Here is a 55,462-nt window from a genome sequence, read left to right as displayed (position 1 = left end):
GCCAGCAGGCGGCCAAGGGTTGGCGTCTTCCGTGGCGGGCGATGCTGCATCTTAAAACTCCAGCTCCGCGCTGAAGTAGAGCACCCGGCGCTCGTCGTAGTTGTTGTCGACGAAGGTGGTGGGCTGATTGTCGAGGCGTTGCTGGAGGACCCCGGCCAGCTCCAGATTGGCCTTGCCCAGGCCGATGCGTTTGGCGATGCGAGTGTCGACCCGCTCGAAGCGATAACCGTTGAGGGCATCGGCGCCATAGTAGAAGAGCGCGCTGTTCCAGCCCTGGCCCCAGTTGCGCAGCCAACCGGCGGAGCCGCTGTTGCGCGCCGTTTGTCGTGCATCCAGCGGGTTGCTCGCCTCGGCATCGACATAGGCGTAGGTCAGGCGCAGACGGTCGGCGCTGCTGACGCGCCAGTCCAGTTGGGTTTCCGTCCCTGAGAATCGTGAGCTGTTCGAGTTGCTGGCAATGTACTGATTATTGCGCAGCGGTTCGCTGATCATGCCGTTGATTTCGTCGTAGAACAGCTTTACGTCGACCGTCAGCCCCCACTCTGTGAAGTAGCCGTTGTAGCCCAGTTCGCGAGAACGCATGCGTTCCTGTTCGAGATCGCCCGGGCCACGGGTCCTGACGAAATAGCGGGCGCTGGTCTGGCCATAGGCACTGGGCTGCAGGTTGGTCACCTGATAGCTCCAGTTGACGCTGTTCTCGAACATGTCCGGCGAGCGGACGGCTTCCGAGTACACCGCGCGCAAGCCATGGCGCGGGTTGATCAGGTAGTTGATCGCCACTCGCGGGGTCAGTGAGCTGCCGGTCAGTTGGGTGTCTTCGAACATCGCCCCGCCCTGCAGCAACCAGTGCTCGGTGGCGCGCCACTCGAGTTGGCCGAACGCCCGCCAGGTGGTGTCGTCGAGCGTGCCATTGAAGTAGGTCTCGGAATCGGCCCGGTCGTAACGATAGTTCAGGCCACTGACCAGCCGCAGGCTGTCGGACAGGCTGAGGGTGTCTTGCAGTTCGAGGTCGTAGCGTGATTCCCGGGCGCTCTGGTCGATGTCGCCGCACAGCGTTTGGCTGGCGCCGTTTCGCCATTGCGCCAGAACCTGATTGGCCAGGGCTTGCTCCGCCGCCGTGCCGGGGGGCGCGCCGAGGCCGGTGAAGCGTGCGATGTTGCGCGCCAGACGTTCGGTGTAATTGGGGTTGAGCTGCCAGAGTTGGGTCAGCTCCGGGCTGAACGAGATCTCGGCATCGCAGGCCCGCCAGGTCTGCTGACGATCCCAGTGTTGCGCCGAGCCTTGAATATAAAGGCTGTGATCAGGGTTGATGTCCAGGTTCCAGCGCAGCGAGCCCGCATAGTCCTTGGCGATGACGTCGGAATTGTTCCCGGCGGCGGTAATCCCAGAGAACACCGGGCGGTAGGTATAGGGGCGCTGGTTGGTCCCGTCCTTGGCGTTCAGTTGCCAATCGATGCTCTGGTTTTCATTGAGCGTCTGGCTGACGGCCAGGCTGAAGCGGTTCAAGCGACGGCTGTCGCGGTAATCGGCGCCGGTGCGGTCCGAGTCGAAGCCATCGTCTTGTTGCCCGGACAGCGACAGGCGCAAGTCGCCGCTGTCCCAACCCATGCCCTGGCTGGCGTAGAAATCGTTGATCCCGCGTTGGCCACGGCTGACTTTCAGCCGCGTGCCGTGGCTGTCGGCCGGTTTGCGGGTGATGATATTGACCACCGCCATCAGCGCGTTGGCGCCGTAGCTGACAGTGTTCGGGCCACGGAAAACCTCGATGCGCTCGATGTCTTCCATGGCCACCGGAATATCACTCCAGTCCACCGTGGCCAGGCCTGCGCGGTACACCGAGCGGCCATCGATCAGCACTTGCATGCGCCGCGCTTCGCTGGCGTTGGTGCCGTGGTAGTTCACCGCCGCCTGATTGCCGCTGATGTTGCCGACCATCATCCCCGGCACCAGCCGCAGCAACTCGCTGATATCCCGCGCGCCGCTGGCGTTGATCAGTTCGCTGTCGATCACCGTCATGCTGCCTGGCACGGCGGCCGGCGATTGTTTCAAGCGCGTCGCGGTCAGCACTTGCGGCAACGGGTCGTTGTCGAGGAACAGGTCGTCGGCCAGCAATGGCGAGCTGAAAATCAGCGCCAGCACCAGTGGCGAGCGAGGATAGGGAGAGCCAACAGACACGGCGCGGCCTTGATAGCGGTTGATTGGCGCGCATGTTAACCGAGCGCAGCGACTTTTCCAGTCACGTTGCAGGCATTTTCCTCGGTTTTCTTGGTCTTCTTCCTACAAGTGCCGGTAATTGATGCTGGGGCTGGCCGCCAGTGGGCCGCTCCGTATAATGCCGGCATCGCCACTGGTATGGATTAACGGATTGCATATGACTGAACAGCGCCCTATTGCGGTCCTGGGAGGCGGAAGTTTTGGTACCGCCGTGGCTAATCTGCTGGCCGAGAACGGGCATCAGGTGCGGCTGTGGATGCGTGACCCCGAGCAGGCCGAGGCCATTCGGGTCAATCGCGAGAACCCGCGTTACCTCAAAGGCATCAAGATTCTTCCTGCGGTGGAGGCGGTCACAGACCTGCAAGCCACCCTGCAGGCCTGCGACCTGTGCTTCGTCGCGCTGCCGTCCAGCGCGCTGCGCTCGGTGCTGGCGCCCTATGCCCAACTGTTGACCGGCAAGCTGCTGGTGAGCCTGACCAAAGGCATCGAAGCCCATACGTTCAAGCTGATGAGCCAGATTCTTGAAGACATCGCCCCGCAAGCGCGCATCGGCGTGCTGTCGGGGCCGAACCTGGCCCGTGAAATCGCCGAACACGCGCTGACCGCCACGGTAGTCGCCAGCGAAGACGAAGACCTTTGCCGGCAAGTCCAGGCCGCGCTGCATGGCCGGACCTTTCGCGTGTACGCCAGCGCCGACCGCTTTGGCGTGGAGCTGGGCGGGGCGCTGAAAAACGTCTACGCCATCATCGCCGGCATGGCGGTGGCGCTGGGCATGGGGGAAAACACCAAGAGCATGCTGATCACCCGGGCACTGGCGGAAATGACTCGCTTCGCGGTGAGTCAGGGGGCCAACCCCATGACTTTCCTGGGGCTGGCGGGCGTAGGCGATCTGATCGTCACCTGTTCATCACCGAAAAGCCGCAACTACCAGGTCGGGTTTGCCCTCGGTCAGGGCTTGAGCCTGGAGGACGCGGTGACGCGTCTGGGCGAAGTCGCCGAAGGCGTGAACACCCTCAAGGTGCTCAAGGCCAAGGCTCAGGAAGTGGGCGTTTACATGCCGCTGGTCGCCGGATTACATGCGATTCTGTTCGAAGGGCGCACGCTGAATCAGGTGATTGAGTTACTGATGCGTGGCGAACCGAAAACCGATGTGGACTTTATTTCCCCCAGCGGTTTCTAAGTACTTAACCGATGCAAGCAGGGAACGAGGCAGACATGAACGATCCGAAAGTAGAAGACAAGTACGAATCCATCCTGCTGCGGGTGCTGTGGATGATTGTCTATGTGCTGGTCTGGCAAGTGGCGCAATTGATCCTCGGCGCAGTGGTGCTGGTGCAGCTGATCTATCGTTTGATATATGGCGCACCGAGCGCCAGCCTGATGAATTTCGGCGACAGCCTGAGCCAGTTTCTGGCGCAGATCGGTCGTTTCGGCAGCTTTCACAGCGACCAGAAACCCTGGCCGTTCGCTGACTGGCCGGCGCCGCGTACCCCGGAAGGTGAAGCCCCGCACGTTGTGGCGCCGGCACCGCATCCGGCCCGAGATGAGGAACCGAAGCTATGAAACTCTGGGTATTGCGTCATGGTGAAGCCGAACCTCATGGGACCCGCCCGGACTCCGAGCGGACACTGACCGTCAAGGGGCGTGAAGAGGTGTTGCGCACTGCCGCACAATTGATCGGCCAGCCGCTCACCGCCATTTATGCCAGTCCTTATCATCGAGCGCAGGAGACGGCGGAAATTGTGCGTACGGCGCTGGGTTTCGCGCCGGAGATTCGCACGGTCGACTGGCTCAAGCCCGACACTTTTCCGCAAGCAGTGGCGGAGCAGTTGGTGTCCGTGGATCATGCGCTGCTGGTCAGCCACAATCCGCTGGTCGGTAACCTGTTGGGTTATTTGCAGCATGGTCACGTGCAAGAACCGGAGAGAGTCGGCACCGCCGGGCTCGCCGAACTTGAGGGTGACGAACTGCTGGTCGGGGCGATGAAGCTCAACGGCATCAAACACCCATAATCCCTGAAGAAACCGGGCTAGTGTGGGAGCGGGCTTGCTCGCGAAGGCGGTGTGTCAGGTAACAATGGTGTCGACTGATACACCCTGTTCGCGAGCAAGCCCGCTCCCACAGGTTCTGTGTTGCGACTGGTTTTTGTATGAAATAGTCAACCAAGCACTTGCTTGGTTGACTACGCTTGCTCCAGATCAAAAATGAAGGAGCAAGTCGCATGTCTGCTGCTGTTCGTTTGCCACTGGACGTCTTCTACGAGCGCGAAAGCCGTCATCCGCGCCAGCGCTTTCTGGTCCAGCCGACCGGAGGCGGCCAGGTCGAGACGCTGACCTGGGCCGACGTCGGTCATCAGGCACGCTGTGCCGCCCACTGGCTACGGGCTCGCGAATTGCCGCAAGGCAGCCACATCGCACTGATCTCGAAAAACTGCGCCCACTGGATCATCGCCGACCTGGCGATCTGGATGGCCGGGCATGTCTCGGTGCCGCTGTACCCCAACCTGACCGCCGATTCCGTGGCCCAGGTACTCGATCATTCCGAAGCCGCGCTGGCCTTCATCGGCAAGCTGGATGACTGGCCGGGGATGTCCGTCGGGGTCAGGCCTGACCTGCCGACCATCAGCCTGCCACAATGTCCGGTGGGCACATTCGATTTCAGTTGGGCCGACCTGCAACGCAGCTCGCCGATTCAGGACGACCCCAAACCCGCCGTCGATCAACTGGCGACCATCATCTACACCTCCGGTACAACCGGCCAGCCCAAAGGCGTGATGCACAGTTTCGGCGCGTTGGGATTTGCCACCACCCGTGGCACCCGGTTGTTCGGCCTGAATGAGTCGGATCGTCTGCTGTCCTACCTGCCGCTGTGCCACGTCGCCGAGCGGATGTTCGTCGAGCTGGCAGCGATCTACACCGGGCAAACGGTATTCTTTGCCGAGAGTCTCGACACCTTCCTCACCGATTTGCAGCGTGCCCGGCCGACCGCACTGTTCGGCGTGCCGCGCATCTGGAGCAAATTCCAGATGGGCGTGTACAGCAAGATCCCGGAAAAACGCCTCGGCTTTCTGCTCGGCCTGCCTTTTATCGGCAAACGGGTAGGGCACAAAGTCCTCGCCGGGCTGGGGCTGGACGCCTTGCGCGTTGCCTTGTCCGGCGCGGCGCCAGTGCCGCAGGCCTTGTTGGATTGGTATCGAAAACTGGGGCTGGACGTGCTGGAGGTTTACGGCATGACAGAAAGCTGCGGTTATTCCCACATCGGCCTGCCCGGCCAGAACAAACCCGGCTGGATCGGCAAACCCTGCCCGGAGGTCGAAGTACGCATCGAGCCATCCGGCGAAGTGCTGGTGCGCAGCGGCGCGACCATGCTCGGTTACTTCAAGGAACCCGTGAAAACCGCCGAAACCCTCACCGAGGACGGCTTCCTGCGCACCGGTGACAAGGGCGAGGAGGATGCCGACGGCAACCTGCGACTGACCGGGCGCCTGAAAGAAATCTTCAAGACCAGTAAAGGCAAATACGTGGCCCCGGCGCCGATCGAGAATCGCCTGGCGGTGCATTCGCGGATTGAACAAGTATGTGTGGTCGGCGACGGCTTGAGCGCACCGCTGGGGTTGTGCGTGTTGTCGGCGGTTGGCCTGCAAGACGCCAGCGGAACGACGAGGGCGGGCCTGCATTCAAGTCTGGAAAAGCTGCTGGAAGAGGTCAACGGTGCGCTTGATAAACATGAACGCTTGCACCGGCTGGTGGTGGTCAAGGACAGTTGGGCGGTGGAAAACGGTTTCCTGACACCGACCCTGAAGATCAAGCGCAACATGATCGAAGCGGCTTACGGTGCGCGTTTCGAAGAATGGAGCGAGCGCAGCGAGGCGGTGCTGTGGCAGGATTGAGCCACCGACAACACCCATAAAGGAACGCAACGATGAGTCTGTGGCGCACCACTCCCAACGTCGAGCAGTTGAACGCGATCCAGAAAAACACCATCGGCGAAGTGCTGGACATTCGCTTCGAAGCTTTCGATGACGAGTCCCTGACCGCGAGCATGGTCATCGACCATCGCACACACCAGCCTTATGGTTTGCTGCATGGCGGCGCCTCGGTGGTGCTGGCCGAAACCGTCGGCTCGATGGCCAGTTTCCTGTGCATCGACGCCAGCAAGTTTTATTGCGTGGGCCTGGAAATCAACGCCAACCATTTGCGTGGCCTGCGCAGTGGACGGGTGACGGCGGTGGCCAGGGCGATTCACATCGGACGTACGACGCATGTCTGGGATATTCGCTTGACCAGTGATGAGGGCAAGGCCAGTTGTGTGTCGCGGCTGACCATGGCGGTGGTGCCGTTGGGGGAGAATCCACCAGCACGATGAGTTTCGGCCTGCCAGGGGCATCCTTGCTCCCTCGTCATAGCCCTGACCCGACTGTCATCATTCCTGTCAGTTACGGTCATTGCTGTAGGACGTCGTCTTACGGACAATCAACGTCTGTTTTTTGCACATGGATCTGCCGGTATGTCGCAACAGATATTTTTCGCCCACGCCAATGGCTTTCCTTCGGGGACCTACGGCAAGTTGTTCGCGGCGCTGGCGCCCGAGTATCAGGTGACGCATCTGGAGCAGCACGCCCATGACCCGCGTTTTCCGGCGGACGACAACTGGAACAATCTGGTGGATGAGCTGATTCATCACCTCAAGCAGCAGCCGGAACCGGTCTGGGGTGTCGGTCACTCCTTCGGCGGCGTGCTGCACCTGCACGCCGCGTTGCGTTGCCCTGAGCTGTATCGCGGTGTGGTGATGCTTGATTCGCCGGTGCTGACCCGCACCGATCAATGGGTGATCCGTGCCGCCAAACGCTTCGGTTTCATCGATCGCCTGACCCCGGCCGGCCGTACGTTGGGACGCCGGGAAGAGTTCGCCGATCTGGAGGCGGCCCGCCTGTACTTCGCTGGTAAGACCCTGTTTCGTGGTTTCGACCCGGAATGCTTCGACGCCTATCTTCAATACGGTTTGCAAAAGGTCGGCGACAAACTGCGCCTGCGTTTCGACCCGGCCACGGAAATCAGCATCTACCGCGGCGTACCCCACACCAGCCCCGGTCGCGCGCGCCAGTTGAAAGTGCCGCTGGCGGTGGTGCGCGGACACAAAAGCCGGGTGGTGATGCGTCATCACACCCGTTCCGTCGGGCGCATGCCCTTGGGCGAGTCCTTGACCATGCCCGGCGGTCACATGTTTCCCCTCGAACGTCCACAGGACACGGCCACGCTGCTGAAAAATCTGTTCAGTCGCTGGGAAGGTCGCCGCCAACAGGATTGCGCATGAGCAGTGTCGTTGAAGAAGTTCGCCTGAGCCTGCCGCATATCGAGTTGGCGGCGCACCTGTTCGGCCCTGAGGACGGCTTGCCGGTCATCGCCTTGCACGGCTGGCTGGACAACGCCAACAGCTTTGCCCGGCTGGCGCCAAAGCTCAAAGGCTTGCGCATCATCGCGCTGGACATGGCCGGGCACGGTCACTCGGGGCATCGGCCCAACGGTGCCGGTTACGCCCTGTGGGACTATGCCCATGACGTATTGCAAGTGGCCGAGCAGTTGGGATGGAAACGTTTTGCGCTGCTGGGGCATTCCCTGGGGGCGATCGTCTCGCTGGTGCTGGCCGGGGCGTTGCCGGAGCGGGTGAGTCATCTGGCTTTGATCGACGGCGTCATTCCTCCTACAGACAAGGGCGAAAACGCCGCCGAGCGTATGGGCATGGCCCTGCAAGCGCAGCTGGATCTGCGGGAAAAACGCAAACCGGTCTACAGCACGCTCGACCGGGCTATCGAAGCGCGCATGAAAGGTTTGGTGGCGGTCAGTCGCGAAGCCGCCGAACTGTTGGCCCAGCGCGGCTTGATGCCGGTGCCGGGCGGTTATACCTGGCGCACCGACAACCGCCTGACGCTGCCGTCGCCACTACGTCTGACCACTGAACAGGCGATGGCTTTCGTCCAGCGTGTCGGTTGTCCTGCCCACCTGGTGGTCGCGGCTGACGGCATGCTCGCCAAACATCCCGAGTTGCTGGAACGTCTACCCTTTAGCCGTGAACAGTTGCCTGGCGGCCATCATTTGCACCTGAACGACGAACCCGGCGCCGACCTTGTCGCAGACTGTTTCAATCGGTTCTTCGCCGTTCCTTGACTTGCGCCGGGCAACTGTCGAGGCTGGGCGGGTTGAAATGGGAGACAACCATGATAGATCTGTACACCGCTGCGACCCCGAATGGCCACAAGGTCTCTATCGTGCTCGAGGAACTCGGCCTGCCCTATACGGTGCACGCCTTGAGTTTCGACAAAAAGGAACAGAAGTCCAAGGACTTCCTCAAGATCAATCCCAATGGCCGCATTCCCGCGATTGTCGACCGGGCCAATGGCGATTTCGCCGTGTTCGAGTCTGGCGCGATCCTGATTTACCTCGCCGAGATGACCGGCAAACTGCTGCCCCAGGACCTGAAAGGGCGTTCGGTGGTGTTGCAGTGGCTGATGTTCCAGATGGGCGGCATCGGGCCGATGCAGGGCCAGGCCAATGTGTTTTTCCGTTATTTTCCGGAAAAGCTCCAGGGCGCCATCGACCGTTATCAACATGAAACCCGGCGCTTGTATGAAGTGCTCGACACGCGTCTGCAAGCCGTGGAATTTCTGGCGGGCGAGTACAGCATTGCCGACATCGCGACCTTTCCGTGGGTCCGTGGCCACGACTGGTCCGGCGTCTCGGTGGACGGCTTGCCGGCCTTGCAGCGCTGGATGGCAGCCATGGAGGCGCGCCCGGCGGTACAACGCGGCTTGCTGGTGCCTGAGCGCATCGATGACGCCAGTGTCATCAAGGGTGCACAGGCCATGTTGATCCGATGAGTCTGTCCATGCGTTCACTCACTCTGCTGGCGCTGTGCAGTTTCAGTCCCTGGTTGCTGGCCGCTGACATTCCAGGCAGTCAGGATCTGAAGATCGTGCCGCGCGTGGCCGATGCGCAGATCGTCGACTATCGCCCGACGGTGGAACTCGAACGGATTTATCCGCTGGGGTCTATCCGCAAGATCAGCGGTCAGTTGCGCTACGACGGCCAGGTCGCCGCCCGGGGGCAAACGACCTCGGTCACCTACGAATTGCCACCGGAGCATTCCTCCACCGATGCCTTCACCGCCGCCCGGGAAGCCTTGCAGAAGCAGGGGGCCGAGCTGTTGTTCTGGTGCCAGGCACGGGATTGCGGGGAAAGCAGCCTGTGGGCCAATGAAGTCTTCGGCAACTCCAAACTGTATGGCGCCGATAATCAGCAGGCTTATTTGCTGTTGCGTCTGGCGGCCCCTCAAGACAACTCACTGGTGGCGCTTTACAGCATCACTCGCGGCAATCGCAGGGCGTATCTGCACGTCGAACAATTCGATGCCTCGGCACCACTGGGTGATTTGCTGCCGACGTCCGCGACGTTGCTGCGCCAGCTCAAAAGCACCGGGAAGCTCGATTTCCCCAAACTTGACGGCGACCCTGACGACACCTGGCTACGTTTGATTTCCCGAGGCCTGAACCTGGACACCACCTTGCGGGTCAGCGTTTCGGGGCCCAATGCCGAAGCCTGGCGCCAGGCACTGATCGGCCAGGGCGTGCGCACGGCACGGATGGAAACCGGTAGCGTCGAAGGCTCTGGCCTGCGCTTCGAACTGTTGCGATAAGCTTCATAAGGCGAACGCGTTCGGCGCGTTCGCCTACTCTTTGCTGACTGACGTGTCCGGCTGACTTTTTTCGGGATATTACATGCTCAATAACGATCGGCTGTTGGTGCAGATACTGCTCCTGGTGCTGTTTGGCGCGAGTTTATGGGTGATGGCGCCATTCTGGTCGGCGCTGTTCTGGGGCGCGGTGCTGGCGTTTGCCAGTTGGCCGTTGATGCGTCTGTTGACCCGCTGGCTCAATGGCCGTGAATCCCTGGCGGCGCTGTTGCTGACACTCGGCTGGATGCTGCTGGTGGCGGCACCGCTGGTGTGGCTGGGGTTCAACTTGGCGGACCACGTGCGCGATGCCACGGCGTTCATCAAGGATGTGCAAGTCGATGGTCTGCCCGAAGCACCGGTCTGGGTGGGCAGTATTCCCCTGGTCGGCGAGCGATTGGTAGGGATCTGGAACAGCATCGATCAGCAGGGCGCGGCGATGATGCTGGCGATCAAGCCGTATCTGGGGCAGGTCGGCAACTGGTTGCTGGCGCGCAGCGCGCAGATTGGCGGCGGGATTCTCGAGCTGACGCTGAGTATTGTCTTCGTGTTCTTTTTCTACCGGGACGGGCCAAGGTTGGCGGTATTTGTCCATGGGTTGCTGGAGCGGTTGATCGGTGACCGCGCCGGGTATTACATCGAATTGGTGGCGGGCACCGTGCAGCGAGTGGTTAACGGGGTGATCGGTACAGCGGCGGCCCAGGCGGTGCTGGCGTTGATCGGCTTCCTGATTGCCGGCGTGCCTGGGGCGTTGGTGCTGGGGATTGTGACGTTTTTGCTGAGTCTGATTCCGATGGGGCCACCGCTGGTGTGGATTCCGGCCACGGCGTGGCTGGCCTGGAAGGGCGAATACGGGATGGCGGTGTTCCTCGGGATTTGGGGGATGTTCATCATCAGCGGGGTCGACAATGTGCTTAAGCCGTACCTGATCAGCCGGGGCGGGAATTTGCCGTTGGTGATTGTGCTGCTGGGGGTGTTTGGCGGGTTGATAGCGTTCGGGTTTATCGGTCTGTTCATCGGCCCGACGTTGTTGGCCGTGGCTTACAGCCTGCTGACCGATTGGAGCAAGAGTCAGGCTCGGGTTGAGGATCGCCAGCCCTGAGTTTTTTGTTGGGGCTTAGGCATCGCGAGCAGGCTCGCCCCCACGCTTATTTTGTGGCCGACACAAACCCATATGGGAGCGAGCCTGCTCGCGATGCTTTTTGACTTAAGTGACCACGTTCAGGTGTTTGCCCACGGTCGCCACATTGTCGAGCGAGTATTGCTTGCTCAGGTTGGCAATCATTTTGTTCAGGGCTTCGGTCACGTTGAGCTGATGGGTCGAGCTGTCGGAATTCTGCTCGCGGCCGGCTTGCAGGGCGGCTTTCAGTTCATCGCTGTTGACACCACCGCTGCTGTCGCTATCGAGCACTTTGAGCAACGCGGCGCTGGTGTCGGTGGAGGTCGATGAAGTGCTGTCGCTGGCCTGCAACGCGCTGCTCAGTTCCGTGGCGGTGACACTGCCATCGCTGTCGGCGTCGAGCTGGCTGAACAGTTCTTCGCTGGACATCTGCTGAGGTGGCGGTGGCGGCGGGGTCAGGCTGGCGGCGAGCTCGTCCTGGCTGACAGTGCCGTCTTCGTTCTTGTCCAGGGCCGAGAAGATTTCCGTGCTGTCGGCCGTGCTGCCGGCGCTGGTCAGGCCATTGCTCAGCTCATCGCTGTTGATGGCGCCGTCGCCGTCTGTGTCCAGAGCGCTGATCAGTGCATCGGCCAGTTCGGTGTTCGGGGCCTGATCGCTCGGTGGCGGCGGAGGGGCCATCGCGGCCATTTCTTCACTGCTCAGGCTGCCGCTTTCGTCACTGTCCAGATCGCTGAAGTTCTTGCTCAGGCTGACCAGCAGACCGTCGTCGGATTTCTGCGACAGGGCGTTCTTGAGTTCGTCCTGATCCACCGCTCCGTCGCTGTTGTTGTCGAGTTTGGCGAGCAGTTCTTTCTGGAACTGCTGGCTGCGGGCGCTGTTGGTGGAGGTGCTGCTGGTGCTGGTATAGCTCGTGTAGTTGCTGACACTACCGATCATTGTGCTCACTCCTTGGAATGGGAAACCGGTGGGTGCACCGGCTTTTGCAGCCTCAAGGGGCAAGTTATCGTGGGTATGTGGGGTTTGTACCGTCCGGTACACACAAGCACCAGGCCAGGCGCAGATCCTGTGGGAGCGGGCTTGCCCGCGAAAGCGGTGTATCAGGCAACATTGAAGTTCACTGACACAGCCTCTTCGCGAGCAAGCCCGCTCCCACGGGGGAGTCGTTGTGGCTTAGACGCGAGGCAAACGGATGACAGCGGTCAAACCACCGCCGGGGGTTTCTTCCAGGCTCAGTTGCCCGCCCAGACGCTCCGCTGCTTCCCGGGCGATGGTCATGCCCAGGCCGACACCGCCGGAGTTGCGATTACGCGAACCTTCCAGGCGAAAGAATGGTTCAAACACCGCTTCACGTTTATCCGCCGCGATCCCCGGGCCATGGTCGATGACCCGGATCACCAGTTCCTCGCGGCTGTCCTCAAGCGTGATCAGCGCGTCTCCGGCATAACGCAAGGCGTTGTCCAGCAGGTTGTTGATGCACGAGCGCAAGGCCATCGGCTGTACTTCCAATGGCGTGCAATGGCCGCTGCTCTCAACGTCGGCGCCCTGGTCCTGGGCGTTTTCGCTCAGGGACTCCACCAGCGCCTGCACGTCCATCCATTGTGGCGCCTCGCTGGTGCGCTGTTCGTGCAGGTAGGTGAGGGTGGAGTCGAGCATGCCGATCATGTCGTCCAGATCCTGACGCATCTGGCCTTGCAGCTTGTCGTCGTCGATCTGTTCCAGCCGCAGCTTGAGTCGCGACAGCGGTGTGCGCAGGTCATGGGACACGGCGCCGAGCATTCGCGAACGCTGCTGCATTTGCTCAAGAATGCGTTTTTGCATCAGGTTGAAGGTGTGTGCCGCTTGCCGCGCCTCCCGTGGGCCGGACTCATCCAGCGGCGGGCTGTCGAGATTTTCACTCAGGCGCTCGGCCGCGTCGCTCAGGCGCTGAATCGGCCGGGTCAAGAGCCTGGCGCCGTACCAGGCGGCAATGATCAGCGAGACAAACTGAAACGTCAGCGGCACCAGTGGCCCGCCGAACCACGGCCGAGGCGGTCGATTGCCCAAGCGCGGGTCCATCGGCGGGGGGGGGCCGTCGAAGCGCCCGGAAAACTCTGCTGGCGGAGGGGGAGGCGGGGGCGGCCCGTAATACTTGAACCAGAAGAACGCTAACAAATGCGCCAGTACGATCGCCACCAGCAGCATGCCAAACAGGCGGCCGAACAGCGTATCGAAGCGCGCACGCATCAGCCGATGTCTCGTGCGTCGAACAGATAACCCTCACCACGAACGGTCTTGATCAGTTGCGGGGCTTTCGGGTCGTCGCCCAGTTTCTGGCGCAGGCGCGACACCAGCAGATCGATGCTGCGATCAAACGCTTCGATCGAGCGACCGCGTGCGGCGTCCAGCAGTTGTTCGCGGCTGAGCACCCGGCGCGGACGTTCGATGAACACCCAGAGCAAGCGGAACTCGGCGTTGGACAACGGCACCACCAGGCCATCGGCGGCGATCAACTGGCGCAGCACGCTGTTCAATCGCCAGTTGTCGAAGCGAATATTCGCACGCTGTTCGGTGCGGTCATCGCGCACCCGACGCAGAATGGTCTGAATTCGTGCGACCAGTTCTCGCGGCTCGAACGGCTTGGCCATGTAGTCGTCGGCACCCAGTTCCAGGCCGATGATCCGGTCGGTGGGTTCGCAGCGAGCGGTGAGCATCAGGATCGGGATGTCCGATTCGGCGCGCAGCCAGCGACACAGCGACAAGCCATCTTCGCCCGGCAGCATCAGATCGAGTACCACCACGTCGAAATGTTCGGCTTGCAGCGCCTGACGCATGGCGGCGCCATCGGAGACGCCGCTGGCGTGGATATTGAATCGGGCCAGGTAGTCGATCATCAGTTCGCGGATCGGGACGTCATCGTCGACGATCAGGGCGCGAATGCTCCAGCGTTTGTCATCGGCCGGCGCTTTTTGATCGTCGTTCAGAGGTGCTGGGGTGTTGTGCATGCGTGCGTTCATCTGCCAGGTAGGCTGCCAACCACAAAGATAGGCTGCGAGGTTGTGGCTTCAGCATAGGCGTCCGGCCGTGAGGCGGGAAGTGCTGTAGGATTTGTTGCGGCTGGCGAGGGTAGCGTTGAAGGGTGTTGTGGGCGTGTCGTGTGTGTATCGGGCTCGACACAATTGCCGCAGCAGCTAGTCTTGCCTGAGCCGCGACGACGAATTACCGATCATCGGGTCCCGCAGCGCCGCTGGTTCCGCTACAATGCGCGCCGATTTCGACTTGCCTGAGAGCCCACTCATGTCCGCCTGCCAGACGCCTATCATCGTCGCCCTGGATTTCCCCACCCGTGACGCCGCATTGAAGCTGGCCGATCAACTGGACCCGAAACTGTGCCGGGTCAAAGTCGGTAAAGAACTGTTTACCAGTTGCGCTTCGGAAATCGTCGGCACCTTGCGCGACAAGGGTTTCGAAGTGTTCCTGGACCTCAAGTTCCATGACATCCCGAACACCACCGCCATGGCCGTCAAGGCGGCTGCGGAAATGGGCGTATGGATGGTCAATGTGCACTGTTCCGGCGGTCTGCGCATGATGGCCGCCTGCCGTGACGTGCTTGATCAGCGCAGCGGTCCGAAACCGCTGTTGATCGGCGTGACCGTGCTGACCAGCATGGAGCGTGAGGATCTGGCGGGTATCGGCCTGGACATCGAGCCGCAGGAGCAGGTGCTGCGCCTGGCCGCGCTGGCGGAAAAAGCCGGGATGGACGGTCTGGTCTGCTCGGCCCTGGAAGCCCGGGCCCTGAAAACCGCTCACCCGTCGCTGCAACTGGTGACCCCGGGGATTCGTCCGGCGGGCAGCGCCCAGGACGATCAGCGCCGCATCCTGACCCCGCGTCAGGCGCTGGAGGCCGGTTCCGACTATCTGGTGATCGGCCGTCCGATCAGCCAGGCAGCGGATCCGGCGAAGGCGTTGGCGGCGGTCGTCGCAGAACTCGCTTAACCAAACGCCGCAGATCCAAATGTGGGAGATTCTATGTTGCAGGACAACCCTGCAACGGTCGATTCGGTTGGTATTCGCTCTGGTTTTTCATCAGAGCGAACGCCACCCGGGCGAGTTTTCGGGCAAGGATTACCAGGGCCTGAGTCCTCTTGAAACCTCTGGCCAGGTACCCTTCATAAAATGGTTTCCAGGTCGCTGAACGACAGGCGGCCATGGCCGAGTTGTGGGCCAGACGTCGTATTTCCGGATCCCCTTTCTTGGTCAGACTGCGACTCCCCGTCTTTTTTCCCGAGTCATCGACCCTCAAGTCCATGCCCAAAAAAGCGATGAAGGCATTGCTGTCCTTAAACTCGCCACGCAAAAAAGCCGTCGCAAATCCAGTTGCCGTCAGTACACCAACGCCTTCAATGGCCTTGCAACGCTCAATATTTTCGGCGGCTCCGGCCTCTTTGCTCAGGTCACGCAGCTGTTTTTGAATGGCCAAATCCGAGCGCTTAAACGTCTCCATCAGACATTTCAGCTCTTCTTCCAGGCGCGGCTCATTGGCCCAGCTCTGAGCCAGGCTGACACGCGCCTTGATCAGTGCTGCCCGTCGATGAAGCAGGCTTTGCAGGGCCTTGTAAGCCTTGGGCGGCGGGCTCCAAGCGCGTAACCCACCCTGTTCATGCGCCAGATACCGAGCCAGAAGACGAGCATCACACGGATCATTTTTAGCTCGTTGGCCGACACTGCGGCGGTAATGACTCAAGCGATAACCGTCCACGACGTAGACCTGATGACCCAACTCATAGGCCAACTCAACCGTGTCCAAGTGGTAAATGTTGGTGGCCTCAACGGCAATGCCACTTTTGGCGGGCAGCGTCTTGAGCCAACGTTTGAGTGCTGCTCGATTATTGGAGATGGCTTGTGTGGTTTGCAGATCGGCGCGATAGACGAGCACCTCAGCCTTGGCCACATCAACACCCACGACCGCTTGCGAAGTAAGGATTGTCATGACGAATCCTCGGAGCTAGGGTTTAAGAGCTTGTTGGGGTCTACCGTTGCGCTGGCTTGTCTCTATCGTCGGCCTAGCCGATGAATTCCTTATTGGCGCTTTTAGGTAGAAGGGGTGGGACGAAGTCTCCCACGGTCTGTACTGGCTAGAGTCAGAATCGGGCTTTTAGTCCCACCCACCCCTTCAAGTCTAAACATACAAGCGGGCTTGCTCGCGAAGGCGGCATATCAGTCGACATTATCGTTGACTGACATGCCGCCTTCGCGAGCAAGCCCGCTCCCACATTGGTTTGTGGATGCTTCAGATACCGGGTTAAACCTTCAACACCAACTTTCCGAAGTTCTCACCGCTGAACAACTTCATCAGTGTCTCCGGAAACGTCTCCAGTCCTTCGACGATGTCTTCCTTGCTCTTGAGCTGCCCCTTGGCCATCCAGCCGGCCATTTCCTGCCCGGCAGCGGCGAACTGCGCGGCGTAATCCATCACCACGAAGCCTTCCATCCGCGCGCGGTTGACCAGCAGCGACAGATAGTTGGCCGGGCCCTTGACCGCTTCCTTGTTGTTGTATTGGCTGATGGCACCGCAAATCACCACCCGCGCCTTCATGTTCAGACGGCTGAGCACGGCGTCGAGAATATCGCCGCCGACGTTATCGAAATACACGTCGACACCTTTCGGGCATTCACGCTTGAGGCCGGCGATCACGTCTTCGTTCTTGTAGTCGATGGCACCGTCAAAACCCAGCTCATCAATCAGGAATTTGCACTTGTCCGCGCCGCCGGCAATGCCGACCACCCGGCAACCTTTGATCTTGGCGATCTGCCCGGCAATGCTGCCCACCGCACCGGCCGCGCCCGACAACACCACGGTGTCGCCGGCTTTCGGCGCGCCGACATCGAGCAAGGCAAAGTAGGCAGTCATCCCGGTCATGCCCAGCGCGGATAAGTAACGCGGCAGTGGCGCCAGTTTCGGATCGACCTTGTAGAAACCTCGCGGCTCGCCAAGGAAGTAATCCTGCACACCCAAGGCACCGTTGACGTAGTCCCCCACGGCAAAGCCCGGATTGTTCGAGGCGATGACTTTGCCTACGCCCAATGCACGCATCACTTCACCAATGCCGACCGGCGGGATGTAGGACTTGCCCTCGTTCATCCAGCCACGCATGGCCGGGTCCAGGGACAGGTATTCATTCTTGACCAGGATCTGCCCCGTCGCCGGTTCGCCGACCGGTACTTCTTGATAGGTGAACGTCTCGCGGGTAGCTGGCCCCACGGGACGTTTGGCGAGGAGGAACTGGCGATTGGTCTGGGTAGTCATGGCAGGCACTCAAGGTGAATGAAGTCTTGTTGATAGACCTTCATGGACGATGCTGCAAGGTTGGCTGACGCGGCGAATGCACATCGATCCAGTGCGGTGATAGTAACGGCGCCCGTTGTATCACTGCCACTCATGGGCGGCCAACCGGCCTTCTGATAGTGCTGCCGTGTCACAGGGCGCTGTGGCTAACTGAAAACACGTGACTCCCCACATTCTTCTCTTCGAGGACATAACAATGAGCATGACGTTTTCCGGCCAGGTTGCCGTTGTAACGGGCGCGGCCAATGGCATTGGCCGCGCAACCGCTTTGGCGTTCGCCGCCGAAGGGTTGAAAGTGGTGGTGGCCGATCTGGACACGGCCGGTGGTGAAGGCACGGTGGCGCTGATTCGTACCGCCGGCGGCGAAGCGACCTTCGTGCGCTGCAACGTCACCGTGGAAAGCGAAGTAAAAAATCTGATGGACGAGGTTGTGAATGCCTACGGCCGTCTCGACTATGCCTTCAACAATGCCGGCATCGAAATCGAAAAAGGCAAGCTGGCCGAGGGTACGGTCGATGAGTTCGACGCGATCATGGGCGTTAACGTCAAAGGCGTCTGGCTGTGCATGAAGTATCAGTTGCCGTTGCTGCTGGCCCAGGGCGGCGGCGCGATCGTCAACACCGCTTCGGTCGCCGGCCTGGGCGCTGCGCCGAAGATGAGTATTTACGCAGCCTCGAAACACGCGGTGATCGGCCTGACCAAATCGGCGGCCATCGAATACGCCAAGAAAAAGATCCGTGTGAACGCGGTGTGTCCGGCGGTGATCGACACCGACATGTTCCGCCGTGCCTATGAAGCAGACCCGAAAAAGGGCGAGTTCGCCAACGCCATGCACCCGGTCGGGCGCATCGGCAAGGTCGAGGAGATTGCCAGCGCGGTGCTGTACCTGTGCAGCGACGGCGCGGCGTTCACCACCGGTCATTCGCTGGCGGTGGATGGTGGGGTCACGGCGTTTTAATCAGGCGTTTCGATACACCTGCTTTTATGGCGAGGGAGCTTGCTCCCGCTTGAGTGCGCAGCACTCACAAAAATTGGCAATGGTTGCCAGATTATTGGGGCCGCTGCGCAGCCCAGCGCGAGCAAGCTCGCTCGCCACAGGTTTCTCAGCATTACGCACACTGCCGTCGGTTCCGTGAAAGCCATTGTGTTTCAAATGGTTAGAACCGAGGGTTTTGGCGGTGTTGTCGCACATCCTGTCGAGCGTTCCTGTGATTAACTGTTTCCCGCAAAACAGACAGGAGTTTGCTTGCTCATGGAGTTGAGAATCGATCGACAGGCATTGGTGCCGGTCGTGCAGCAAATCGTCGATGCGTTGGCCGACCGGCTCCGTCGTGGCGAGATGCCGCCGGGCACGCGGTTGCCTTCCGTGCGGCAAATTGCGCGGATCAATCTGCTCAGCCAATCCAGTGTGGTCGAGGCCTGTGAACGGCTGGTGGTTCAAGGGGTGCTGGCGACGCGTAATGGGGCGGGTTTCTTTGTCGCGGCAACGGCGCTGGCCGCTCAAGGGCAACGGGATTGTTCCTGGATCGAGGGGGCTGAGAACGAACAGAATGGCCTCGTGGGCGAACTGATGCTGGGTTGCGGCGGATTACCCGAAAGCTGGCGCGAGACCGACGACCTGAGCTATGCCATACGCCAGGTCAGCCGCACCGACATGGCCGGATTGTTCAACTACAGCACGCCGTTGGGCCTGCTTGCCCTGCGCGAACAGATCCTCAAACGGTTGAAACTGCTGGATATCGCGGTGGATGCCAGTCGAATCCTGACCACGGCGGGTGCCAGTCATGGGCTCGACCTGATCGTGCGCACGCTGTTCAAGCCGGGCGATTGCGTGGTGGTGGAGAGCCCCGGTTATTCGATGCTGTTCGATTTGCTCAGGCTGCACGGGATCAGCATGATCGAGGTGCCACGAACCCCGCGTGGTCCAGACATCGAAGCACTCCAGACACTGTTGCTCAAGCACAACCCCCGTGGTTTGTTCATCAACAGCTTTTATCACAACCCCACCGGCAGCAGTTTGACCCCGGGCGTGGCTCAGCAGGTTCTGCAACTGGCCAGAAACCATGGTGTGCTGGTGGTCGAAGACGACGTCTACGCGGACTTGCACAGCGGTCCCGGTACGCGTCTTGCGGCATTGGGTATCGATGACAACGTGATTTACGTCGGCAGTTACTCCAAGACCCTCAGCAGTTCGTTGCGGGTCGGCTTTGTCGTGGCCAGGGCCGATATCATTTCGCGGCTGGCCGAGGTCAAGATGATCAGCAGCATGGGTGCTTCACGGTTTTGCGAGTCGGTGCTGGCTTGTCTATTGGCCAGTGGCGCCTATCGCAAATTGGTGCAGCGTCAGCGTCAGCGTTTGAGCACTGACAGGGAGGCTGCCTTGCAAGTGCTCGAAGACGCGGAATGGGAAGTTTTCGGCAAACCCGTGGGCGGACTGTTCATCTGGGCGCGATCGCGCAAGTCCGACTCCGCTCAGGTGCGGATTCAAGCGCGACGCTTCGGCGTCCTGCTGTCTTGTGCAACGGCATTCAGCCCCACCGGCCAAGCACATGACTGGCAGCGCATCAACGTTGCTTATGCTTGTGATCCTCGCGCCAGGGCATTTTTTCAAGCCACGGCTCGGGATCGACCTCAAGCGTTCTGAAAGCGACGTGGGCGTAGCTTTTTGCCATTATTCCGACGCCCGAGACTTGTGTTGGCACAAGCCCGTTGCGAATCTGCATCAACAGACAATGGCAGGGGACTAAGCGCAATGATTTCGGCCGTGCAAGGACGTTTTGCCAACCTCGGTATGGCGAAAAAACTGGGTGTCGGGTTTGTATTGGTGCTGCTGTTGACAGCCTTGGTGGCGGCCATTGGCGTGTGGTCCCTGCAAACCATCAGTCATCGCTTTGACGGGCTCAAGCAGATGTCGTCGCTCAACAGCAGTTTGCTCAAGGTGCGATTGCTCGAGCAGGACTACGCCTTGCGCGGTGACCCGAAAACCGTGGACGCCTTGCACGCGGGCGTGGACGCACTGATCGCTCTGGCAGCCGAGCTCAAGGCACAGTCCGCGGCCAACGTGCCGGTCATGAATGATGTCGAACAGTCTCTGGTGGCTTATCGAAAGGCTTTTGACGAGTTCGTCTCGTTGAGTCAGGCCAAGGACCTGGCACTGGAAATGGCCAGTTGGTCGGTGTCCAGCGTGGCCAATAACCTGGATGTGCTGCAGGCCGGGCTTGCCGACGATGGCGCCTATGCCTTGAAGGAATCCGAGGGCAAGGACGGCGCGCAATTCATCGAACAGGCCAATCAGGTCAGCCAGGTATCGCGGCTGATGTTGCAGGCCATGAACGAAGCGCGTGTACGCCTGGACCAGAGCCGCAAGGGCGACGACAGCGCCGGGCAGGGCAAGATCGAGCAGGCCGACCAGGCCCTGACCCAGGCCGGGCAGTTGAAAACCACGGTCAAGGATGAGGGCTACCAGACTGTCCTCAATGAAGTGTCGGGTCATATTGCCAGTTTCAGTGAAAAACTTACCGAGTACACCGGCCTGTTGGAGCAGGAAAAGACTGTCTCGGAGCAACTCCAACAGCGCGCCGCTCAAGTGGTGGAGCGGGTGGACCAGGCCTATGTGGCCGAAGACCGGTCGATGCAGGCAGAGCTGAAAAAGAACTCGCTGTTGATCATCGGCTCCTCGGCACTGGCCCTGCTGGTCGGGCTGATTGCCGCGTGGGTGATTACCCGGTTGATCGTCGCACCGCTGCGCAGTGTGATCCGTGTCGCCCAACAGATCGCCGCGGGCGATTTGAGCGCGACGATTGACGTGACCCGCCGCGACGAGATCGGCCAGCTGATGCAGGCCATGCAGCAAATGGGCGCGGGTCTCAGTAGCATCGTCAGCGGCTTGCAGGCCGGTATCGAACAGCTGGCAAACTCTGCTCAATCGCTGTCGTCGGTGACCGAGCAGACCAACCTTGAAGTCAGCAGCCAGAAGGAAGAAACCGAGCAAGTCGCCACCGCGATGAACCAGATGACCGCCACGGTGCACGACGTTGCACGGAACGCGGAGGAGGCCGCCCAGGCGGCGCAGACTGCCGATGGCAAGGTTGAAAGCGGTCAGCAGGTGGTGCGCCAGAGCATGGCGCGGATCGAGCAACTGGCAGACTCGGCCACCTCGGCCAGCTCCAGCATCGAAAGCCTCAGCGCGGAAATCCAGAACATCGGCACGGTGCTCAGCGTGATCAAAAGCGTTGCCGAGCAGACCAACCTGTTGGCGCTCAATGCGGCCATCGAAGCGGCGCGGGCCGGTGAGCAGGGCAGGGGCTTTGCGGTGGTGGCCGATGAGGTTCGGGCGTTGGCCAAGCGAACCCAGCAATCGACCGAGGAAATCGAGCGTCTGGTCAGCGCCTTGCGCTCGGCGGCGCAGTCGTCGGTGCAGCAGATTCAGAGCAGTGGCGAGTTGGTGAAGCTGGCAGTGAGCGATGCATTGCAGACCGAGAGTGCGTTGGGGAGCATTGCGGCGGCGGTGTCATTGATTCAGCAGATGAACCATCAGATTGCGGCGGCAGCAGAGGAGCAGAGCTCGGTAGCCGAGGAGATCAATCGCAGTGTGACGAGTATTCGCGCCAGTGCGGATCAGTCTTCGTTGGCGATGCAGGGCAATGCGGCGTCGAGTATCGAGCTGGCGCAGCTGGGGGTTGAGTTGAAGGGGATGGTGGGGCATTTCAGGCTGTAGCAGCGCAATCCATGTGGGAGCGGGCTTGTTCGCGAAAGCGGTGTGTCATTCAACATTGATGTTGGCTGACCTGACGTCTTCGCGAGCAAGCCCGCTCCCACAGGTTTCGTTCCTTAATTGACAGACATAAACCTGACCCGGTGGCTTTTCAGCATTTGCATGATCAGTCGTAGATCGCTTTTTTCTTCCAGTCAGCATCGGCCTCGACGTCTTTGAGGCCTTCGGTCAATTGGTTGACCTCGCCTTCAACCGGGGCGATTTTGTCCATGACCTGGTCATTGGCGCGGGCCAGGAGTTTTTCCAGGTACTCGAGTTGCTCGCTGTAGATCTGGGGCTCCGGTTGTTTGCGCAGGTACTGCACGCCACGTTCGAAGGCCAGGCGGGCCTGACCTGGCTGGTTCTGTTGCAGGGAATGCTGGCCGAGGTTGTTGAAGAATTCGATGTGCAGCAGCACCAGGATGTGGCGGACCTCGCGGATCCAGTGCTTGGCTTCGTTGGTCGGCAGATAACCGTCCTGTGCGGCACGGGTGATCTGGCCATGCAGGGCTTCGAGCAGGAAACGCACATCTTTGGCCTTGGCTTCGGTCTGGATCGGTGCCGGCGGGTTGTTGACCGGGATCGATTCGCCCTGGGCGACCAAGGCACTGAGTTCGGTAATCCGTGCCTTGAGCGGGGCGCTGGTTTTTTCCAGGTTGAGCAGGCGCTGGCAGACGTTCAATTCCAGGCGGGTCAATAGCAACTTGAGCGCGGGTGTCATGAACTGACCGGGAAAGGTCTCGGTGATTTCGCCGCAGCGACGCAGGCGGTCGTTGAGTTCAACCTTGGTGCGGGCTTTTTCCAGCTTATTGTTTTCCACCACATGGTTCATGTAGCCAATGGCGATCAATAGTGCGATCCCGGCTACGACTAGCAGGGTGATCATGAGTGGTGTCACCGGTAAGACCTCTTTATGGGGTTCGCGTGCGAGTCGAGTGTAGTGGCTTGGCATATGGGCGCATAGGGCCGCTCGACGAGTGAATCGGCTATAGCTCTGCTTATATCGGCAGCAATGCCGCTTCTATAAGTAAATAGCGTGCGAGGTGCACATTGCCATCATCTCGGTATGGACTATAGCGTCTCGGTGGATGCCAGAATATAGGCGCCAAAGGTCAGGCGACACAAAAGCCTGAATTGCTGCCGAAAGCAGGGCGAAGTCATTGATTTAAATAAATTTATATCTGGGGGTTGACGACCCCTCAATCCATCCATAGAATGCGCGCCACTTACAGCGTAAAGCACACAGCGAAACGCGGTAGGGAGTGAATGTTGTACGTGTGTCCCCTTCGTCTAGTGGCCTAGGACACCGCCCTTTCACGGCGGTAACAGGGGTTCGAGTCCCCTAGGGGACGCCAATGCGGGAATAGCTCAGTTGGTAGAGCACGACCTTGCCAAGGTCGGGGTCGCGAGTTCGAGTCTCGTTTCCCGCTCCAATTTTAAACAGCGTTGCTTTCGGGCAAAGCTGAGTGAAACCAGAACCAAGTCTTCGGATGCGGGTCTGGGCACCGAAACACACACCATGTGTTCCGGGCAGCGTGTCCCCTTCGTCTAGTGGCCTAGGACACCGCCCTTTCACGGCGGTAACAGGGGTTCGAGTCCCCTAGGGGACGCCATTTGCGGGAATAGCTCAGTTGGTAGAGCACGACCTTGCCAAGGTCGGGGTCGCGAGTTCGAGTCTCGTTTCCCGCTCCAAATTCAAAAAACGCCGCTCAGTTGAGCGGCGTTTTTTTATGCGCGTAAAAAAACCTGCCTCAACTTCCAAGGCTCTGTACCAGGTTTTCAAGCGCTTCAATGGTTGTATCTTCCAGCGGCGGTTGCGCTGCTACCGCTCGCAGTTGGCTGGCCAAACGGTATTCACTGGGCGTGCAGTTGACGAACTGCTTGAACGCACGGGCGAAGTAGGAAGGGTCCTTGAAGCCAGCTTCATAGCCGATGCTGGTAATTGGCATCTGGCTGTTGTCCAGCAGTTGTTTGGCGAAGCTCATGCGCTTGTCCAGGATGTAATCGGTGAAGCCGACGCCATTGGCTTCCTTGAACAGGCGACTGAAGCGGAATGTCGTCATCCCGCAGCGCTTGGCCAACTCCCTCTGATCGATGCTGTCCCGAAAATGCTGGTCGATATACAGCATGACATGGCTCAGCGCCTGGTGTTTTTGGTGCCCGGAGGTCAGGCGGATGCTGTCCGGCAGAGTGGGCGAGTGGTCGATTAACGATGTCTTGTCCTGGCCGGCATTGCGGCGCAATTCGCAGAGCTGCGTCAGTGCCGTCAGGTAGCGCTTCCTCTCGGCGCTGGTGAGCGGGAGGACCATGTATTCCCAGACACTGGAGCGCATGGCCCAGACGGCCAGTTCCTCCGAGTGCTGCACGGTGAACATGGTGATCGGGATGGTGGGGGTGGTGCGTTTGATCTCCAGCAACAACCTCAAGCCGGGGGTGTCGGGGCGATCGAAATGGATGCAGATCATGTCTGCCTGTTCCCCATGGGGGAGCACGGAGTTTTTCGCCAGTTTGCAGTCGCAGGTGCCCTCGAACTGCGCGATGAGTTCCTTTGTGGAACGATCGTGAGTCAGATCGAACCAAAGTAGCGATGGCCTTCTGGTCGAATTGGACGTCATGTCTCTGCTCTGGGGTTCTTCGTGCCTCTGTTCGCTGAGTAGTATTGCTAACGTGCCATCACTTTGCAGAATAAATGCTTATAAAGGACTGATACTTTAGTTCTATGCGCTCTATATTTCGGTTGAAAATCACCGCCGCCCAATTGTTTGTTAGCGTGGGCTCGCTGTTCCCAGCCTCAACCGCTCGTCGCTTGTGAATTAACGGCAATCGCATTCGCAAGCCATTTTCTTTCTTACCCTGCCGCTCCTTTCAAAAGCCAACCACCGGTCATTGGCGTCCCCCGCAAAAAAGTCCTAGTGATGTGCAAAATCTTCCTAACGCCCATGCCTTGCCCCTGACTAGGGTTGCATCAGGCAGTGCAGAACGTACTGCCTTCCGGAAAAAACAACATTCGAGTGAGGTGGGCAAAATGATCATTCAAGCAATCAAGGCTTCGGTAGTGAAGTTCGCCAAAGATGAAGATGGCCTGACCATTGTGGAATACGCGGTAGCCGGCGGACTGATTACGGTAGCTGTGGCCGCAATGTTCACTCTTTTGGGCGGTGCCGTGAACACCAGGATCACAGCGCTGTGCGCCGCAGTTAAAGGTGCTGCCTGCTGATAGGGCCACTCACGGTGGGGGGACGTGGCGATGTCCATGGAACAACCGGTTGTTACTGTTTCGATGATAGAGCAATCGGGCAACTCAATGGACTTCGCGCTGTCCCCCGCCAATGTACTTTCTGAGTCGTATGACCGCTGAAGTGAGGTACACAAAATGAATCTGCAAACAATCGGAACTTCGATAAGTAAGTTCGCCAAAGATGAAGATGGCCTGACCATTGTGGAGTATGCGGTGGCCGGTGGGTTAATTACGGTAGCTGTTGCTGCAATGTTCGTTCTTTTGGGCGGAGAGGTGAACACCAGAATCACGGCGCTGTGCGCTGCGGTCAAAGGTGCTGCCTGCTAACGATAGTTCTGGTAGGGGAGACGCGCCATGTCCATGGAATTGCTGGTGTCGACTGTTTTACTGCTAGGACTATTGGGCGTGGCGGTGGTGAGCGATCTGTTTCGCCACCGTATCCCCAACGCGCTGGTCTTGTTGGGCCTTGCCCTGGGATTAGCCGGTCAGACTTATTCAGGTGGTATCAGTGGATTGGGTGACAGTCTGCTGGGCATCCTGATCTGTTTTGGGCTGTTTTTGCCCATGTATGCATCGGGTGGCATGGCCGCCGGCGACGTCAAGTTAATGACCATGGTCGGCAGTTTTCTACCGTTTCATTTTGCATTGTGGGCTGCCTTATTCAGCCTGATAGCCGGTGGCGTGTGCGGTTTTCTGATAGTCCTGGTGCGCGGTCAATTGCGTCAGACCTTCGGGCGCTATTGGCTGATGCTGAGGGCGCAGGCCTATCTGGCGCCGACTTCTGATGAAGTAGCCGGCAAGCCTTTTCCTTATTCAATTGCAATCTTAATAGGCACTTTGAACAGCGTTTACTGGCAACTGGTTGCCGGTGGATTGGGAGGTTAGTCATGCACGTCATTGTCGATAGTGATGCCTACTCCAGCGATCGGGAAGCGGTGCAACGACTGGCTCCTCAGCCGTGCACAATCCGCGAGACGGGTCTGACAGACAGTTTTCTCGGTGAGTTGGTATGCAAGCATTTGTACGACGCCGGCGTGCTGGACATGCCGCGGCTGGTGGAGCGCCTGGCGCTGACCGGTGCTGTACTTGAAGAGGTCCTGGCGTTCCTGCGCAAGGATGGCCGTATCGAAGTGCTTGGCCAGATGGGCCAAACGGCTGGGCAGATGCTGCGTTATAGCCTGACCGAACGCGGTCGCAGTGCCGCCCGTGATGCCCTGTCGCGTAGCGGCTATATCGGTGCGGCACCATTCCCGGTGAGCACCTACCGTTCCCTGATCAAAATCCAGACCATTCACCATGGTCGCATCGGCTCGAGCGATATGCACAAGGCCCTTACCGGCGTCGTGCTCACGGAGGGGATGCTCGATCAACTGGGGGTGGCCCTGAACTCCGGGCGCGCAATCATGATTTATGGCCCCGCGGGTACCGGCAAGACCTACGTCAGCAGTCGACTGATTCGTCTGTTCGCCGAGGCCATCTGGGTGCCACATGCCATCGTGATCAATGAGTCGGTGATCGAGATCTATGACCCGCAGGTGCATCAGCGTCTGGATGACAACAGTCAGCATAACAACCTGATGCTCAACGAAGGGATCGATCGTCGACTGCTGTGCTGCAAACGCCCGATCGTCATTACGGGCGGTGAGTTGAGCATGGAGCAACTGGACGTTCGCTATGACCCCTTCACCCGTCAGTACCAGGCCGCCTTGCAGCTCAAGGCCAGCAATGGCCTGTTCATCATCGACGACATGGGACGCCAGCGCATGGCACCCGCCGAGTTGTTGAACCGCTGGATCGTCCCGATGGAAGAGAAACGCGACTTCCTCAACCTGGGCGGCGGTCGGCACTGCGAGTTGCCGTTCGATCTGATTCTGGTGTTCTCCACCAACCTCAATCCTCTGGAACTGGCCGATGAGGCCTTCCTGCGCCGGATTGGCTACAAGCTGCAGTTCGGTTACCTGAAGCCTGAGGAGTACGAAAAGATCTGGCGTCAGGAATGCGAGCGTCTGGGCATTTCTTTTGACCCGCTGCTGCTGCGTTATGTACTGCAAAGGCTTTATGCAAGTGAAGGCATGCCCCTGGTGCCTTGCCATCCCCGCGATCTCCTGAACATGGCCCTCGACCGTCAGCGTTATATGGGTGGTACCGGGGCCTTGTCGCCACAAGAGTTGGAATGGGCCTGGCACAACTATTTCGTCCAGCTCGACTTTCTTTGATACGGAGATACTGACATGAGCTCTCGTACTCTTCCCCTGATAGGCGTTTCCCTGGTCATGGGCCTTGGTGCTGCATGGATGGCCGATTCCTGGCTGAGCGCCCGGCTCAATGCCACGCCAGATGACCACCTTCGAAGCGTGGTGGTTGCCACAGTAGAAATTCCATTCGGGCAGATGGTCGAGGCCCAACAGGTCACGACCGTGCGCATGCCCATGGACACGATCCCGGACGATGCTCTCGATTCCAGCGACAAGGCCGTAGGCAAGATCGCAACGTTCGACATCTTGCGTGGCGACGTCATGCGCGGCGCACGCCTGAGCGAGCACCTGGGCGGCAGTACCCTGGCCTCTCTGATAGCCACAGACAAACGTGCCATATCGGTACGCGTGGACGATGTGGTCGGTGTGGGCGGATTCCTCCTCCCAGGTAACCGGGTCGATGTACTGGCGACCAAAACCACAAGTGCCGGCAGTAACAGCGCCGTGTCCAGGACCATCCTCGAGAACTTGCGAGTGCTGGCGGTGGACCAGACGGCAGGTACCGACAAGACCCAACCGGTGGTGGTGCGCGCAGTGACGCTGGAGATGACGACCGCAGAGGCTGAAACCCTGGTCACGGCGCAAACGGAAGGGAAACTGCAACTGACCCTGCGCAACCCGCTGAACTCCGAGAAAAAAATCGTGACCGCCGCGCCAGTTGCACCGGCCCCCATGGTTGTGGCCGCCGCCCCAGTGCAAAAACGCGTGGTGCCACGTGGCGACGGTGGCGGAGCTCTCACCATCATCCGCGGGATCCAGACCAGCGTTGTGAAAGTTCGTTGACAGGGCGGTAGGGGTGCTTGGGCACCAAGGTATTGGCGGAGCCGATCCGGATCAGTATCGGCAAAGAGGGCTTGATGATGAATCTTCGTATTCAGCGGCCGTTCACTGCGACGCCAAGGCGCCAGGAAGGAGCGGTGAGCGTATTGATGGTGTTCGCGTTGGCGGCGATTGCCATGATGGCGGCGTTGGCCCTGGATGGCGGACACTTGATGCTGAACAAAACGCGCCTACAGAATGCGGTGGATGCCGCCGCCCTGAGTGGCGCCAAAACCCTGAGTCAGGTGGAAGGTGGTCTCAACATTGCCAGCGTGACGCGCACTGCCGCGCTCAATACGTTGACGCAAAATGCCAATGCCTCGGGCAACAACGAATTGGCAGCGGCTGTCGCTGGCAACCCAGGCACCTTTGCGGTGGTGGAACTTTCCAGTAGCGTCTATGGCCCGTTCTCTTATCCGGGGCCGGCAAATGCCAAATATGTTCGGGTATCGGTACCGAACTATAGCCTGACAGGATTTTTCTGGGGCGTCGTCCAGGCATTCGGCGCCGTGGGCAGCAAAGCGGTGGCGGCGATCGCCACTGCTGGACCTAGCCCTACCAGTCCTTGTGATCTCGCACCTTTGATGGTCTGCGGTGACCCGACTAAATACGACCCGGCCGCTGGCATGTTCTGGGGCTTCCAGTTTGGTGATTTGCAGGTATTGAAGACGGCTGCCGGTAATTCGTCCCCTATAGGCCCAGGCAACTTTCAATTGCTCGATTTTGGCTCGGGCGGCAGTACGGTCAGGGATGACCTGGCAGGAGGTGGCGAGGTTTGTCGCAACGTGGGGCAAAACGTCCAGACTGCTCCTGGTAACAAGGTCGGCCCTACCTCTCAAGGTTTGAATACGCGCTTCGGGATCTACAACGGCCCGGTCAGCGCCTCGGACTATCCGCCAGACTTGGTGACCACGTCGAGCAACCCCGAGATCACTTACGACGACTCGGTCAACCCGCCACAAATGAAATACAAGGGGCAGACCGTCGTCTCGAGCAGCGGCAATCTCACTGCGGGCAGTGACGCGATATTTGACTACAACGACTGGCGTACGAGCACTGCCGCGTGTGTGGCAGGGTCCGGCAGCGGCTGTCAGAGCGGTGGGGTGTTCGAGCGCCGGATGCTGAAAATCGTGGTGGGCGACTGCACTGGCAAACAGGGCGGTTCTACCTCGATCCCCGTCCTGGGTTTTGGCTGCTATTACGTGGTGCAGCCAATGAGTGGCGGCGGCACGGACTCGCAGATCTTCGGCCAGTTTGTGAAAGAGTGCGAAGGCGACAACGTGCCCAGCCCTACACCCGCAAACGATTCCGGCCCACAGATCATTCAGCTCTACAAAACCTATATCAATGGCAGCGGCACTCCGAGCACTGACTCGTAGGGGGCGTCATGGGACTTCACGTATTTAAACGACCACAGGCCCAGCAGGGTGTGGCACTGGTGGAATTCACCCTTGTCTTGCCGATACTGCTGCTGTTGTTGCTGAGCCTCGGCGAATTCGGCCGCATGTTTTATCAGTACAACGTTCTGCTGCAGGCCAGCCGTGATGCCGACCGTTTTGTCGCCAGCCAGGCGTGGAACTCGACACTCGGCGCTGTCTCTCTGAGCAATACGCTGGTGACCCAGACGAAAAATGTGGCGGTCTATGGTGTGCCTGCAAATACCGGGACCGCGGTGGTGTCAGGATTGACGACCGCAAACGTCGTGGTCGCCGCGGTGGGCACCGACCACGTGCGAGTCACCATAACCTACAACTTCTGCCCGGTGATTGGCAGCGGCAATTGTGCCGGCTCGATTCCGGGATTTTTTGGCACTCCGATTGCGCTGAGCATTCCGCTGGTCGCCACCACTGTCATGAGGGCACTGTGATGAATCGCAAACACATGCGCGGCCTGTATATCGTGGAATTCGCCGTCATCGGCATGCTGGTGTTCACGCTGTTGTTCGGCGTGCTGGAAATGGGCCGGCTGTACTTCACGGTCAATGCGCTGGATGAAGCCGCGCGGCGTGGTGCACGCCTGGCGGCAGTGTGCAACATCAGCGATCCAGTGGTGTTGCGGCGGGCGATCTTCAACGCCGCGACCGACGCCGGTACGAGCCAGCTGATCACGAGTCTGGCCACCAGCAACCTGACGCTGACCTATCTGGACGTTAACGGTGCTGTGGTGGCCAATCCCGGCGACCTGGTCAGCGTCAACGGTTTTCGTGCCATCCGTTATGTCCAGTTGAGTCTGCAAGACTTCGTTTTCAATCTGTTTATTCCCGGGTTCGGCGTGCCTATTACTCTGCCTGCATTCAGGGCAACCTTGCCACGCGAAAGCCTCGGGCGTCATTCCGATTCCGGGGAGATCACACCATGCTGAATACCAAGGACACTCCGCTCTCCACCTCGACCGGCAAGACCGGGCTGCGGTTGCTGATCAGCAGCCGTGATGCCAACTCTTTGCGCGATCTGCAGAGCGTCTGCCAGCGCATGCCTTGCCTGGAGGTGAGCACTCGCCTGGTGAGCAATGGGCATGTCGACCCGCTCTACGGTCTGGACCGGATGCCCGATCTGTTGCTGCTGCGCGTCAGCCACCTGTGGCGCGAAGAGTTGGCGGCGCTGTTGCAGCGCCCGGCCCATGAGCGTCCGCCGATGTTGGTGTGCGGTCTGCTGACCGAACAGGAAGGCATGCGCCTGGCGATGCAGGCCGGCGCCCGGGACGTGCTGCCGGAGCCCATCGCCGAGACAGAACTGGTGGCCGCCTTGAATCGACTGGTCATGGAGGTTCGCACCGGCAGCGGGACAGAAGGGAAATTGATCGCCGTGATGAGCGCCAAGGGTGGCTCCGGCGGAACCTTGCTGGCCTGCAACCTGGCTCAACAGCTCAGCGTCAAGGGCGGCAGTACTCTGCTGCTGGACATGGACCTGCAATTCGGCAGCGTGACGCATTACCTGGATGTGGCGCAGACGCACAGCCATCTTGAGGTGTTGCATCAGATCGATGGCATGGACAGCGTCGCGCTACGGGGTTTTTGCAGCCACTTCAGCCCCACCTTGCATGTGCTGGGTGGTCGGGCCGGTGAGCTGTGCCTGCCGCAGGATGCCCAACCCGAGCAACTTGACACCCTGTTGCAGCTGGCCCGCGCCAGCTATGACTGGGTGGTGATCGACCTGCCGCGGCAAATCGACCACCTCACCGGCTCCGTGCTGGAACAGGTGGATCGGGTGTACGTGGTGGTGCAGCAGAGTGTCAGTCATCTGCGCGATGCCAGCTCCCTGGTGCGGATTCTTCGCGACGACCTGGGCGTGCGCGGCGATCAATTGCAGATCGTGGTCAACCGCTTTGACAAGGCCGCGGCGATCAGCCTCAAAGATATCGGCGAGGCACTGCGCTGCACCAATCTGTCGAAATTACCCAACGACTTCAACCTGGTCAGCCAGAGTCAGAACACTGGCGTGCCGTTGGGGCTGCATGCGCCGAGGGCAGCGATCACTACCGCCCTGCGCGACATGACCGAGGACCTGGTCGGTCAACAGGTAGCCGGGAACAAAGGCTTACTCAAACGCGCCTTCAACCGTTTTTTCGGGGGATGACCCATGATCAGCGACTTTCGTAACCGCTTGCGCAAACAGTCCGGTAAACCCGCCTCATCGTCAGCGGCTCAGCCGGGCGACGACCTGCTGGATCCGGCCGAAGAAATAATGGCGTGGGAACGTGCAACGCCGGACGTTCTTTACGAAACCAGAAGCCAGGTCACTCCGGTGGAGGCCGAGTGGCGGGAAAAAATCTACCAGCAATTGCTCAAGGTCATGGACCTGTCCTTGCTGGACTCCCTTGAACATGCCGAGGCCGCGCGGCAGATTCGTGATATTTGCCAGCGCCTGCTCGACGAGCATTCGGCTCCGGTGAGTACCACCAGCCGCCAGCTGATTATCAAGCAGATCACCGACGAGGTGCTCGGCCTCGGGCCCCTGGAACCGTTGCTGGCCGATCACAGCGTGTCCGACATTCTGGTCAACGGCTATGCCTCGGTCTATGTCGAGCGCTTCGGCAAACTGCAACGGACCGATGTGCGTTTTCGCGATGATCAGCATTTGCTCAACATCATCGACCGCATCGTGTCCAGCCTGGGGCGGCGTATCGACGAGTCCTCGCCATTGGTGGACGCCCGGCTCAAGGACGGTTCGCGGGTCAATGCGATTATTCCGCCGCTGGCCATCGACGGCCCGAGCGTGTCGATTCGCCGCTTTGCGGTGGACCTGCTCAATACCGACAGCCTGATTCAGGTGGGGACGTTGACCCCGGCCATTGCGCTGCTGCTCAAGGCAATTGTCCGCGGGCGCTTGAACGTGCTGATTTCCGGCGGTACCGGCAGCGGCAAGACCACTATGCTCAACGTGCTGTCCAGTTTCATCCCGCACAACGAGCGGATCGTCACCATCGAAGACTCGGCCGAACTGCAACTGCAACAACCCCATGTGGTACGCCTGGAAACCCGACCTTCGAACATCGAGGGGCGTGGCGAGGTGAGCCAGCGGGAATTGGTACGCAACAGTTTGCGGATGCGTCCGGACCGTATTGTGATCGGCGAAGTGCGTGGCGCCGAGGCGCTGGACATGCTGACGGCGATGAACACCGGCCACGACGGCTCATTGACCACCATCCACGCTAACACCGCGCGCGATGCGTTGGGGCGTATCGAGAACATGGTGTCGATGACCGGGGCGACTTTCCCGATCAAGGCCATGCGTCAGCAGATCGCATCGGCGATTGATGTGGTGATCCAGCTGGAACGTCAGGAGGATGGCAAGCGCCGACTGGTCAGCGTACAGGAGATCAACGGCATGGAAGGCGAGATCATCACCATGACCGAAATTTTCTCCTTTGCGCGCCAAGGCATGGGCGAAAACGGCGAAGTGCTCGGCGACTATCGCCCTAGCGGCATGATTCCGTCCTTCCGCGATGTGTTGGCCAAGCGCGGCATCGAGTTGCCGCTGACGATGTTCAGACCTGAATGGATGGAGGCACGGCAGCCATGAGTCATATTCCTGGTGAATTCATTGTGATGTTCTTGGGCATGGTGTTTATCGCCGTGTTCCTCTTGTCCCAGGGCGTTGTGGTGCCGGTGTTTGGTGAGGCCGGCAAGATGCGCAAGCGCATCCGCGGCCGTTTGCATGTGCTGGAAAAAGCCAACAATTTGCCCAACATGCAGACGGTGCTGCGGCAGAAATACCTGACGCGTCTGTCGCCACTGGAGGCCATGCTTGAACAATTGCCCTTTATGGCGAACCTGACATCGATGATCGAGCAGGCCGGCCATGACTATCGTGCTTACCGGGTGATATTGCTCGGGTTGTTCCTGGGCGCTTGTACGGTCATCTCGATCTGGATGGTCTCGACAGTCTGGTGGATGGCGCTGTTGGCGGGCTTCGGAGCATTCTGGTTACCGCTGTTGAAAGTTTCTCGTGACCGGAGCAAACGTTTCAACGCGTTTGAGGAGGGCCTGCCGGATGCGCTGGATGCCATGTGCCGGGCCTTGCGTGCCGGGCACCCGTTCAACGAAACGCTGCGCCTGGTCGCCGAGGAGCACAAGGGGCCGGTCGCTCATGAGTTCGGCCTGACCTTCGCCGATATCAACTATGGCAACGATGTACGCCGGGCCATGCTCGGCTTGCTGGAGAGGATGCCGAGCATGACGGTGATGATGCTGGTGACCTCGATCCTTATTCACCGCGAGACCGGCGGTAATCTGACCGAGGTGCTGGAGCGTCTGAGTCGCCTGATCCGTGGACGCTTTCGCTTTCAGCGCAAGGTCAAGACCCTGTCGGCGGAAGGGCGGATGTCGGCCTGGATACTGGTGGCCATTCCCTTCGTGCTAGCCATCGCGATCGTTGTCACAAGCCCCACCTACATGCCCGTGCTGCTCAATGATCCCATAGGACACAAGCTGATCATCGGAGCTTTCTGCGCCATGCTGGTCGGGATTTTCTGGATACGAAAAATCATCCGGATTCAGGTTTAAGCGGTATTCGCTACCGGGAGGTACAGATCATGGATTTTTTACTCGGATTGTTCAGTCGGGTCACGGGGAACGAGGAGGTGGCGCGCCTGTTGTTTCTTGTCGCGATCGGTCTCAGTACGGTGCTTGCGGTCGTTGCGGTGATATTGCTGATGCTGGGGCTTCAGGACCCGGTGCAGCGCCGTCTGGCACTGATCAAGCGTGGTCATTTAGGCAACACGGCAGGGCAGGACGCGCCGAGTAATCTGCAACTGTTGCTGGAGCGAGTCGGCCAGCGCTTTGCCTCGGCTGAATCGGCACAGACATCTGCAACCCAGACACTGTTGACGCACGCGGGGTACCGTTCCTCTTCAGCGGTGCAGATGTACTGGGCGGTACGTTTGATATTACCGCTGTTGATGATCGGCCTTACGTTGTTGCTATTGCCGATGATTCCCAGGATTTCGTTGAGCATGGGGCTGCTGATGGTGGCCATGGCGGCCGGTATCGGATGGCTGCTGCCGGCACTGTATGTCAGCAAGCGCAAGCAGGCGCGTCAAGGTCGGCTGCGTGCCGCGTTTCCGGATGCGCTGGATCTGATGGTGGTCTGTGTGGAGTCGGGCCTGGCCCTGCCCACGACCATTGAACGGGTTGCTGAAGAGATGTCGGTCAGTCAGGTTGAACTGGCTGAGGAACTGGCTCTGGTCAACGCGCAGATCCGCGCAGGCATCACCAGTACCGAGGCGCTCAAACAACTGGCCGTACGTACCGGTCTGGAGGACGTGCAAGGGTTGGTCAGCCTGTTGGCGCAGAGTATTCGCTTTGGTACCAGCGTGGCCGACACCCTGCGCATCTATGCCGATGAATTCCGCGATCGGCGTACGCAGGCCGCCGAAGAGGCGGGGGCGAAAATCGGCACCAAGCTGATATTCCCGCTGATTTTCTGCCTGTGGCCTAGCTTCTTTCTGGTCGCCATCGGCCCTGCCCTGATCGGGGTAATGAAAGCATTCGGGTGAAGTAAACGGGCAGAGGCTGTCGAGACGATGGCCCTGCCGCCCGAGCCTTACTTATACTTCCCCTCCCAAGATCTACACATCCCTCGTTCCTACAGCAATGCTGTTCACTTAAGCCGTAATGCGATCTGTTACAAAGAATGCGTCGCGGCTGAAGTTGCTTAAGTGAACAGAGTATCTACAGAGGGATTCGGTCAGAACTGAAAACTGTGTAGATGCCAATACTTTCCTGCAGACATAATTAAGCCTGGCTTTTTAGCCAGGCTACTCTGGGCTATGCCAGAGGTTGATCATCCATTGACGTGCCTCATTTGCTGGTGGCCATTTCCCCCCCAGCTTTTTGCTCAAAGAACATCGGAATCGGGTAGGTGAAGCTGTTCAGCCAGCGCTGGAAGGCCAGGTCACGCTCAGTGGCCGATGCAGTTTGCCGAAAAGGGGAGGCAACCACACCACGAATCTGTAGCTGCATCCACTGTTCGGTGCCTTTCTGCGGCGCCGAGGAGGGACCCGGCTCAATGGCCCAGGCACTGGTGGTCAGGCAAGCCATGCACACAATCAACAGCCTTTTGGTATTCATCTCGACTCCTCGTACGTTCTACTTGATCGCAGCACTGGGTGAGGCATCGGCTACCTCGGCCTTGCGATTCCCCTCGGAAGCCACCGCTTTTTTAGCGGAGGCCTTGAGTTTTTCCGCGCGGTTTTGAGCCTCGGCGACTTGCTGGGGACTCAAGCTGGCGCGGTTCGCGAGTTCCGCAGCCGCCTTCCAGTTATCCTGATAGATCAGCAGCGTCACCATGTTGAGTGCCGCCAGTGAATCCGCCTGCTTGAGCTCCATGGCCGTCATGAACTCGAAGCGGGCTTCAGGGATCCGTCGCTGATTGAGGTAGACGACCCCCAGGTCATTGCGCATCTTGTCGTCGGTGGGGGACATCTTCACCGCTCGCTCAAGGTGAGTGGCAGCGGTGGCGTTATCATTTTTAGCCGCGGCCAACTGGCCCAGGCCATGTTCCCCTTCAGGGGCCAGACAGGTGCCGAGCAAGCTTTGATACAACGGCTCCGCATCTTTACGCCCCATCAAGCGCAGCACCCGAGCCTTTCGCAGGCGAACCTGGACCAGGTCATCGGGCAAACCTTCAAGATTCGCCAGGCTGGCATACAAACGGCCCTCATTGACCATGTTGTCGGCCAGATTCAGGGCCAGTTCTTGCTCCGAACTGGGCTTGGCACAGACAGCCGGTCGCGAAGACAGGCCATTGGTGGCACAACCTGCGAGCATCAATGTCGCCGTTATTGCAATGACTGCTTTCATCGAGTGTCCTCTGGCTACAACACGTTGAGCGCCTGGCCAGTGGCAATACAGCTGGCCCGCCAAGCGCTCAAGGTCACCGTTAAGAGTGAGGGCGAAAGCCCGGTTCAGCGTCTGGCTCCGGCTCATTGCGAGAGCCCGCTCTTACTGTCGAAATCACCATTTTCGAGGAAAAACATGCGGTAGAAGTTCGGGTCGTAATTGCGCAGCTGCTCGCCAGGCAACGATGGCAGTTGTGCATTGGCCGCCAGGGGCTGGACCAGATGCGGGGTGACGATCATCAGCAGTTCGCGCTCCTCACGGTTGATGGAGTTGTCGCGGAAGAACGCGCCGAGAATCGGGATATCGCCCAGCCCCGGGAATTTGTTCACCTGGGAATTGTTGCGGGTACTGATCAGGCCGCTGATGACGAAGCTTTCGCCGTCGGCCAGGGAGATGCTGGTGTCGGTACGGCGTATGGTCAGCGCCGGAACTATCGTGCCGGCGATGCTCACGGCGTTGGTGAAGTCCAGTTCACTGACTTCCGGCGCCACCTTCAGGGCAATACGGTTTTTCTCGATGATGGTTGGCGTCAGGGTCAGGCGGATACCGAACTCCTTGTACTCGATGGAGATGTTATCGCTGCCGGCACTGGGCACTGGAATCGGTACTTCACCGCCGGCCAGGAAGCTCGCACTTTGCCCGCTGAGCGCTACCAGACTTGGCCGCGCCAGGGTATAGGCGAAACCGCTGCCTTCCAGCGCGTTGATCGCCACCAGGGTATTGCCGGTCGCAAAAGAGAGGTTGAAATTATCGTTGTTCACCGGCAATGACGGCGTAACGATGCCGCCGATGGTAGGCAAGGTCCTCGGCGAGCCGAACAGGAAGTTGCCGCGGGTGCCGAAAATAGACGCTGAGGCTTCCTTGAGTTTGGTCCGGCTGACTTCAACGAAGCGAATATCGGTTTGCACCTGGCTTGGCAGCAGCGGGTCTTCGTAAGGTCCGGTCGACGCACTGGTCAGCGCCGAGGTAGCCTTGCCCTTGACGAACACCATGCTTTGGCGCGGCGTTTTCGAACAGGAGGTCCAGACCATCAGGCTGGTGGCTCCCGGTGTCAGACCGGTGAGTATGAAGGCGCTGGGATTGTTGCCGCTGGGTTGCACATCGGCAATTTTCGGGTCACCCACGGCCAGTTGCGTCACCGGAACCGGTGTGTGCAGTTCACTCTGAAGCCCCTGACCGACCTCGAACGTGGTTGGCAAACTGTCCATCTGCGAACAATTGGCCGCCGCGGCCTGAGCCGCGTCCACGCTGAGGCCTATCCAGAACAGGCCATGGATGATTCGCTTGAAAGCGGGCACGGTACGATAGCTCATTAAGTGCATCCTCGCTGAATAGGCCATCTACAAGGCAAACCAAGTTGCCTCGGATCACTACAAGGGGCCTCGGTCGGCCCTCTACCCCGCCAGACCCCTGACTAATGGCCCCGGCAATATTCCTTGGTGCTACATGCAAGCAACTGCAATACGCTGTTCTGACTGAACAACGAGCGACCTTCGCTATAACGGTTTTTAGTGATCCAGATACCTGAGCTGTCGACCCGAACGATAGGCTCAGGCTCGATAGCAACAGCAGCTAAAGACGGCACTGTCCGCCGACCTGACTCCCCTAAAAAGCAACCGGCAATCAACGCAAAGAGCCGGAAAACGCTTGTCAGGACCATAGTGAGGTAACTCCTTTTGCCATTCCGCTATCTGATCGCTGAACCTAACGTGCAATTTCAAACCGTTATGTCTTCTTCTTGTTTGAAAGGTAGTTCAACCAAGGCAAAGCGCCACGCTTTGAACGAAAACTTTCGATACAGATGCTGGTTTTTTTCTGAAAACCACGGTCAGGCCACGCAATCATTGGTACTACGCTGGATGCTGATGAAATAAGGGGTGCTTCACGGTCCCGCGAGTTTTTCTTTGGGTTTTGCGCTGCATATTTCACAAAAACGCCACTCATTGAGTGGCGTTTTCAGGTGTGTCGGTTTGTACTTTTCGAATGCAGACCAATCGTAACAACGGCGTCTGACGGGATATGACAAGGAAGCTCAATACGACTATGTAGCCCTACACCTGCGAAGTGCAGGTTGGAGTATTGGCCGTCACGTACTGGATCACCTCTTCAAGGGTGTCTATGTCTGGAGCATTGTTCACTAACGCTTGCGAACTGCACCAGGGGTAATCCAGATGCGATACCCATTCCATGATGCAGTGCAGATCAGTCGCCGACAGGGTTTTCATGTGCTCAATGGTGATAGTGAGCCTCTCGACGAGCCCCGACTCGGGGCTGAACTGCCATTCATACAGACCGCAACCGACTCGGGCTTCGCCAGAGCTCTTGTCGGACATGCCGACCAGCCATTTGCACTGGAATGTTTTGGCCTGCGGTTCAGGTGGGCGTCCCAGGCAAAAGGTATAGACGTTTTCGAAGGTCTGGCCGAATCGCCTGACCAGCACATCGCCGATAGGTCCAAGGCCTTCAACGTGGGGTGGAAACGAGATAGATCCGGTGTGCACGACCATGTCCAGTATCGCGTCTGGCGCAAAAGCCTGGGCTAACAAATGTGGGCGGTTACCGTCCTTGGCTTTTATGTACTGTCGAATCGATTGTTGAGCAGTGTTCATTGTTTGTCCGTGGCATCCCTGTCAGGTTGAGAAGAGTCCAATCCAAGGCTCACGTTACTATTCCACGCGAGCCCGCACTCATTTACAAAGCGCTATTCAAAACATCCGTTACCAGCATACAGCCGGGGGCATGGGTGATGCACAGGGGAGGGCGAGAGGCTTGTACCACCGATTGCGGGGTCACACCGCAGGCCCAGAATACCGGGATTTCGTCGGCCTCGACTGGCACGGCATCGCCGTAGTCCGGGGCATTCAGCGCGTTGATGCCGATCAGCGATGGGTTACCGATGTGCACGGGCGCGCCGTGGACGTTGGGCATGCGTGCGGTGATCTGAATCGCCTGAATCGCGTCTGCGGCTTTCATCGGCCGCATGCTTACCACCAGCTTGCCACCCAGGCGAGCGGTGGGCCGAGTCTCGATGTTCGTCTGGTACATGGCGACATTGCGCCCCAAATCGATGTGTTTGAGGGGGATGCCGGCATCCAGCAGCGGTTGTTCGAAGGAGAACGAGCAACCGATGGCGAAGGCCACCAGATCGTCCTGCCACAAATGCTCGATATCCAGCGGCTCTTCGCTCAATTCCCCATGGCGATAGACCCTGTAGCGGGGCACATCATGGCGAATATCAATGGCGGTGCCCAGATTGCGAAAATACGGATCCCCAGGCTCGGTAACGTCGAGCAACGGGCAGGCCTGTCGATTGAGGGTGCAATACCTGAGGAACTCATTAGCCCAATCGCTGGGCAGAATCACGATGTTGGCCTGCACCCGACCTTGGCCAAGGCCGCTGGTATGGCCACTGTAGTGTCCGGCGGCGATGCTTTGGCGCAGGGCCGTAGGGGGGCGATGCTGCAATTGTTCGAAGGACAGGGCTGGCTGATTCATCACGGCATCTCCACAGGTTCGTGGGGTTCTTTTTAGGAAAACCAGACGATGCCGTCCAACAAGGAATGTTGTTACCCGAGGATAAGTAAAAGTTATTCAACGGGCCGTCGGCTGTTGAGGCCGGGCGTCGGAACCATTCGAAGCGGGCCGACATCCGCCGCGTATTGGCTGACCACCTGGCGGCTCATGTCGATGATGCTCTCGATCAACTCCAGGCCGACTCCGGCACGCCACGAAGCCACGACATCCAGTTGCGGCAAGCGGGTACCCGGCTCCAGCTGAATCAGCTCGCCACTGGCCAAGGGCTTGGCCACCAGCGCGGCCGGCAAGGCGCCAATCCCGAAGCCGTCACGAATCAGCCGGGTCATGGCCGACACCGAGTTGACGCAACTGACGCGTGGAGTATTGATGCCATGGGCGTGCAGCAGGTTGAGTACATCCTGATGCGGCCGGGAATTTTTAACGAAAGTGATGATGCGCTCACTGGCCATTTCGGCCAGTGAAGCATAGGGGCGGGCATAGATTGAATTGCTGGCGGCGATCCAGTGCATGGGATAGTGCCCCAGTTCGAGGTTGCGCACGCTCTCGTGGCGGATCAGGTCTGTCTGGAAAACGATGTCCAGATAGCCCTTTTGCAGTTGCTCGCACAGATTGCGCGCGGCGTCGGCGGTGATCTCGATTTCCACGGCGGGGAAGGTCTGCATCAGGGTCGACATCAACGGGCTGAGCCAGGTGTGGATCACCGTATCCATCACCCCGATGCGCACCAGCCCCTGTTGCGGGTTGGTGTTGTCCAGCGAGTGTTTCAGCGCTCGCTGAACCTCGAGCATCTGCTCGGCGTAGTCGAGCACCTTGAGACCTTCGAGTGTCAGCGACACCCCGCGCGAATCGCGCACGAACAAACGCAGACCCAACTCTTCTTCCAGAGAGGCAATCCGGCTGGAGATAGCGGCCTGAGTGCTGAACATTTTCTCTGCGGTGAGGCTGAAGCTTTGCAGGCGGGCGACCCAGACGAAGGTTTCGAGGAACTTGAGGTTCATAGCGGTTCTCCCGCAAAAATAAGTGTTCGGCGCATTGCAATTGTTACTCCAGAGTTCGTCGCCGGGGGTATCAAATTTTCTTATGCATAGCCTCGTTTTTTTCCCGTTTGACGCCGTTTGGCTCCGGCACGAAGAATCTGCTCCACGACGCAGGTCACTGCGTCCGTTCCCCACGACAACGCCTTCATAAAAAAATAAAGAGGCGTGTCCGTCATCTTCGCTTGCTGCCGCAGGAACTCCCATGGAAAAGACCATGACTGACCACGTACTTTCAGGTTCGGGCCGCACCGGCCCGTTCAGTTGGTACGGCCCCCTGTCGAAAAATGAAAAGCGCACCTTCTGGAGCTGCAAGATCGGCTATGCCCTGGATGGCATGGACACCCAGATGCTGAGTTTCGTCATTCCTACCCTCATCGCCACTTGGGGCATCTCCAGGGGCGAAGCCGGAATGATCGGCACCTGCACGCTGCTGGCTTCGGCGGCGGGTGGCTGGGTCGCCGGAATACTGTCCGACCGCATCGGCCGGGTGCGGACTTTGCAACTGACGGTGTTGTGGTTCGCGTTCTTCACCTTCCTCTGCGGACTGGCACAGAACTACGAGCAACTGCTGGTGGCCCGGACTCTGATGGGGTTTGGCTTCGGTGGCGAATGGACCGCGGGCGCGGTGCTGATCGGCGAGGTGATTCGCGCCCGGGATCGCGGCAAGGCCGTGGGCATGGTGCAGGCGGGATGGGCGCTGGGATGGGGGCTGACGGCTTTGCTGTATGCCGGGCTATTCAGCTTTCTGCCGCCGGAAGAGGCCTGGCGGGCGTTGTTCATGATCGGGTTGGTGCCTGCGTTGTTTGTATTGGTGATCCGCCGACTGGTCAAGGAGTCGGACACCTTCGAGCAGGCCTGTATCGAGCGCAAGGCCAAGCCGCAGAAGGATTCGCGTTGGGCCTTCTTCGAAATTTTCGCGCCACGGATGCTCAGTACCACCTTGCGCGCTTCGTTGCTGACCACCGGCGCACTGGGCGGTTATTACGCGATCACCACATGGTTACCGACTTACCTGAAAACCGAACGCGGCCTGAGCGTACTCGGCACTGGCGGCTATCTGGCGATGGTGATCGTCGGCTCCTACATCGGCTATGTGACCAGCGCGTTGCTGACCGATGCCATCGGCCGAAAAAAGAACTTCATCCTGTTTGCCGTCGGCTCCATGGCGATCGTTCTGGCCTACACCCGACTGCCCATCGATAACACCTGGATGCTCTGGCTGGGCTTTCCGCTGGGTTTCTTTGCCTCGGGTATTTTCGCTGGCATGGGGGCATTCCTGACCGAGTTGTTTCCGACCCGCATGCGCGGTTCGGGCCAGGGCTTTTGCTATAACGCCGGGCGCTCCATCGCCGCGCTGTTTCCATTGTTGATTGGGGCGCTGAGTGAAACGTTGCCCATTGGTACGGGGATCGGAATCTTCGCTGCCGGTGCCTATGGCGTGGTGATTCTGGCCGCATTAAGCCTGCCGGAAACCCGCGGTCGCCAACTCGAGTCCTGAACCCGACACGTCTGGGCAATTCTGCCCGGACGTCGCTGATCCACGGCTAATCGACATATCGGTCGCGATCGCCACGCCCCCGAGAGGGCTCGCTCGCGCCTGTAACAGGAGCACGGCATGAACGTTTCGCTTTCTACTCAACGGTTGTACATCCCGGTCGGCACATTGCTCGGCTTGAGCTTGCTCGGCGCACCGGCCGCGCAGGCGGATTTCATTGCTGACAGTAAAGGCAGCCTGGAGGCACGCAACTTCTACTTCAACCGCGATTTCCGCCAGGACGGCTCGCGTGAAAAGGCCGAGGAATGGGCGCAGGGTTTTCTGCTGCGGATGGAGTCCGGGTATACCGCTGGCACGCTGGGGTTTGGTCTGGATGCCCTGGGCATGGCCGGTTTCAAACTGGACTCCGGGGGCGGCACGGCGGGCACCAATCTGTTGCCGCCGGATTTGTCGGGCGGCTCACAGGATCGCTATGGCGAGTTGGGCCTGACGGCCAAAGTGCGTTTGTCCAACAGCACCCTGAAGCTGGGAACGTTGCAGATCAAGGATCCGGTGGTGAGCTCCAACGACACGCGTTTGTTGCCAGGAACGTTCAAGGGGGCACTGGTGAACGTTCAGGAAGTTGACCGATTGAAGCTGACCGCCGGGCAACTCACGCAGATCAACTTTGTCGATTCCACCGACTACCAGGACATGACCGCCAATCGCATCGGCGGGCAAAGCGACAAGTTCCAGTTCGCCGGGGCTGACTATCAGTTCCTGCCGAACCTGACGGCGCAGTACCGCTACGGCAAGCTGGAAAATATCTACCAGCAAAACTACCTCGGATTCGTGCACCTGCTGGATCTGGGGGCCGGCCAGTCGCTCAAGAGCGACGTGCGTTATGCGCGCAGCACCGAAGATGGCAACTTTCGTGCGCTCGATAACCAGGCTTTCGGTGCGTTGTTTACCTACAGCCTCGGCGGCCACGCACTGGGCTTGGGTTATCAGCGCATGAGCGGCGACGATCCGTTTCCGTATATTGGGCGCAGCGATCCGTATCTGGTCAACTTCGTGCAGATCGGTGACTTCGCCAACATTGACGAACACTCCTGGCAAGCGCGCTATGACTATAACTTCGCCGCATTGGGCGTGCCGGGGTTGAGCTTTATGACCCGCTACATCTCGGGTGATAACGTGCAGCGCAGTGCTCCGGGTGAAGGCAAGGAGTGGGAGCGCAACACTGATATCGCCTACGTGGTGCAGGACGGCACGTTGAAAGGCCTGGGCTTTAAATGGCGCAACGCATCAGTGCGTTCGAACTTCGGCAATGATCTGGATGAGAACCGCTTGATCGTCAGCTATACCCTGGCGCTTTGGTAAATGTCTGGGCCATCAAGCAAGCAATGAATCGACGGCCCGCCAGTCAGACTGGCGGGCCGTTTGTTTTACATCGACAGAATCAACCGGCCAGCGAACAGAATCAGGATCACCCCCATGGTTCGTTCGAACCAGTGCCCCATGCGCAAGAACAGCAGTCGCACCCGGGCGCTGGAAAAGAACAGCGCCACGATCACGAACCACAAGGCATTCACGAAACACATCCACAGCCCGTACAGCGCCTGAATCTGCAGCGGTGTCGAGGCACTGATGATGGTGGTGAAGATCGCCAGGAAGAACAGCGTGGCCTTGGGGTTGGTGGCGTTGGTCAGAAACCCTGTGCTGAAGGCCTTGAGCAAGGTCTGCTGCTCATCTGGCGCTTTTGCATCCTTGTCGCCGTCAATGGCCGCTTTGGGTTTGCTGCGCAACAGGCTCACGCCGAGGTACAGAATGTAGGCCCCCCCGACCACCTTGGCCACCGTCAACAACCAGGGCGTTGTATGCATCAATGCACCGACGCCGAGCAAGGTGTACAGCACATGTACGGAAATGCCCGCGCCAATGCCCAGTGCGGTGCAGATGCCCACTAAACGCCCGAAACGCACACTTTGGCGGATGGTCACGGCGAAGTCCGGTCCGGGGGCGACCACGGCCAGAAAATGGATCGTTGCCAGCGCCAGAAACTCGCCCAGGTAATTCGAAAACATCTCAACTCCAGAAAGTCAGGGGGGAAGCATTGCCGCGATAGCCGACAAAAAAAGAAAGGCTCAATCGCGGATCGTCCACACCTGGGGTCACCGAGTGCATGCGGCGCGAATTGAACATGATGAAGTCGCCCGGCTCAGGGCGAATCTCCAGGGTCGGAGGGCCGAGCAAGGCCGGGTCGATGCCGTAACTGTCGCCACGCATCTCGTCGAACTGGTCCGGGGAAATGTCGTGGTTCCACATCTGCAACGCGCCACCCTCGGTTGGCATGTTCAGGTAGACGTTGCAGGCGAACTGCGCTTCCAGGCTTTTGGCCTGGAAGCTGTCCGGGGCGTCCTTGGCGAAAATGTCGTGATGGGCGAGAAAGCACACCCCGGGTTTGACCACCCGGGACAGGCCCACATACATCTTGCGGCCATAGAGATTTTCCAGGTGCGCCCCCGCCGGCCAGGATTCGTCGAGCATGCAACGCAGGGTGTCGACAGGCGAGGAGTAGGGCGCACAACGGCTGCGCAATTCGGCGATGTTGCTGGTGGCGCGTTCGAAATAGTCTTCGATCAGCAGCGGCTGGTTTTCCGCTTCATAAAACGCCATGCCGATACGACCGATGCTCGGTGCGTTGATATAGCCTTCAAAGCCCGGGGCGAGGATCTTGTCGCCGATCTGAATCGCCAGTGGCTGCGGCAACAAGCCTCTGAGGCGGACGGCGAGGACTTCTTCGTTGGCCAGTTTTTTTATGCACGTCTCATCGAGACGCTCGACGTCAAGCATCATGTTCTCAGGTCCATCTATCAGAGAGTCAATAAAGCCCGCGAACGCAGGCTCCCCGGCGTCAGGCGATGACGGGGTCGACATCGCCCAAATGCTCAATCCACGTGGTAGTGGACTGACAGCGTTCCCTTTTTCTGTGAAAGGGAAGCGATCGTGACCGTGCCCAAATCCTTCAGGCTACGTACATGGGTGCCGCCGCAGCCGTAGGCGGGCAGTTCACCGAAACCGATTTCACGGGCGCCTTCGCGCAACGACGTCAGGCGCGGCAGGTCGTGGGAGATCCATTGCTTGATGCCGTACTGAATCGTCTGGGCATCAACGTCCTGCGCGCCATCGAGCGGTTTGAATTGCACACGCCCCTCATCCGGCCAGTGATGAGCCTTGATCGGCATCCAGCCCAGGGCCTGGACGAAATGACCGATCAGGTGCCCCGCCGAATGCATGCGCGTATTGAACTGGCGGCGTTGCTCGTCGACCCGAATCTGGATCATGCCGAGTTTTACCGGATGGTCGACGAAATGGATGATCCGGTCCGGGTCCTGAACCACGCGCAGCACCTGGCTTTCGCCGATCCAGCCGGTGTCACAGGGTTGTCCTCCCCCTTGGGGATGAAACAGTGTGGCGCGCAGCACCACGGCGAACTCGTTTTCATGGGGCGTGCAATCCAGGACTTCCACATTGGCCTTGAGGTCATCACTATGGAAAAAGAGGCGAAGCGTCATATTCCATGCCCTTATTAAAGTTTCTATTTTTATTATATGAACCGTGGAATTGCGTGATAATCCGTTCAAACATCAAAGGACTGTTGCGCTGTGAGCATAAATCTTCCCCTGCCGCTGCTCGGTGAAATGGCGATTTTCGTCAAGGTTGTCGAGACCGGCAGTTTCTCCGAAGCGGCACGCCAGTTGGGGTCTTCCCCCTCGGCGGTGAGTCGCAGCATTTCGCGTCTGGAGAAGGCACTTGCCACGCGTTTGCTGCAACGAACCACGCGCAAGCTGCGCCTGAGCGATGGGGGTGAAGAGGTGTTCAAGCGTTGCCAGGAAATGGTCAGCGCGGCGAAGTCGGTGATGGAAATCAGCGGTCAGTTCACCCATGAAGCGCAAGGGCTGGTACGAGTCAGCGTGCCCAAGGCTGTGGGGCGATTCGTGATTCATCCGCATATGCCGGAATTTCTGCGGCGTTATCCCAAGGTGGATGTGGAGTTGTTACTCGAGGACCGTCAGGTGGACCTGATCGACGACAATGTCGACCTGGCCATCCGTATTACCGATCGCCCGCCCGCGGGGCTAGTGGGGCGGCAGCTGCTGACCATCGATCATTTGCTCTGCGCCACGCCGCAGTACCTGGCCGAGCACGGCACACCGACTCATCCCCACGACTTGCTCAACCACAGCTGCATCTATCTGGGCGAAACCCCGAGCGATGCGCGCTGGAAATTCAAGAAAGGCAGCAAAGCCGTCACCGTCGGCGTGCGCGGACGTTATGCCGCCAATCACACAGGCGTGCGACTGGGCGCGGTATTGCAGCACATCGGCATCGGCAGCCTGCCGTACTTCACGGCCCGTTATGCGCTGGAACAGGGGCTGATTGTGCAGGTATTGCCGGACTGGACCTTCCTGGCGTCCTACCACGGAGGCGCCTGGCTGCTGCATTCGCCCACCCGCTATCTGCCACCCAAGTTACGGGTGTTCATCGACTATCTGGTGGAATGCCTGGAGAAGGAGCCGACCTTGAGCAAACCGGGGAGGTTGAGTGGTTCGGGTAAGGTCGCGACGGAGTATGAGTTGCCCGAGAGTGATGGGTTGCTCTGAATGTCCCTTTCGCGAGCAAGCCCGCTCCCACAGTTCGATCGCATTTTTCCTGGAAGAACTCGGTCAACTGTGGGAGCTCGCGAAGGCGGCTGCCCAATCACCACACCACTCGGCAATTCCACAAAAAAGGCCCGCATGAATAACCATGCGGGCCTTTTGCGTTACTGATCGGGGATCAGTGCTTGCTGTCCTGGTTCGACATCGCCAGCAGCTGTTTTTCCTGATTCCAGTCGAACGGTTCATCGTTCTGTTCAGCTTCGAAGCGACGTTCTTCAAGGGCCTGGTACAGGTCGATCTCTTCATCGGACAAGTAGTGCAGGCAGTCGCCGGCGAAGAACCACAGCAGATCCCGCGGGATCAGGTGGGCAATTTGCGGATAGCGGGAAATCACTTGAGTCAGGATGTCCTGGCCCAGGTATTGGCTTTCGATCGGTTCGATCGGCAGGGATGCCAGCAGTTCGTCGAAGCGCTCCAGGAACAAGGCATGGCTTTCTTCGGGAACCTGTTCGGCCTCACCTACGGCGACCAGGATGCTGCGCAGGTGGTCGAGCAAGACGAGATGATCGGCAACGACATTGGACACGAGATAAGTCCTCAAGAGCAAAACGGGCGCAGGAGTATAAAGCCCCTGCGCCCCTTTTTCACTGGGTAAAGAGCCCCATGAGAGCACACGGTCCTCTGGATCAGCGGACCTTGCCTTTGGCCAATACCAGCTCCTTTGGGTCGAAATCATCGACATCGATCACCTTGCGTCGCGCCACTTCTGCCTCGCGCAAGGTCTGGGCTTCAACCGGCTGCAAGACCCCAGCCTCCAGGGCGGCATCGATGACAGACTCCCCGACAGAGGGTTTGACCTGGCCACTTCTCAGGGCTGTATTGAGTTTTTTCTGGAGTGGCTTGGCGGCGTTCAGCAAATCGCAGGCGTGCTGCAGCGCGCCGACCGGGTCCTCTGTCGATTGCGGGCGATAGCAGCCTGCCAGTAACTCCTCAAGCGTTGGATCGCCCTTGGCGCGGCTGATGACCGCCGCGACTTTGGCCCCCAGCCTGTCCGATGGGCCTCTGTGCCGGCGACCGAACGGGAACACCAGCACCCGTAGCAGGCAGCCGAGTACCTTGTTCGGGAAGTTGGTCAGCAGTTCGTCCAGTGCACGTTCGGACTGGCCGAGACTCTCTTCCATGGCCCAGGCGAACAGCGGCTGCATATGCTCCGGCGAATCGAGGTCGTGATATCGCTTGAGTGCGGCGGAGGCGAGGTACAGGTAACTGAGCACATCGCCCAGACGTGCAGACAGCCGTTCGCGGCGTTTCAATTCACCGCCCAGCAGCATCATGCTCTGGTCTGCCAGCATGGCAAAGGCCGCGGCCTGACGGTTGAGGGCGCGGACATAGCCTTGGCTGAGCTTGTCCCCGGGTGCATGTTCGAAATGCCCGAGGCCAAGGTTCAACACCAGGGTGCTGGCGGCGTTGCTCACGGCAAAACCAATGTGTTTTAGCAGCAGGGCGTCGAATTCGATCAGTGCCTGTTGTTTGTCTTCGCGGTGGGCGAGGGCCATTTCCTTGAGCACGAACGGATGGCAGCGAATGGCGCCCTGGCCGAAGATCATCAGGTTGCGGGTCAGGATGTTCGCACCTTCGACCGTGACGGAAATGGGCGCACCTTGCCAGCTACGCGCGAGATAGTTGTTCGGGCCCATGATGATGGCCTTGCCGCCGTGAACATCCATGGCGTGACTGATGCACTCGCGACCGCGTTCGGAGAGGTGGTATTTGATGATGGCCGAGGGCACCGACGGTTTTTCGCCGAGGTCGACGGCGTTGGCGGTGAGCATCCGTGCGCTGTCCATCAGCCAGGTACTGCCGGCGATCCGCGCCAGTGCTTCCTGAATCCCTTCGAAGGCTGACAGCGGTGCGTTGAATTGTTCGCGTACCTGCGCATATTGGCCCGTCACCAGGCTGCTGAACTTGCCCGCGCCGGTACCGATGGCCGGCAGCGAAATGGAACGCCCCACCGACAGGCAGTTCATCAGCATCATCCAGCCTTCGCCGAGCATCTGCTGGCCGCCGATGATGAATTCCAGCGGTACGAACACGTCCTTGCCGGCGTTTGGGCCGTTCATGAAGGCGGCGCCCAGCGGCAGGTGACGGCGGCCGATTTCTACACCGGGAGTCTGGGTCGGAATCAAGGCGAGGCTGATCCCCAGGTCGACTTTGTCGCCCAGTAAATGATCCGGGTCATAGGCCTTGAAGGCCAGGCCGATCAAGGTCGCCACCGGGCCGAGGGTGATGTAGCGCTTTTCCCAGTTCAGGCGCAGGCCGAGGGTTTCCTTGCCTTCCCATTCACCTTTGCAGATCACCCCGGTGTCGGTCATGCCGCCGACATTGGAGCCCGCCATCGGACCCGTCAGGGCAAAGCAGGGGATATCGTCGCCGCGGGCCAGCCGTGGCAGGTAGTGATTACGTTGTTCATCGGTGCCGTAATGCAGCAGCAGTTCCGCAGGGCCCAGAGAGTTGGGCACCATGACGGTGGAGGCCAGGTCGCCGCTACGGGTCCCCAGTTTCATCGCGATCTGGGAGTGGGCATACGCCGAGAAGCCTTTGCCACCGTATTCCTTGGGGATGATCAGGGCAAAAAAGCCATGCTGCTTGATGTGGTCCCAGGCCTTGGGCGGCAGGTCCATCAACTGGCCGATCTGCCAGTCGCTGACCATGGCGCAGAGCTCTTCGGTCGGGCCATCGATGAACGCCTGTTCCTCTTCGCTCAGTTGCGCTTTTGGATAGGCCAGCAGCTTGTTCCAGTCCGGTCGACCGCTGAACAGCTCGCCATCCCACCAGACCGTGCCGGCTTCAATGGCTTCACGCTCGGTTTGCGACATCGGCGGCAGGTTCTTTTGAAACCAGCTGAACATGGGGGCCGTGAAGAGTTTTCGGCGCAGGTCCGGCAGTAACAGGGGGGCGGCCACGGCCGCCAGCATCACCCAGAAAATCAGCAGCAGCCAGACGGGGGCATGGCTCGCATGTCTGAAGATGCCCATCGCCAGCAGATAGACAGCGATGATGCCCAAAACGGGCAGAGGTGCAGTGCGGCGATGTGCCAGGTAGGCAATCCCGACCACCAGAATCAGTATCCACAACAGCAGCATAATTAATTCTCCGTGACGCCAGGGGCAAAACCACTCTCAGAGCTTAGACGGCATCCATAAAAGTGGGGGGGCAGAGCGATAGGTCTGAGCTTGCGGGAAGCAACGGCTGAATTCGCAGGTTGTATCAATGAAGAGCTGTTGAAGTTCTTCGGTCAACAGGGCGGTAAGCGCTGATATTTGGCCGAAACGTCGTTATCTCTGTGCTGAAGGTGTCGCTAGACTCGGGGCTTCCCTCTGGAGATTGCAGCCATGCACGCGTATCTGAGCCCCGGCCGCTTCATCGATAGTGACCATCCCTCGGTGGTGGAGTTCGCTGAAAAACACCGTGGCGCCCGGCGCGATCCGCTGGAGCAGGCGATCCATCTCTATTACGCCGTGCGCGAGGCCGTGCGCTACAACCCCTATACCTTCAGCCGTGATCCGCTGACCTTGCGCGGCAGCCATGCGTTGGCGGCCGGGGAGAGTTATTGCGTGCCCAAAGCCACGCTGCTGGCAGGTTGTGCCCGGCATTGCGGGATCCCGGCGCGAATCGGTCTGGCGGATGTGCGCAATCACCTGTCGACGCCACGGCTGCTCGAACTGCTCAAGAGCGACGTGTTCGCGATGCACGGCTACACCGAGTTGTATCTGAATGATCGTTGGGTCAAAGCCACGCCGGCCTTCAATCAACAACTGTGCGAATTGTTCAATGTCGCGCCGCTGGAATTCGACGGGATCCACGACAGCGTGTTCCATCCCTTCAACCGTGACGGCGAGCAGTTGATGGAGTACCTGATCGATCACGGCCAATTCACCGATGTGCCTGAAGCATTCTTTTTCGAGCACCTGCAAAAGTGCTATCCGCATCTGTTCGGCGAGCAAGTGCCGGTGCTGCTGGGTGATATGCAGAGCGATTTGAGTCGCGTCTGATCCGGCGTATGCTGCCTGCGCATTCATTCAACAAGGAGCGGTCATGCTGAAGATCTGGGGTCGGAAAAATTCGTCGAATGTCAGAAAACCGTTGTGGGCCGCCGAAGAATTGGGCCTGGCCTATGAAGCTGTTAATGCCGGCGGTGCCTTTGGCGTGGTCGACACGCCTGAGTACCGTGCGATGAATCCCAACGGCCGGGTGCCGGTGATTGAAGACGACGGTTTTGTGCTGTGGGAATCCAACACCATCGTGCGTTACCTGATGGCCCGCCATGCCAGCGGCACGGCGTGGTATCCGGCGGACCTGCAGGCCCGTGCCAGCGCCGAGAAGTGGATGGATTGGACCACCTCAACTTTTGCCGCACCGTTCCGCACGGTGTTCTGGGGCGTGTTGCGCACTCCGCCAGAGCAGCAGGACTGGCCGGCCATCAAGGCTGCGATCAAGGAGTGCGACGAGCTGCTGTCGATGGCCGATCAGGCCCTGGCGGCTAAGCCGTACCTGTCGGGCGATGAGATCGGCATGGGTGACATTCCCCTGGGCAGTTTCATCTATGCCTGGTTCGAGATGCCGATCGAACGTGCGCCGCTGCCTCATCTCGAAGCCTGGTACGCGCGGTTGAAACAGCGTCCGGCGTATCAGAAGGCTGTCATGACCGCGTTGACTTAATACTCACTATCGATACGCGTGACTGTACTTGTGTGGCGGCGACAAGCACCATTGCGCTCATGCGCCGCGGTTGCATTGCTCGCCGCCCGCCCTTATTTATTCCTTTCTTCCCTTCCTGGTGCGTAAATCCGATATGAGTTCCGCTCTGTCCATCCGGCAGCTAACCAAAACCTACGGCAACGGTTTCCAGGCCCTGAGTGGTATCGATCTGGATGTCGCCGAAGGTGACTTTTTCGCCTTGCTCGGCCCTAACGGCGCCGGCAAATCCACGACCATCGGCATTCTTTCGACCCTGGTGACCAAGACCAGCGGCACGGTGAATATCTTCGGCCACGACCTGGACAAGGAGCCGGCGGCGCTCAAGCGTTGCATTGGTGTGGTGCCCCAGGAATTCAACTTCAACCAGTTCGAAAAGACCTTCGACATTGTCGTGACCCAGGCCGGTTACTACGGCATCCCGGCGAGAATCGCCAAGGAACGCGCCGAGCAGTACCTGACTCAACTGGGCCTGTGGGACAAGCGCGATGTGCCGTCGCGCTCCCTGTCCGGCGGCATGAAGCGCCGCCTGATGATTGCCCGGGCACTGGTTCACGAACCACGCCTGTTGATCCTCGACGAACCGACGGCGGGGGTGGACATCGAATTGCGTCGCTCGATGTGGACCTTCCTCACCGAGCTGAACAAAAAAGGCATCACCATCATCCTCACCACTCACTACCTGGAAGAGGCTGAGCAGTTGTGCCGCAACATCGGCATCATCGATCACGGCAGGATCGTCGAGAACACCAGCATGAAGCAGCTGCTCAGCCAACTGCATGTCGAGACGTTCCTGCTGGACCTGAAGAACACGTTGCAAGTGGCGCCACAGTTGCTCGGCTACCCGACCAAACTGATCGACAGTCATACCCTGGAAGTCCAGGTCGACAAGGCCATGGGCATTACCGCGCTGTTCACCCAATTGGCGCAGCAGAACATCGAAGTGTTGAGCCTGCGTAACAAAACCAATCGCCTCGAGGAGTTGTTCGTGTCCCTGGTGGAGAAAAATCTGTCGAAGGTGGCGGTATGAGTTCCGAGCTGCAACCCAACCTCGTCGCCCTCAATACCATCGTTTACCGTGAGGTCAAGCGCTTCACCCGGATCTGGCCGCAGACCCTGCTGCCGCCGGCCATCACCATGGTTCTGTACTTCGTGATCTTCGGCAATCTGATCGGGCGTCAGATCGGCGGGATGGGTGGCTTCACCTACATGGAGTACATCGTACCGGGGCTGATCATGATGTCGGTGATCACCAACTCCTACGGCAACGTGGTATCGAGTTTCTTTGGCAGCAAGTTCCAGCGCTCCATCGAAGAGTTGATGGTGTCGCCGGTGTCGCCCCATACGATTCTGATTGGCTACACCCTGGGCGGCGTGCTGCGCGGGTTGATGGTCGGGATCATCGTGACGTTGCTGTCGCTGTTCTTCACCACGCTGCAGGTGCATCACCTGGGCGTGACCGTTCTGGTGGTGCTGCTGACGGCGACGATCTTCTCGCTGCTGGGTTTCATCAACGCGGTATTTGCGCGCAACTTCGATGACATCTCGATCATTCCGACCTTCGTGCTGACACCGCTGACGTACCTGGGCGGGGTGTTCTACTCGATCAGCCTGCTGCCACCGTTCTGGCAGACCGTGTCGCTGGCCAACCCGGTACTGCACATGGTCAACGCCTTCCGGTACGGCATCCTCGGCGTTTCCGATATCAAGATCAGCGTGGCGATCACTTTCATGCTGATAGCGACCGTTGTGCTGTACATCGGTTGTGTGCGGTTGCTGGTGAGTGGGCGCGGAATGCGTACCTAAGGAAGACCGAGTCGCCTGCTTCGCGAGCAAGCCCGCTCCCACACTGGATCTGTTGCGACCACATTATTCGTGAAGGCCCGCGAATCAATGTGGGAGCGGGCTTGCTCGCGAAGGCGTCAGCCCAGACACCGCAAAAAGAAACGGCCTCCCAAGTGGAGGCCGTTTTTCATTCCTGCATCCGGCTGCGCTTACGCCGGGCCCACTGTCGACTCACCCACCAGCGCCAATAGATCATCACCAGGCAATAAGCCAACGCCCCGAGCACCAGCCCTGTTACCACCGAGCCGAGCAGGAACGGTTGCCACAGGCTCGAGAGCTCGCCGCTGATCCATGCCCAGGTCAGCTCGTCCGGCAGGCTCCTGGCAGGGACGTCCATCAGCCATGCGCCAGTCTGGTAAGTGCAGAAGAACACCGCCGGCATGGTGATCGGGTTGGTCAGCCAGACCAGGCTGACGGCAATTGGCAGGTTGCCGCGCACCACGATGGCGAGGATGGCGGCCACCAGCATTTGCAACGGAATGGGCAGGAACGCCGCGAACAGGCCAACGGCCATGGCCCGCGCGACGGAATGGCGATTGAGGTGCCAGAGGTTCGGGTCATGCAGCAGGGTGCCAAGAAAGCGTAAGGATTTGTGTTCCCTGATGCTGGTCGGGTCTGGCATGTAGCGTTTGAATAAGCGCCGGGGCATAAGGCTTCTCGGTCGGTTAAGGCGGCAAGTATGTCTGGATTCTACGAGCCGCCTATTCAGACTTTGTGACAATTGATAACGACGTTTGTGCGGCGCGGCGGCTAAGCCTGGTGAGGGGACTCTCAAGGACGGGCTTATGCGCACAGGGATGATGGCGCTGGCGGTCGGTCTGCTGGCTTTGCGTTTTTTACCGGCGTTACCGCCGACGGGGTTGTGGCTGCTATTGCCGGTAGCGGGATTGATGTTGCTGCCGTTTCGAACCTTTCCCCTGGCATTTTTGCTGTTTGGTTTCAGTTGGGCCTGTGCGAATGCGCAGTGGGCGCTGAATGATCGCCTGGCGCTGAAGCTCGATGGCGAGACTCGCTGGGTCGAAGGTCGGGTTACCGGGTTACCGCAGCAGGCTGAGGGCGTGGTGCGCTTCGAACTGACGGACAGTCAGTCGCGTCGCAGCCAACTGCCTCGGCACTTGCGTCTGGCCTGGTATGGCGGGCCGCCCGTCAACAGTGGCGAGCGGTGGCGGCTGGCGGTCAAACTGAAGCGTCCGGCCGGGCTGCTCAACCCCCACGGTTTTGATTACGACGCCTGGTTGCTGGCCCAACGCATCGGTGCCACCGGCACGGTCAAGGACGGCCAGCGACTGAGGGAGGCGCAATGGGCCTGGCGCGACAGTGTCCGCCAGCGTTTGCAGGCCGTGGATGCGCAAGGGCGAACGGG

55 protein-coding genes, 4 tRNA genes and 1 pseudogene (2 of these 60 cut by a window edge) are annotated in these 55,462 nt (G+C 59.5%); 39 read left to right on the top strand and 21 right to left on the bottom strand.

All coding sequences use genetic code 11. The features are described from left to right. Together PSH64_RS22605 and PSH64_RS22600 are read right to left on the bottom strand one after the other, a co-directional pair. A protein-coding gene (locus tag PSH64_RS22605) for an ABC transporter substrate-binding protein (protein ID WP_305478727.1) crosses the window boundary here: on the bottom strand, positions 1-50 show its beginning. Its footprint begins 883 nt before the window's first position; 50 of the gene's 933 nt are visible here — the first part of the coding sequence; the start codon lies at positions 48-50; its stop codon lies beyond the left edge, outside the window. Between the two features lies 1 nt (position 51). After that, positions 52-2,175 (bottom strand): TonB-dependent siderophore receptor, encoded by a 2,124-nt coding sequence (locus tag PSH64_RS22600; RefSeq protein WP_305478725.1) that lies wholly within the window; start codon positions 2,173-2,175, stop codon positions 52-54. A 196-nt stretch (positions 2,176-2,371) separates the two neighbouring features. Between PSH64_RS22600 and PSH64_RS22595 the strand changes: the two genes are divergently transcribed. The 10 genes from PSH64_RS22595 to PSH64_RS22550 all read left to right on the top strand — a co-directional run bounded on the left by PSH64_RS22595 (position 2,372) and on the right by PSH64_RS22550 (position 11,041). Then, positions 2,372-3,394: an NAD(P)H-dependent glycerol-3-phosphate dehydrogenase gene (locus PSH64_RS22595; RefSeq protein ID WP_105342836.1), complete on the top strand. Its 1,023-nt coding sequence runs from the start codon at positions 2,372-2,374 to the stop codon at positions 3,392-3,394. Positions 3,395-3,429: 35 nt separating this feature from the next. Continuing rightward, positions 3,430-3,777 (top strand): DUF4389 domain-containing protein, encoded by a 348-nt coding sequence (locus tag PSH64_RS22590; protein ID WP_105342838.1) that lies wholly within the window; start codon positions 3,430-3,432, stop codon positions 3,775-3,777. Next, a complete protein-coding gene (gene sixA, locus PSH64_RS22585; protein ID WP_105342840.1) occupies positions 3,774-4,226 on the top strand; it encodes a phosphohistidine phosphatase SixA in 453 nt (150 codons plus the stop codon). The genes PSH64_RS22590 and sixA overlap by 4 nt, the downstream gene beginning before the upstream one ends. A 209-nt stretch (positions 4,227-4,435) precedes the next feature. Beyond that, positions 4,436-6,103 (top strand): AMP-binding protein, encoded by a 1,668-nt coding sequence (locus PSH64_RS22580; protein ID WP_305478724.1) that lies wholly within the window; start codon positions 4,436-4,438, stop codon positions 6,101-6,103. A 32-nt stretch (positions 6,104-6,135) separates the two neighbouring features. After that, complete coding sequence (locus PSH64_RS22575; RefSeq protein WP_305478723.1) at positions 6,136-6,579, top strand: hotdog fold thioesterase; 444 nt, start codon at positions 6,136-6,138, stop codon at positions 6,577-6,579. Between the two features lie 141 nt (positions 6,580-6,720). After that, a complete protein-coding gene (locus PSH64_RS22570; protein ID WP_105342847.1) occupies positions 6,721-7,527 on the top strand; it encodes an alpha/beta fold hydrolase in 807 nt (268 codons plus the stop codon). After that, positions 7,524-8,378 (top strand): alpha/beta hydrolase, encoded by an 855-nt coding sequence (locus PSH64_RS22565; protein WP_105342849.1) that lies wholly within the window; start codon positions 7,524-7,526, stop codon positions 8,376-8,378. The genes PSH64_RS22570 and PSH64_RS22565 overlap by 4 nt, the downstream gene beginning before the upstream one ends. Positions 8,379-8,428: 50 nt before the next feature. Further along, on the top strand, positions 8,429-9,088 hold the full coding sequence (locus tag PSH64_RS22560) for a glutathione S-transferase family protein (RefSeq protein WP_305478722.1): 660 nt from the start codon (positions 8,429-8,431) through the stop codon (positions 9,086-9,088). Positions 9,089-9,096: 8 nt separating this feature from the next. Further along, complete coding sequence (locus PSH64_RS22555) at positions 9,097-9,903, top strand: DUF4892 domain-containing protein (RefSeq protein WP_105342854.1); 807 nt, start codon at positions 9,097-9,099, stop codon at positions 9,901-9,903. Positions 9,904-9,985: 82 nt separating this feature from the next. After that, positions 9,986-11,041, top strand: coding sequence for an AI-2E family transporter (locus PSH64_RS22550; RefSeq protein WP_105342856.1), 1,056 nt, complete (start codon positions 9,986-9,988; stop codon positions 11,039-11,041). Positions 11,042-11,146: 105 nt separating this feature from the next. Here PSH64_RS22550 and xopAW read toward each other — a convergent pair whose 3' ends face one another. The 3 genes from xopAW to PSH64_RS22535 form a co-directional block, all read right to left on the bottom strand. After that, complete coding sequence (gene xopAW / locus PSH64_RS22545; protein ID WP_305478721.1) at positions 11,147-11,995, bottom strand: XopAW family type III secretion system calcium-binding effector; 849 nt, start codon at positions 11,993-11,995, stop codon at positions 11,147-11,149. Positions 11,996-12,229: 234 nt separating this feature from the next. Then, complete coding sequence (locus tag PSH64_RS22540) at positions 12,230-13,282, bottom strand: HAMP domain-containing sensor histidine kinase (protein ID WP_105342861.1); 1,053 nt, start codon at positions 13,280-13,282, stop codon at positions 12,230-12,232. Then, positions 13,282-14,040 (bottom strand): response regulator, encoded by a 759-nt coding sequence (locus PSH64_RS22535; protein ID WP_105342863.1) that lies wholly within the window; start codon positions 14,038-14,040, stop codon positions 13,282-13,284. Before PSH64_RS22535 ends, PSH64_RS22540 begins: the two co-directional genes overlap by 1 nt. A 292-nt stretch (positions 14,041-14,332) precedes the next feature. Between PSH64_RS22535 and pyrF the strand changes: the two genes are divergently transcribed. Further along, positions 14,333-15,031 (top strand): orotidine-5'-phosphate decarboxylase, encoded by a 699-nt coding sequence (pyrF, locus tag PSH64_RS22530; protein ID WP_305478720.1) that lies wholly within the window; start codon positions 14,333-14,335, stop codon positions 15,029-15,031. 31 nt (positions 15,032-15,062) lie between these two features. Here pyrF and PSH64_RS22525 read toward each other — a convergent pair whose 3' ends face one another. Together PSH64_RS22525 and PSH64_RS22520 are read right to left on the bottom strand one after the other, a co-directional pair. Then, positions 15,063-16,025, bottom strand: coding sequence for a transposase (locus tag PSH64_RS22525; RefSeq protein ID WP_305478208.1), 963 nt, complete (start codon positions 16,023-16,025; stop codon positions 15,063-15,065). A 312-nt stretch (positions 16,026-16,337) separates the two neighbouring features. Beyond that, complete coding sequence (locus PSH64_RS22520) at positions 16,338-17,342, bottom strand: NADP-dependent oxidoreductase (RefSeq protein ID WP_105342868.1); 1,005 nt, start codon at positions 17,340-17,342, stop codon at positions 16,338-16,340. Positions 17,343-17,577: 235 nt separating this feature from the next. On the opposite strand from PSH64_RS22520, the gene PSH64_RS22515 reads away from it, so the two are divergent. From PSH64_RS22515 to PSH64_RS30520, 4 genes and pseudogenes are all read left to right on the top strand, one after another. After that, positions 17,578-18,339 carry an SDR family oxidoreductase gene (locus PSH64_RS22515; RefSeq protein ID WP_105342870.1) on the top strand — a complete coding sequence of 254 codons (762 nt, stop codon included), beginning with the start codon at positions 17,578-17,580 and terminating at the stop codon, positions 18,337-18,339. A 294-nt stretch (positions 18,340-18,633) separates the two neighbouring features. After that, complete coding sequence (locus PSH64_RS22510) at positions 18,634-20,025, top strand: PLP-dependent aminotransferase family protein (RefSeq protein ID WP_305478719.1); 1,392 nt, start codon at positions 18,634-18,636, stop codon at positions 20,023-20,025. 108 nt (positions 20,026-20,133) lie between these two features. Beyond that, positions 20,134-21,189, top strand: a pseudogene (locus PSH64_RS30525) (methyl-accepting chemotaxis protein); the annotation flags it as partial. A 27-nt stretch (positions 21,190-21,216) separates the two neighbouring features. Continuing rightward, the gene (locus PSH64_RS30520) at positions 21,217-22,098 is read left to right on the top strand and encodes a methyl-accepting chemotaxis protein (RefSeq protein WP_370694483.1); all 882 of its coding nucleotides are present in this window, start codon (positions 21,217-21,219) and stop codon (positions 22,096-22,098) included. Positions 22,099-22,261: 163 nt separating this feature from the next. Here PSH64_RS30520 and PSH64_RS22495 read toward each other — a convergent pair whose 3' ends face one another. After that, on the bottom strand, positions 22,262-23,020 hold the full coding sequence (locus PSH64_RS22495) for a hypothetical protein (RefSeq protein WP_181150667.1): 759 nt from the start codon (positions 23,018-23,020) through the stop codon (positions 22,262-22,264). Positions 23,021-23,413: 393 nt separating this feature from the next. Here PSH64_RS22495 and PSH64_RS22490 point away from each other — a divergent pair. From PSH64_RS22490 to PSH64_RS22475, 4 genes are all read left to right on the top strand, one after another. After that, positions 23,414-23,489: transfer RNA gene (locus PSH64_RS22490), tRNA-Glu, on the top strand. Between the two features lie 2 nt (positions 23,490-23,491). Beyond that, positions 23,492-23,567, top strand: a tRNA-Gly gene (locus PSH64_RS22485). 104 nt (positions 23,568-23,671) lie between these two features. Then, positions 23,672-23,747 (top strand) — tRNA-Glu (locus PSH64_RS22480). Between the two features lie 3 nt (positions 23,748-23,750). Further along, positions 23,751-23,826 (top strand) — tRNA-Gly (locus PSH64_RS22475). Between the two features lie 59 nt (positions 23,827-23,885). Here the strand turns inward: PSH64_RS22475 and PSH64_RS22470 are convergent. Next, positions 23,886-24,749, bottom strand: coding sequence for a DNA-binding response regulator (locus tag PSH64_RS22470; protein ID WP_305478717.1), 864 nt, complete (start codon positions 24,747-24,749; stop codon positions 23,886-23,888). Between the two features lie 410 nt (positions 24,750-25,159). On the opposite strand from PSH64_RS22470, the gene PSH64_RS22465 reads away from it, so the two are divergent. The 12 genes from PSH64_RS22465 (at position 25,160) to PSH64_RS22410 (ending at position 35,442) form a co-directional block, all read left to right on the top strand. Next, positions 25,160-25,351 (top strand): Flp family type IVb pilin, encoded by a 192-nt coding sequence (locus tag PSH64_RS22465; protein ID WP_305478716.1) that lies wholly within the window; start codon positions 25,160-25,162, stop codon positions 25,349-25,351. 156 nt (positions 25,352-25,507) lie between these two features. Beyond that, a complete protein-coding gene (locus tag PSH64_RS22460; RefSeq protein WP_305478715.1) occupies positions 25,508-25,699 on the top strand; it encodes a Flp family type IVb pilin in 192 nt (63 codons plus the stop codon). 27 nt (positions 25,700-25,726) lie between these two features. Then, positions 25,727-26,257, top strand: coding sequence for a prepilin peptidase (locus PSH64_RS22455; protein WP_305478714.1), 531 nt, complete (start codon positions 25,727-25,729; stop codon positions 26,255-26,257). A 2-nt stretch (positions 26,258-26,259) separates the two neighbouring features. Beyond that, positions 26,260-27,588: an AAA family ATPase gene (locus PSH64_RS22450; protein ID WP_305478713.1), complete on the top strand. Its 1,329-nt coding sequence runs from the start codon at positions 26,260-26,262 to the stop codon at positions 27,586-27,588. Positions 27,589-27,603: 15 nt separating this feature from the next. Next, positions 27,604-28,410, top strand: coding sequence for a Flp pilus assembly protein CpaB (cpaB, locus tag PSH64_RS22445; protein ID WP_230139508.1), 807 nt, complete (start codon positions 27,604-27,606; stop codon positions 28,408-28,410). Positions 28,411-28,484: 74 nt separating this feature from the next. Then, entirely contained in the window at positions 28,485-29,825 is a 1,341-nt protein-coding gene (locus PSH64_RS22440; protein WP_305478712.1) for a Tad domain-containing protein, read from the top strand. 8 nt (positions 29,826-29,833) lie between these two features. After that, positions 29,834-30,313: a TadE/TadG family type IV pilus assembly protein gene (locus PSH64_RS22435; protein ID WP_305478710.1), complete on the top strand. Its 480-nt coding sequence runs from the start codon at positions 29,834-29,836 to the stop codon at positions 30,311-30,313. Then, a complete protein-coding gene (locus tag PSH64_RS22430; protein ID WP_305478709.1) occupies positions 30,313-30,807 on the top strand; it encodes a TadE family protein in 495 nt (164 codons plus the stop codon). Before PSH64_RS22435 ends, PSH64_RS22430 begins: the two co-directional genes overlap by 1 nt. After that, positions 30,801-32,021: an AAA family ATPase gene (locus tag PSH64_RS22425; RefSeq protein ID WP_305478708.1), complete on the top strand. Its 1,221-nt coding sequence runs from the start codon at positions 30,801-30,803 to the stop codon at positions 32,019-32,021. The genes PSH64_RS22430 and PSH64_RS22425 overlap by 7 nt, the downstream gene beginning before the upstream one ends. 3 nt (positions 32,022-32,024) lie before the next feature. Next, entirely contained in the window at positions 32,025-33,467 is a 1,443-nt protein-coding gene (locus PSH64_RS22420; protein WP_305478707.1) for a CpaF family protein, read from the top strand. Next, complete coding sequence (locus PSH64_RS22415; RefSeq protein WP_305478706.1) at positions 33,464-34,450, top strand: type II secretion system F family protein; 987 nt, start codon at positions 33,464-33,466, stop codon at positions 34,448-34,450. The genes PSH64_RS22420 and PSH64_RS22415 overlap by 4 nt, the downstream gene beginning before the upstream one ends. A 29-nt stretch (positions 34,451-34,479) precedes the next feature. After that, the gene (locus tag PSH64_RS22410; protein ID WP_305478705.1) at positions 34,480-35,442 is read left to right on the top strand and encodes a type II secretion system F family protein; all 963 of its coding nucleotides are present in this window, start codon (positions 34,480-34,482) and stop codon (positions 35,440-35,442) included. A 304-nt stretch (positions 35,443-35,746) separates the two neighbouring features. On the opposite strand, the gene PSH64_RS22405 is transcribed toward PSH64_RS22410, so the two are convergent. The 6 genes from PSH64_RS22405 to PSH64_RS22380 form a co-directional block, all read right to left on the bottom strand. Next, positions 35,747-36,016 carry a DUF3613 domain-containing protein gene (locus tag PSH64_RS22405; RefSeq protein WP_305478704.1) on the bottom strand — a complete coding sequence of 90 codons (270 nt, stop codon included), beginning with the start codon at positions 36,014-36,016 and terminating at the stop codon, positions 35,747-35,749. Between the two features lie 18 nt (positions 36,017-36,034). Then, entirely contained in the window at positions 36,035-36,748 is a 714-nt protein-coding gene (locus PSH64_RS22400; RefSeq protein WP_028938933.1) for a tetratricopeptide repeat protein, read from the bottom strand. 122 nt (positions 36,749-36,870) lie between these two features. Continuing rightward, on the bottom strand, positions 36,871-38,100 hold the full coding sequence (locus PSH64_RS22395; protein ID WP_305478703.1) for a type II and III secretion system protein family protein: 1,230 nt from the start codon (positions 38,098-38,100) through the stop codon (positions 36,871-36,873). A gap of 738 nt (positions 38,101-38,838) precedes the next feature. Beyond that, positions 38,839-39,396, bottom strand: a complete 558-nt coding sequence (locus PSH64_RS22390) for a hypothetical protein (RefSeq protein WP_305478702.1) — start codon at positions 39,394-39,396, stop codon at positions 38,839-38,841. A gap of 82 nt (positions 39,397-39,478) precedes the next feature. After that, a complete protein-coding gene (locus PSH64_RS22385) occupies positions 39,479-40,282 on the bottom strand; it encodes a putative hydro-lyase (RefSeq protein ID WP_305478701.1) in 804 nt (267 codons plus the stop codon). Positions 40,283-40,374: 92 nt separating this feature from the next. Next, positions 40,375-41,322, bottom strand: a complete 948-nt coding sequence (locus PSH64_RS22380; protein WP_105342926.1) for a LysR family transcriptional regulator — start codon at positions 41,320-41,322, stop codon at positions 40,375-40,377. A 253-nt stretch (positions 41,323-41,575) separates the two neighbouring features. Here PSH64_RS22380 and PSH64_RS22375 point away from each other — a divergent pair, with 253 nt between their 5' ends. Further along, positions 41,576-42,859, top strand: a complete 1,284-nt coding sequence (locus tag PSH64_RS22375; RefSeq protein ID WP_305478699.1) for an MFS transporter — start codon at positions 41,576-41,578, stop codon at positions 42,857-42,859. 117 nt (positions 42,860-42,976) lie between these two features. Then, a complete protein-coding gene (locus tag PSH64_RS22370; RefSeq protein WP_105342929.1) occupies positions 42,977-44,218 on the top strand; it encodes an OprD family porin in 1,242 nt (413 codons plus the stop codon). A 65-nt stretch (positions 44,219-44,283) separates the two neighbouring features. Here PSH64_RS22370 and PSH64_RS22365 read toward each other — a convergent pair whose 3' ends face one another. The 3 genes from PSH64_RS22365 to PSH64_RS22355 form a co-directional block, all read right to left on the bottom strand. Beyond that, a complete protein-coding gene (locus tag PSH64_RS22365) occupies positions 44,284-44,922 on the bottom strand; it encodes a LysE family translocator (RefSeq protein ID WP_305478697.1) in 639 nt (212 codons plus the stop codon). A gap of 1 nt (position 44,923) precedes the next feature. Beyond that, positions 44,924-45,694, bottom strand: coding sequence for a 2OG-Fe(II) oxygenase (locus PSH64_RS22360; RefSeq protein WP_105342934.1), 771 nt, complete (start codon positions 45,692-45,694; stop codon positions 44,924-44,926). Positions 45,695-45,786: 92 nt separating this feature from the next. Further along, positions 45,787-46,413 carry a hypothetical protein gene (locus tag PSH64_RS22355; protein ID WP_105342937.1) on the bottom strand — a complete coding sequence of 209 codons (627 nt, stop codon included), beginning with the start codon at positions 46,411-46,413 and terminating at the stop codon, positions 45,787-45,789. A 90-nt stretch (positions 46,414-46,503) separates the two neighbouring features. On the opposite strand from PSH64_RS22355, the gene PSH64_RS22350 reads away from it, so the two are divergent. Further along, entirely contained in the window at positions 46,504-47,502 is a 999-nt protein-coding gene (locus tag PSH64_RS22350) for a LysR family transcriptional regulator (protein ID WP_105342939.1), read from the top strand. 175 nt (positions 47,503-47,677) lie between these two features. On the opposite strand, the gene PSH64_RS22345 is transcribed toward PSH64_RS22350, so the two are convergent. Continuing rightward, complete coding sequence (locus PSH64_RS22345; protein WP_105342942.1) at positions 47,678-48,085, bottom strand: PA2817 family protein; 408 nt, start codon at positions 48,083-48,085, stop codon at positions 47,678-47,680. A gap of 100 nt (positions 48,086-48,185) precedes the next feature. Continuing rightward, on the bottom strand, positions 48,186-50,642 hold the full coding sequence (locus PSH64_RS22340) for an acyl-CoA dehydrogenase (protein WP_105342944.1): 2,457 nt from the start codon (positions 50,640-50,642) through the stop codon (positions 48,186-48,188). A 249-nt stretch (positions 50,643-50,891) separates the two neighbouring features. Between PSH64_RS22340 and PSH64_RS22335 the strand changes: the two genes are divergently transcribed. The 4 genes from PSH64_RS22335 to PSH64_RS22320 all read left to right on the top strand — a co-directional run bounded on the left by PSH64_RS22335 (position 50,892) and on the right by PSH64_RS22320 (position 54,060). Next, positions 50,892-51,551: a transglutaminase family protein gene (locus PSH64_RS22335; protein WP_305478696.1), complete on the top strand. Its 660-nt coding sequence runs from the start codon at positions 50,892-50,894 to the stop codon at positions 51,549-51,551. Between the two features lie 43 nt (positions 51,552-51,594). Then, positions 51,595-52,218 (top strand): glutathione S-transferase family protein, encoded by a 624-nt coding sequence (locus PSH64_RS22330; protein ID WP_305478695.1) that lies wholly within the window; start codon positions 51,595-51,597, stop codon positions 52,216-52,218. Between the two features lie 133 nt (positions 52,219-52,351). Continuing rightward, entirely contained in the window at positions 52,352-53,284 is a 933-nt protein-coding gene (locus PSH64_RS22325; RefSeq protein ID WP_105342951.1) for an ABC transporter ATP-binding protein, read from the top strand. Further along, a complete protein-coding gene (locus PSH64_RS22320; protein ID WP_105342953.1) occupies positions 53,281-54,060 on the top strand; it encodes an ABC transporter permease in 780 nt (259 codons plus the stop codon). The genes PSH64_RS22325 and PSH64_RS22320 overlap by 4 nt, the downstream gene beginning before the upstream one ends. Before the next feature lie 166 nt (positions 54,061-54,226). Here PSH64_RS22320 and PSH64_RS22315 read toward each other — a convergent pair whose 3' ends face one another. After that, the gene (locus tag PSH64_RS22315) at positions 54,227-54,748 is read right to left on the bottom strand and encodes a DUF2062 domain-containing protein (RefSeq protein WP_105342956.1); all 522 of its coding nucleotides are present in this window, start codon (positions 54,746-54,748) and stop codon (positions 54,227-54,229) included. 136 nt (positions 54,749-54,884) lie between these two features. On the opposite strand from PSH64_RS22315, the gene PSH64_RS22310 reads away from it, so the two are divergent. Next, on the top strand, positions 54,885-55,462 hold the 5' portion of the coding sequence (locus PSH64_RS22310; protein WP_305478694.1) for a DNA internalization-related competence protein ComEC/Rec2. 1,657 nt of this gene lie beyond the right edge of the window; the window shows 578 of its 2,235 coding nt (coding positions 1-578); its start codon is at positions 54,885-54,887; its stop codon lies beyond the right edge, outside the window.

The organism is Pseudomonas sp. FP1742 (genome assembly GCF_030687145.1).
GTDB lineage: Bacteria > Pseudomonadota > Gammaproteobacteria > Pseudomonadales > Pseudomonadaceae > Aquipseudomonas > Aquipseudomonas frederiksbergensis_D.
This window is presented reverse-complemented; position numbering and strand designations above follow the sequence as displayed.

Excerpts from the sequence above, each read along its gene's own strand:
- PSH64_RS22595 (WP_105342836.1), top strand. The coding sequence starts at position 2,372 with ATGACTGAACAGCGCCCTATTGCGGTCCTGGGAGGCGGAAGTTTTGGT.
- PSH64_RS22590 (WP_105342838.1), top strand. The coding sequence starts at position 3,430 with ATGAACGATCCGAAAGTAGAAGACAAGTACGAATCCATCCTGCTGCGG.
- sixA (WP_105342840.1), top strand. The coding sequence starts at position 3,774 with ATGAAACTCTGGGTATTGCGTCATGGTGAAGCCGAACCTCATGGGACC.
- PSH64_RS22580 (WP_305478724.1), top strand. The coding sequence starts at position 4,436 with ATGTCTGCTGCTGTTCGTTTGCCACTGGACGTCTTCTACGAGCGCGAA.
- PSH64_RS22575 (WP_305478723.1), top strand. The coding sequence starts at position 6,136 with ATGAGTCTGTGGCGCACCACTCCCAACGTCGAGCAGTTGAACGCGATC.
- PSH64_RS22570 (WP_105342847.1), top strand. The coding sequence starts at position 6,721 with ATGTCGCAACAGATATTTTTCGCCCACGCCAATGGCTTTCCTTCGGGG.
- PSH64_RS22565 (WP_105342849.1), top strand. The coding sequence starts at position 7,524 with ATGAGCAGTGTCGTTGAAGAAGTTCGCCTGAGCCTGCCGCATATCGAG.
- PSH64_RS22560 (WP_305478722.1), top strand. The coding sequence starts at position 8,429 with ATGATAGATCTGTACACCGCTGCGACCCCGAATGGCCACAAGGTCTCT.
- PSH64_RS22555 (WP_105342854.1), top strand. The coding sequence starts at position 9,097 with ATGCGTTCACTCACTCTGCTGGCGCTGTGCAGTTTCAGTCCCTGGTTG.
- PSH64_RS22550 (WP_105342856.1), top strand. The coding sequence starts at position 9,986 with ATGCTCAATAACGATCGGCTGTTGGTGCAGATACTGCTCCTGGTGCTG.
- xopAW (WP_305478721.1), bottom strand. The coding sequence starts at position 11,995 with ATGATCGGTAGTGTCAGCAACTACACGAGCTATACCAGCACCAGCAGC.
- PSH64_RS22540 (WP_105342861.1), bottom strand. The coding sequence starts at position 13,282 with ATGCGTGCGCGCTTCGATACGCTGTTCGGCCGCCTGTTTGGCATGCTG.
- PSH64_RS22535 (WP_105342863.1), bottom strand. The coding sequence starts at position 14,040 with ATGCACAACACCCCAGCACCTCTGAACGACGATCAAAAAGCGCCGGCC.
- pyrF (WP_305478720.1), top strand. The coding sequence starts at position 14,333 with ATGTCCGCCTGCCAGACGCCTATCATCGTCGCCCTGGATTTCCCCACC.
- PSH64_RS22525 (WP_305478208.1), bottom strand. The coding sequence starts at position 16,025 with ATGACAATCCTTACTTCGCAAGCGGTCGTGGGTGTTGATGTGGCCAAG.
- PSH64_RS22520 (WP_105342868.1), bottom strand. The coding sequence starts at position 17,342 with ATGACTACCCAGACCAATCGCCAGTTCCTCCTCGCCAAACGTCCCGTG.
- PSH64_RS22515 (WP_105342870.1), top strand. The coding sequence starts at position 17,578 with ATGAGCATGACGTTTTCCGGCCAGGTTGCCGTTGTAACGGGCGCGGCC.
- PSH64_RS22510 (WP_305478719.1), top strand. The coding sequence starts at position 18,634 with ATGGAGTTGAGAATCGATCGACAGGCATTGGTGCCGGTCGTGCAGCAA.
- PSH64_RS30520 (WP_370694483.1), top strand. The coding sequence starts at position 21,217 with ATGCAGGCCATGCAGCAAATGGGCGCGGGTCTCAGTAGCATCGTCAGC.
- PSH64_RS22495 (WP_181150667.1), bottom strand. The coding sequence starts at position 23,020 with ATGATCACCCTGCTAGTCGTAGCCGGGATCGCACTATTGATCGCCATT.
- PSH64_RS22470 (WP_305478717.1), bottom strand. The coding sequence starts at position 24,749 with ATGACGTCCAATTCGACCAGAAGGCCATCGCTACTTTGGTTCGATCTG.
- PSH64_RS22465 (WP_305478716.1), top strand. The coding sequence starts at position 25,160 with ATGATCATTCAAGCAATCAAGGCTTCGGTAGTGAAGTTCGCCAAAGAT.
- PSH64_RS22460 (WP_305478715.1), top strand. The coding sequence starts at position 25,508 with ATGAATCTGCAAACAATCGGAACTTCGATAAGTAAGTTCGCCAAAGAT.
- PSH64_RS22455 (WP_305478714.1), top strand. The coding sequence starts at position 25,727 with ATGTCCATGGAATTGCTGGTGTCGACTGTTTTACTGCTAGGACTATTG.
- PSH64_RS22450 (WP_305478713.1), top strand. The coding sequence starts at position 26,260 with ATGCACGTCATTGTCGATAGTGATGCCTACTCCAGCGATCGGGAAGCG.
- cpaB (WP_230139508.1), top strand. The coding sequence starts at position 27,604 with ATGAGCTCTCGTACTCTTCCCCTGATAGGCGTTTCCCTGGTCATGGGC.
- PSH64_RS22440 (WP_305478712.1), top strand. The coding sequence starts at position 28,485 with ATGATGAATCTTCGTATTCAGCGGCCGTTCACTGCGACGCCAAGGCGC.
- PSH64_RS22435 (WP_305478710.1), top strand. The coding sequence starts at position 29,834 with ATGGGACTTCACGTATTTAAACGACCACAGGCCCAGCAGGGTGTGGCA.
- PSH64_RS22430 (WP_305478709.1), top strand. The coding sequence starts at position 30,313 with ATGAATCGCAAACACATGCGCGGCCTGTATATCGTGGAATTCGCCGTC.
- PSH64_RS22425 (WP_305478708.1), top strand. The coding sequence starts at position 30,801 with ATGCTGAATACCAAGGACACTCCGCTCTCCACCTCGACCGGCAAGACC.
- PSH64_RS22420 (WP_305478707.1), top strand. The coding sequence starts at position 32,025 with ATGATCAGCGACTTTCGTAACCGCTTGCGCAAACAGTCCGGTAAACCC.
- PSH64_RS22415 (WP_305478706.1), top strand. The coding sequence starts at position 33,464 with ATGAGTCATATTCCTGGTGAATTCATTGTGATGTTCTTGGGCATGGTG.
- PSH64_RS22410 (WP_305478705.1), top strand. The coding sequence starts at position 34,480 with ATGGATTTTTTACTCGGATTGTTCAGTCGGGTCACGGGGAACGAGGAG.
- PSH64_RS22405 (WP_305478704.1), bottom strand. The coding sequence starts at position 36,016 with ATGAATACCAAAAGGCTGTTGATTGTGTGCATGGCTTGCCTGACCACC.
- PSH64_RS22400 (WP_028938933.1), bottom strand. The coding sequence starts at position 36,748 with ATGAAAGCAGTCATTGCAATAACGGCGACATTGATGCTCGCAGGTTGT.
- PSH64_RS22395 (WP_305478703.1), bottom strand. The coding sequence starts at position 38,100 with ATGAGCTATCGTACCGTGCCCGCTTTCAAGCGAATCATCCATGGCCTG.
- PSH64_RS22390 (WP_305478702.1), bottom strand. The coding sequence starts at position 39,396 with ATGAACACTGCTCAACAATCGATTCGACAGTACATAAAAGCCAAGGAC.
- PSH64_RS22385 (WP_305478701.1), bottom strand. The coding sequence starts at position 40,282 with ATGAATCAGCCAGCCCTGTCCTTCGAACAATTGCAGCATCGCCCCCCT.
- PSH64_RS22380 (WP_105342926.1), bottom strand. The coding sequence starts at position 41,322 with ATGAACCTCAAGTTCCTCGAAACCTTCGTCTGGGTCGCCCGCCTGCAA.
- PSH64_RS22375 (WP_305478699.1), top strand. The coding sequence starts at position 41,576 with ATGACTGACCACGTACTTTCAGGTTCGGGCCGCACCGGCCCGTTCAGT.
- PSH64_RS22370 (WP_105342929.1), top strand. The coding sequence starts at position 42,977 with ATGAACGTTTCGCTTTCTACTCAACGGTTGTACATCCCGGTCGGCACA.
- PSH64_RS22365 (WP_305478697.1), bottom strand. The coding sequence starts at position 44,922 with ATGTTTTCGAATTACCTGGGCGAGTTTCTGGCGCTGGCAACGATCCAT.
- PSH64_RS22360 (WP_105342934.1), bottom strand. The coding sequence starts at position 45,694 with ATGATGCTTGACGTCGAGCGTCTCGATGAGACGTGCATAAAAAAACTG.
- PSH64_RS22355 (WP_105342937.1), bottom strand. The coding sequence starts at position 46,413 with ATGACGCTTCGCCTCTTTTTCCATAGTGATGACCTCAAGGCCAATGTG.
- PSH64_RS22340 (WP_105342944.1), bottom strand. The coding sequence starts at position 50,642 with ATGCTGCTGTTGTGGATACTGATTCTGGTGGTCGGGATTGCCTACCTG.
- PSH64_RS22335 (WP_305478696.1), top strand. The coding sequence starts at position 50,892 with ATGCACGCGTATCTGAGCCCCGGCCGCTTCATCGATAGTGACCATCCC.
- PSH64_RS22330 (WP_305478695.1), top strand. The coding sequence starts at position 51,595 with ATGCTGAAGATCTGGGGTCGGAAAAATTCGTCGAATGTCAGAAAACCG.
- PSH64_RS22325 (WP_105342951.1), top strand. The coding sequence starts at position 52,352 with ATGAGTTCCGCTCTGTCCATCCGGCAGCTAACCAAAACCTACGGCAAC.
- PSH64_RS22320 (WP_105342953.1), top strand. The coding sequence starts at position 53,281 with ATGAGTTCCGAGCTGCAACCCAACCTCGTCGCCCTCAATACCATCGTT.
- PSH64_RS22315 (WP_105342956.1), bottom strand. The coding sequence starts at position 54,748 with ATGCCCCGGCGCTTATTCAAACGCTACATGCCAGACCCGACCAGCATC.